General features: G+C 60.8%; 39 protein-coding genes (1 of these 39 running past the window's edge). 26 read left to right on the forward strand and 13 right to left on the reverse strand.

Going from position 1 to position 41,614, the window contains the following annotated elements:
* The 6 genes in view from ACSQ3J_RS25940 to ACSQ3J_RS25965 are tightly spaced (at most 12 nt apart) and all read left to right on the forward strand, a layout consistent with a single transcriptional unit that may run on beyond the window.
* Positions 1-1,209, forward strand: the 3' portion of a protein-coding gene (locus ACSQ3J_RS25940) for a TonB-dependent siderophore receptor (protein WP_436040620.1). 1,251 nt of this gene lie to the left of the window's left edge; 1,209 of the gene's 2,460 nt are visible here — the last part of the coding sequence; the start codon falls outside the window, past its left edge; its stop codon occupies positions 1,207-1,209.
* Between the two features lie 12 nt (positions 1,210-1,221).
* The gene (locus ACSQ3J_RS25945) at positions 1,222-2,199 is read left to right on the forward strand and encodes an iron-siderophore ABC transporter substrate-binding protein (RefSeq protein WP_436040621.1); all 978 of its coding nucleotides are present in this window, start codon (positions 1,222-1,224) and stop codon (positions 2,197-2,199) included.
* Positions 2,199-3,002, forward strand: a complete 804-nt coding sequence (locus ACSQ3J_RS25950; protein WP_436040622.1) for a siderophore-interacting protein — start codon at positions 2,199-2,201, stop codon at positions 3,000-3,002. Before ACSQ3J_RS25945 ends, ACSQ3J_RS25950 begins: the two co-directional genes overlap by 1 nt.
* Positions 2,999-4,099, forward strand: coding sequence for a FecCD family ABC transporter permease (locus ACSQ3J_RS25955; RefSeq protein WP_436040623.1), 1,101 nt, complete (start codon positions 2,999-3,001; stop codon positions 4,097-4,099). The genes ACSQ3J_RS25950 and ACSQ3J_RS25955 overlap by 4 nt, the downstream gene beginning before the upstream one ends.
* Positions 4,096-5,208, forward strand: coding sequence for a FecCD family ABC transporter permease (locus ACSQ3J_RS25960; protein WP_436040624.1), 1,113 nt, complete (start codon positions 4,096-4,098; stop codon positions 5,206-5,208). Before ACSQ3J_RS25955 ends, ACSQ3J_RS25960 begins: the two co-directional genes overlap by 4 nt.
* The gene (locus ACSQ3J_RS25965) at positions 5,205-6,008 is read left to right on the forward strand and encodes an ABC transporter ATP-binding protein (protein ID WP_436040625.1); all 804 of its coding nucleotides are present in this window, start codon (positions 5,205-5,207) and stop codon (positions 6,006-6,008) included. Before ACSQ3J_RS25960 ends, ACSQ3J_RS25965 begins: the two co-directional genes overlap by 4 nt.
* Positions 6,009-6,103: 95 nt before the next feature.
* Here the strand turns inward: ACSQ3J_RS25965 and ACSQ3J_RS25970 are convergent, their stop codons facing one another.
* On the reverse strand, positions 6,104-7,558 hold the full coding sequence (locus ACSQ3J_RS25970; RefSeq protein WP_436040626.1) for an amidohydrolase family protein: 1,455 nt from the start codon (positions 7,556-7,558) through the stop codon (positions 6,104-6,106).
* A gap of 34 nt (positions 7,559-7,592) precedes the next feature.
* Entirely contained in the window at positions 7,593-8,282 is a 690-nt protein-coding gene (locus ACSQ3J_RS25975; protein ID WP_060503391.1) for a GntR family transcriptional regulator, read from the reverse strand.
* Between the two features lie 200 nt (positions 8,283-8,482).
* Between ACSQ3J_RS25975 and ACSQ3J_RS25980 the strand changes: the two genes are divergently transcribed.
* From ACSQ3J_RS25980 to ACSQ3J_RS26020, 9 genes are all read left to right on the forward strand, one after another.
* On the forward strand, positions 8,483-10,054 hold the full coding sequence (locus ACSQ3J_RS25980) for an ABC transporter substrate-binding protein (protein ID WP_436040627.1): 1,572 nt from the start codon (positions 8,483-8,485) through the stop codon (positions 10,052-10,054).
* 97 nt (positions 10,055-10,151) lie between these two features.
* Positions 10,152-11,144 carry an ABC transporter permease gene (locus ACSQ3J_RS25985; RefSeq protein ID WP_060503389.1) on the forward strand — a complete coding sequence of 331 codons (993 nt, stop codon included), beginning with the start codon at positions 10,152-10,154 and terminating at the stop codon, positions 11,142-11,144.
* Positions 11,145-11,157: 13 nt separating this feature from the next.
* Positions 11,158-12,087 carry an ABC transporter permease gene (locus tag ACSQ3J_RS25990; protein ID WP_060503424.1) on the forward strand — a complete coding sequence of 310 codons (930 nt, stop codon included), beginning with the start codon at positions 11,158-11,160 and terminating at the stop codon, positions 12,085-12,087.
* Between the two features lie 4 nt (positions 12,088-12,091).
* Complete coding sequence (locus tag ACSQ3J_RS25995; protein WP_436040628.1) at positions 12,092-13,060, forward strand: ABC transporter ATP-binding protein; 969 nt, start codon at positions 12,092-12,094, stop codon at positions 13,058-13,060.
* The gene (locus ACSQ3J_RS26000) at positions 13,057-14,133 is read left to right on the forward strand and encodes an ABC transporter ATP-binding protein (protein ID WP_436040629.1); all 1,077 of its coding nucleotides are present in this window, start codon (positions 13,057-13,059) and stop codon (positions 14,131-14,133) included. The genes ACSQ3J_RS25995 and ACSQ3J_RS26000 overlap by 4 nt, the downstream gene beginning before the upstream one ends.
* Before the next feature lie 9 nt (positions 14,134-14,142).
* Positions 14,143-14,805, forward strand: a complete 663-nt coding sequence (locus tag ACSQ3J_RS26005) for a flavin reductase family protein (protein ID WP_436040630.1) — start codon at positions 14,143-14,145, stop codon at positions 14,803-14,805.
* A gap of 61 nt (positions 14,806-14,866) precedes the next feature.
* Positions 14,867-16,057 (forward strand): amidohydrolase family protein, encoded by a 1,191-nt coding sequence (locus tag ACSQ3J_RS26010; RefSeq protein WP_436040631.1) that lies wholly within the window; start codon positions 14,867-14,869, stop codon positions 16,055-16,057.
* Positions 16,058-16,065: 8 nt separating this feature from the next.
* Positions 16,066-17,547, forward strand: a complete 1,482-nt coding sequence (locus ACSQ3J_RS26015; RefSeq protein WP_436040632.1) for an amidohydrolase family protein — start codon at positions 16,066-16,068, stop codon at positions 17,545-17,547.
* Between the two features lie 212 nt (positions 17,548-17,759).
* A complete protein-coding gene (locus ACSQ3J_RS26020; protein WP_436040633.1) occupies positions 17,760-18,500 on the forward strand; it encodes a GntR family transcriptional regulator in 741 nt (246 codons plus the stop codon).
* A gap of 20 nt (positions 18,501-18,520) precedes the next feature.
* Here ACSQ3J_RS26020 and ACSQ3J_RS26025 read toward each other — a convergent pair whose 3' ends face one another.
* Positions 18,521-19,288 carry an aspartate/glutamate racemase family protein gene (locus ACSQ3J_RS26025; RefSeq protein WP_436040634.1) on the reverse strand — a complete coding sequence of 256 codons (768 nt, stop codon included), beginning with the start codon at positions 19,286-19,288 and terminating at the stop codon, positions 18,521-18,523.
* 370 nt (positions 19,289-19,658) lie between these two features.
* Here ACSQ3J_RS26025 and ACSQ3J_RS26030 point away from each other — a divergent pair, with 370 nt between their 5' ends.
* The 4 genes from ACSQ3J_RS26030 (at position 19,659) to ACSQ3J_RS26045 (ending at position 24,416) form a co-directional block, all read left to right on the forward strand.
* Complete coding sequence (locus ACSQ3J_RS26030) at positions 19,659-20,675, forward strand: amino acid ABC transporter substrate-binding protein (RefSeq protein ID WP_436040635.1); 1,017 nt, start codon at positions 19,659-19,661, stop codon at positions 20,673-20,675.
* Between the two features lie 66 nt (positions 20,676-20,741).
* Entirely contained in the window at positions 20,742-21,890 is a 1,149-nt protein-coding gene (locus ACSQ3J_RS26035; protein WP_436040636.1) for an amino acid ABC transporter permease, read from the forward strand.
* Positions 21,890-22,984 (forward strand): amino acid ABC transporter permease, encoded by a 1,095-nt coding sequence (locus tag ACSQ3J_RS26040; protein ID WP_436040637.1) that lies wholly within the window; start codon positions 21,890-21,892, stop codon positions 22,982-22,984. The genes ACSQ3J_RS26035 and ACSQ3J_RS26040 overlap by 1 nt, the downstream gene beginning before the upstream one ends.
* A complete protein-coding gene (locus tag ACSQ3J_RS26045) occupies positions 22,977-24,416 on the forward strand; it encodes an amidohydrolase family protein (RefSeq protein ID WP_436040638.1) in 1,440 nt (479 codons plus the stop codon). Before ACSQ3J_RS26040 ends, ACSQ3J_RS26045 begins: the two co-directional genes overlap by 8 nt.
* A gap of 49 nt (positions 24,417-24,465) precedes the next feature.
* On the opposite strand, the gene ACSQ3J_RS26050 is transcribed toward ACSQ3J_RS26045, so the two are convergent.
* The 7 genes from ACSQ3J_RS26050 to ACSQ3J_RS26080 all read right to left on the reverse strand — a co-directional run bounded on the left by ACSQ3J_RS26050 (position 24,466) and on the right by ACSQ3J_RS26080 (position 31,926).
* The gene (locus tag ACSQ3J_RS26050) at positions 24,466-24,633 is read right to left on the reverse strand and encodes a hypothetical protein (RefSeq protein ID WP_156393880.1); all 168 of its coding nucleotides are present in this window, start codon (positions 24,631-24,633) and stop codon (positions 24,466-24,468) included.
* A 461-nt stretch (positions 24,634-25,094) separates the two neighbouring features.
* Entirely contained in the window at positions 25,095-25,241 is a 147-nt protein-coding gene (locus ACSQ3J_RS26055; RefSeq protein WP_164491968.1) for a hypothetical protein, read from the reverse strand.
* Between the two features lie 438 nt (positions 25,242-25,679).
* Positions 25,680-27,407: an acetyl/propionyl/methylcrotonyl-CoA carboxylase subunit alpha gene (locus ACSQ3J_RS26060; RefSeq protein ID WP_436040639.1), complete on the reverse strand. Its 1,728-nt coding sequence runs from the start codon at positions 27,405-27,407 to the stop codon at positions 25,680-25,682.
* Positions 27,408-27,449: 42 nt separating this feature from the next.
* A complete protein-coding gene (locus ACSQ3J_RS26065) occupies positions 27,450-29,051 on the reverse strand; it encodes a 5-oxoprolinase/urea amidolyase family protein (RefSeq protein ID WP_436040640.1) in 1,602 nt (533 codons plus the stop codon).
* Between the two features lie 7 nt (positions 29,052-29,058).
* Positions 29,059-29,865, reverse strand: a complete 807-nt coding sequence (locus ACSQ3J_RS26070) for a putative hydro-lyase (RefSeq protein ID WP_060511345.1) — start codon at positions 29,863-29,865, stop codon at positions 29,059-29,061.
* A gap of 22 nt (positions 29,866-29,887) precedes the next feature.
* The gene (locus ACSQ3J_RS26075) at positions 29,888-30,652 is read right to left on the reverse strand and encodes a LamB/YcsF family protein (protein WP_436040641.1); all 765 of its coding nucleotides are present in this window, start codon (positions 30,650-30,652) and stop codon (positions 29,888-29,890) included.
* Positions 30,653-30,663: 11 nt separating this feature from the next.
* On the reverse strand, positions 30,664-31,926 hold the full coding sequence (locus ACSQ3J_RS26080; protein ID WP_060511350.1) for an NRAMP family divalent metal transporter: 1,263 nt from the start codon (positions 31,924-31,926) through the stop codon (positions 30,664-30,666).
* Between the two features lie 393 nt (positions 31,927-32,319).
* Here ACSQ3J_RS26080 and ACSQ3J_RS26085 point away from each other — a divergent pair, with 393 nt between their 5' ends.
* Both ACSQ3J_RS26085 and ACSQ3J_RS26090 read left to right on the forward strand, forming a co-directional pair.
* On the forward strand, positions 32,320-32,988 hold the full coding sequence (locus tag ACSQ3J_RS26085) for a GntR family transcriptional regulator (protein ID WP_436040642.1): 669 nt from the start codon (positions 32,320-32,322) through the stop codon (positions 32,986-32,988).
* A gap of 206 nt (positions 32,989-33,194) precedes the next feature.
* A complete protein-coding gene (locus ACSQ3J_RS26090) occupies positions 33,195-34,586 on the forward strand; it encodes a family 16 glycosylhydrolase (protein WP_436040643.1) in 1,392 nt (463 codons plus the stop codon).
* A gap of 34 nt (positions 34,587-34,620) precedes the next feature.
* Here the strand turns inward: ACSQ3J_RS26090 and ACSQ3J_RS26095 are convergent, their stop codons facing one another.
* Both ACSQ3J_RS26095 and ACSQ3J_RS26100 read right to left on the reverse strand, forming a co-directional pair.
* Entirely contained in the window at positions 34,621-35,082 is a 462-nt protein-coding gene (locus tag ACSQ3J_RS26095) for an acyl-CoA thioesterase (RefSeq protein WP_060503371.1), read from the reverse strand.
* A 130-nt stretch (positions 35,083-35,212) separates the two neighbouring features.
* Positions 35,213-35,860, reverse strand: a complete 648-nt coding sequence (locus tag ACSQ3J_RS26100; protein ID WP_436040644.1) for a GntR family transcriptional regulator — start codon at positions 35,858-35,860, stop codon at positions 35,213-35,215.
* Between the two features lie 189 nt (positions 35,861-36,049).
* Here ACSQ3J_RS26100 and ACSQ3J_RS26105 point away from each other — a divergent pair, with 189 nt between their 5' ends.
* The 5 genes from ACSQ3J_RS26105 to ACSQ3J_RS26125 are packed head-to-tail and all read left to right on the forward strand — an operon-like array spanning position 36,050 to position 40,657.
* Positions 36,050-37,477, forward strand: coding sequence for a M20 family metallopeptidase (locus ACSQ3J_RS26105; RefSeq protein ID WP_436040645.1), 1,428 nt, complete (start codon positions 36,050-36,052; stop codon positions 37,475-37,477).
* A gap of 51 nt (positions 37,478-37,528) precedes the next feature.
* Positions 37,529-38,248, forward strand: coding sequence for an ABC transporter permease (locus ACSQ3J_RS26110; RefSeq protein WP_436040646.1), 720 nt, complete (start codon positions 37,529-37,531; stop codon positions 38,246-38,248).
* Positions 38,248-38,973: an ABC transporter permease gene (locus ACSQ3J_RS26115; protein ID WP_060503367.1), complete on the forward strand. Its 726-nt coding sequence runs from the start codon at positions 38,248-38,250 to the stop codon at positions 38,971-38,973. The genes ACSQ3J_RS26110 and ACSQ3J_RS26115 overlap by 1 nt, the downstream gene beginning before the upstream one ends.
* Positions 38,970-39,752: an ABC transporter ATP-binding protein gene (locus ACSQ3J_RS26120; protein ID WP_060511361.1), complete on the forward strand. Its 783-nt coding sequence runs from the start codon at positions 38,970-38,972 to the stop codon at positions 39,750-39,752. Before ACSQ3J_RS26115 ends, ACSQ3J_RS26120 begins: the two co-directional genes overlap by 4 nt.
* A 47-nt stretch (positions 39,753-39,799) precedes the next feature.
* A complete protein-coding gene (locus ACSQ3J_RS26125) occupies positions 39,800-40,657 on the forward strand; it encodes a transporter substrate-binding domain-containing protein (protein WP_436040647.1) in 858 nt (285 codons plus the stop codon).
* Between the two features lie 77 nt (positions 40,658-40,734).
* Here the strand turns inward: ACSQ3J_RS26125 and ACSQ3J_RS26130 are convergent, their stop codons facing one another.
* Positions 40,735-41,490 carry an MBL fold metallo-hydrolase gene (locus tag ACSQ3J_RS26130; protein ID WP_436040648.1) on the reverse strand — a complete coding sequence of 252 codons (756 nt, stop codon included), beginning with the start codon at positions 41,488-41,490 and terminating at the stop codon, positions 40,735-40,737.
* Positions 41,491-41,614 lie beyond the last annotated feature (124 nt).

A 41,614-nucleotide genomic window follows, 5' to 3' on the forward strand; every position in this document is an offset into this window, starting at 1 on the left:
TCGATCCGTCACAATGCGAAATACATCTCCGTCGACGATTCCTACCGGACATTTTTCAGCGGCGGTTATGTCGAGACAGGCGGCGTGGTCGACTACACGAAGATGAGACGAAACGCGATCGACTATTCGTCGGACAATCAGGTCTTTGCCACCGATACCAATCTGCAGGCCGAGTTCTCGACCGGCGAAATTGCACACACCGCCATCGTCGGAACCGACTACAAGTGGTTCCGCAACGACTATACCGGCCGTTATGGCTTCGGCAACACGCCGTTGGACGTCTTCAATCCCGACTACGGATCGTACAAGGAACCGACGGTCGGCGCGCGTTGGGACAACAAGATCAGCCAGCTGGGCTTCTACGCTCAGGACCAGATCAAATGGGACAACTGGATCCTGACGCTCGGCGGACGTTATGACTGGGCATGGCAAACCGACAACGATATGCTCACATCGACTGTGGGGAGGAAAACCGACACCGCATTTACCGGCCGCGCCGGGCTCATTTATCTCTTCGATAATGGCTTTGCGCCCTACGCCAGCTATTCTACCTCCTTCATGCCCTATTCCGGCTTTGATGGGCAGAACAATCCGTTCAAGCCGACGACTGGCGAGCAGTGGGAAGTCGGCGTCAAGTATGAGCCGGTCGGCTACGATGCGCTGATCACGGTTTCCGCCTTCGATCTGAAACAGCAGAACGTGCCGACCTATGACAGCCTTACCTTCGTGCCGTCGCAAAGGGGTGAAATCCACGTCCAGGGTGTCGAGATCGAAGGCAAGGCGACCGTATTCGATAGCCTCGATCTGATCGCGGCGGCCTCCTATACCGATTCGGTCTATTCCAAATCGGATGACGGCACACAGGGAAACAAGGTGCGCTTCATGCCACCGGTCAACGTATCGCTTTGGGCAAAATACCGGCTGGAGGATGGCCCGCTTGACGGCCTTGGGTTTGGCGCCGGTGTGCGTCATTCCAGCAGCGGGTATGGCAATGACGCCAATTCCTTCAAGTATCCTGCCTACACCGTCGTGGATGCAGCGGTTTCCTATGATTTTGGAAAGCGCAACCCCAATCTGGAAGGCCTGGAGCTGAACGTGACGGCACAAAACCTGTTCGACAAAACCTATGTGAACGGGTGCAGCAACATCAATTCCTGCTTCTATGGAAAACCGAGGTCGGTTTACGCCAATCTGAGTTTCCAGTGGTAAGCGAGCCTGCTGTTGCCCTTTTTCTCGCTTCATAAAACGGCGTTCCTGCTGCTGGCTCTGCTGTTGTCCGTCGGCGGGCCAGCCCGATCCGAGGATGGGTTTCCACGGGTCGTTCAGCATGCCCTGGGGACAACGACCATTACGGCCGCACCGGAGCGGATCGTCGCGCTGGGCTGGAGCAGTGAGGATGCCGTGCTGGCGCTCGGCAAGGCACCAGTCGGAATGCCGCGTTATCGCTTTTTCGATAGCGGCATTTTCCCTTGGAACGAGGAGCGGTTGGGTACTACCCGGCCGTACCTCTTTGAAGGCGGCATCGATTACGAGGCGATAGCGGCGCTGCGGCCAGACCTGATCCTCGGCATCTATTCGGGTATCGATGATCTCGCCTACAAGCGGCTTTCTGCGATTGCTCCGACAGTCACCTATCGTTCCGCCCCCTGGTCGGCCGGCTGGAAGGAACAGATGGAACTGGCCGGACAGGCTTTAGGCAGAAGCGAAGAGGCCAAGGCGCTCATCGAGAAGACAGCATACTCTCTCAAAGCGATGGGCGACAGCTGGCCGGCTCTGCGTGGCAAGACATTCACTTTTGGAACCTATTTCGCCGGAGGGTCCGGCATCGTCGTCTATCTGCCGGATGACCCGCGCGTGGCCGCCCTACTGGAGCTGGGGCTCAAACCATCTGCCGGCATCGCGGCGCTTGCAGCAGGCAACCCCGGCCAAGGCTCCGTCACGGTCGGCATGGAACAGGTCGACAGTCTGGACGCCGATATCCTGATCATGTGGTACGGCGAGGTCGCTCGCACGGCGGCAGAGACGCAGCCGCTGTTCATGCGGCTTCCTGCTGTTATGCGCGGTAGCTACGTGGCCTTGGAAGATCCTGTTTCCGTGTGGTCGACATCAGCCTTGAGCGTGTTGTCCATTCCCTATGGTTTCCCGAGGTTTTTGCCCCGCCTTGCCGAAGCGGCAGAGCGGGCGGGCAAGGAGCACTGATGTCTCACGATCATGATCACGAACCCTATGTGGAAGATTATTTCTTTTGCGAGGTGACTGCAGTCACACGTCTGACGCCGTCGATGATCCGGGTCACCCTGCAGGTCGAGGGCGGCGAGCGCTTGATTGCGACCGGTCATCCCGACGAATGGGTGCGGCTTGCCTTCCGGCCGGATGCGGACACGCCGGTGACGCTGCCGGTGCTGATGGAGAACGGCAAATGGGGACGGCCGGATGGGTCGCAGCATTGCCCGAACCGGCCCTATACGGTGCGCAGCTGGGATGCGGATCGCTGCGAGATGCTGATCGATCTTGTCGCTCACGAGGGCGGCGTTGCTGCCAGTTGGGCGATGGACGCGAAGGTGGGCGATGTCGTCGGCATCTGCAATCCGGAAGGCCGTTTCGAGCCGCCGCAGGATGCGGCCTGGATGCTGCTCGTCACCGACATCACCGGGCTTCCGGCCGTCGGCCGGGTTCTGGAAGAACTAGGGCAGGGTCAGCGCGCCATCGTGCATGTCGAGATACCGTCCGTGACCGACCGTCAGCAGATCGACAGCGCCGGCGACATCTCGATCACCTGGTATGAGACCCACGGCCGATGCGAGGGCCGCGATGGGTATACCCAGTTGCCGCAGATCGCCAGGAGCATCGAGACACTGCCAGACGGGCCGGGCTATATCTACATTGCCGGCGAGGCGCGGGCAGCCTCGGCATGCCGCAAGCATTTTCGCGATCGCCTCGGCTTCGACAAAACAAGGATCGATGCGATTGGTTACTGGATCGAGGGGCAGGCGCGCGTATGAGAGCTGGCACCCTTGGCCAGATACCGGCCGATTCGGCGGGCAGCCCGGCCTCCACCTTGCCGGTGGCCAAGCGGACTGGTGGCGGCAGGTCTTCAGGATTTCGGTTCGGGCGGCTGGCACTGCTTATTCTGTGCGCCGCAGTTCTGATCGTCCTGTGCATTGCCAGCCTGCTGACCGGCGCGCGCGCCGTTGGGCTCTCGACCGCCTTGGATGCACTATTGGCCTATGACCCGGCATCTGCCGAACACATTATCATCCGCGATTACCGTCTGCCGCGGACATTGCTCGGCCTCTTGTGTGGCGCAGCATTCGGCGTCTCCGGCGCGCTGATTCAGGCGATCACCCGCAATCCGCTCGCCGATCCCGGCATCCTCGGCGTCAATGCGGGCGCTGCCTTCTTCGTGACATTGGCCGTCGGCTTGCTCGGCCTCCATGCGATCTACAGCTATCTCTGGTTCGCATTTCTGGGCGCCATCGTGGTAACGCTTCTGGTTTATGCGGTTGGATCGCGCGGTCGCGACGGGGCGACGCCGGTGCGGCTGGTTCTGTCCGGCGTGGCACTCTCCGCCGTGCTTGGCGGCATCGGTTCGTCGATCACGCTGCTTGATCCGCTCGCCTTTGACAGTCTGCGGGTCTGGGCGGTCGGTTCGCTTGCCGGGCGCAATATGGAGGTGGCGTCCACCGTGGCGCCGTTCATCGTCTGCGGGCTGGTCCTCTCGCTCTGTGTCACGCCTTCGCTCAACGCCATCGCGCTGGGTGACGACCCTTCGCGTGCGCTCGGGGTCAATCTCGTGCAAATCCGCATCCTCGTGGTCATCGCCGTCACCTTGCTTGCCGGTGGGGCAACCGCGGCGGCAGGTCCTATCGGCTTTGTCGGGCTGATGGTGCCGCATGTGGTTCGATGGTTCACCGGGCCTGACCAGCGCTGGATCATCCTCTTCACCATCCTGTGCTCGCCTATTCTGCTGCTGGCGGCCGATATCGCCGGCCGGCTGGTGCTGTTTCCGGGCGAGCTGGAAGCCGGTATCGTCACCGCCTTGATCGGCGCGCCGGTATTGATCGCGCTTGCCCGGCGCACGCGGGCCGGCGGCCTATGACCGAACCCAACCACAATCCATCCCCAGTTCTTCGCAATCGTGTCATTGTGCCGGTAGCCTATTCCGGCCCAATCGATTTCGGCCGCAGGGCTGCCGTGATCCGGCTGTTTGGCGGGCGGCTGTCGATGCGGGTTGACTTGCTCAGCCTTGGTGCCGGTTTCATCCTGCTGCTGCTTGCGGGGGTGATTGGCACTGTGTCGCTTGCGAGCGGAAAGTTCCCGATCCCGCTTGCTGATGTGCTCGGCGCTTTGCTGGGCAACTCTGACGACGATATCCGCATGGTCGTGGTGGAATGGCGGCTGCCGCGGCTGTTGCTTGCCTTTCTGCTGGGGACTGCTCTTGGCCTGAGCGGTGCGATCTTCCAGTCGCTGACCCGCAATCCGCTGGGATCGCCGGACATTATCGGGTTTTCCACGGGCTCCTATACCGGCGCGCTTGTCGTCATCCTGCTGTTTTCCGGCGGTTACTACGCGACAGCCGCGGGGGCCTTGGCCGGCGGTATCGTCACGGCCGCCGCCGTCTATCTGCTAGCCTATCGCAATGGTGCGCAAGGCTTCCGGCTGATCGTCGTCGGCATCGGTATTTCGGCGGTGCTTGGCGCGCTGAACGCCTGGATGATCCGCCAGGCCGACCTTCAGATTGCGATGTCAGCGGCCATCTGGGGAGCAGGCTCCCTCAATGGTTTGGGCTTTGAGCAATTCTGGCCGGTTTTGCTGATGCTCATACTGATCGTCCCTTTTGTTCTGGTGCTGGCGCGGCCGATGCGGCAGCTGGAACTTGCCGACGATGCGGCCATGGCGTCCGGCCTCAATGCAAACCGTCTGCGCTTGATGCTGATGATCGGCGGCGTCGCGCTGACAGCGATCGTTACTGCGGCGGCTGGCCCGATCGCATTCGTCTCCCTGGCTGCCCCGCAGATCGCCAGGCGTCTTGTCCGTGCAGCCGGCGTCGCATTGGTCCCGGCAGCGCTGACCGGTGGGTTGCTGCTCACCGCCGCCGACTGGGGTGCCCAGCATGGGTTCGGCGTTCAATTGCCCGTCGGCGTCATGACGGTCAGTATCGGCGGGCTCTATTTTTTGTGGCTGCTGCTGCGTGAGGCAAGGCAATGACCGACGGTTCCAACAGCAGAAGCACAAGGCTCCAGGCTCAAAACGTTACGCTGCGCTATAATCAACGCATCATCGCCCAAGACTTGTCTGTAGCCATTCCCAACGGCTCCTTCACCGTCATCGTCGGCCCCAATGCCTGCGGCAAATCCACCTTGCTGCGCGCCCTCTCACGGTTGCTTATCCCCTCGGCCGGCACGGTTATTCTGGATGGCAAGACCATTGCCGGCTACCCCGCCAAGCAGGTGGCGCGCACGGTCGGCCTGTTGCCGCAGACCTCGGCCGCCCCTGAGGGCATCCGCGTCGCCGATCTCATCGCCCGCGGCCGCTATCCGCATCAATCCTTCTTCCGGCAATGGTCACACGAAGACGAGGCGGCCGTCGCCGCGGCAATGGCGGCGACGCAGACGACGGAGCTTTCCGGCCGTCTCGTTGACGAACTTTCCGGTGGCCAGCGTCAAAGGGTCTGGGTGGCGATGGTCCTCGCCCAGCAGACGCCGCTGCTTCTCCTTGATGAGCCCACCACATTCCTCGATATCGCCCATCAGATCGAGCTGCTCGATCTCTGCCAGGACCTGAATGCTGAGGGCCGCACCATCGTCGCCGTGTTGCACGATCTCAACCATGCGTGCCGCTATGCCACCAACATCATCGCCATGAAGGGCGGCGCTATCGCTGCACACGGTCCGCCAGCAGCCATCATGACTGAACAACTGGTCGAGGACGTTTTCGGCCTCCCGTGCATGATCATCGCCGATCCGGTCGCAAAAACGCCGCTCATCATCCCGAAGCGCAGGGGGTAAAGCTCCGGCACGGGTAAAGCGGCACGCTACCGCAAATTTTGCCGCGCGGTCTTGTCAAGCGGGTTCATCATTCTGGTCTGCTTTCGTATGGCTCCTCAAGGTGTATCGACTATCCGCCGGCTTGTGCGCCAGTAGGATGCCGGCTCCGACCAGAGTTGCGTCATGCCCACGCGCTCGAAAGCCAATGCCTGCTCGTGCGCGGCCTCATCGAGGATCTGCGTGATGTCGAGATGCGGAATCTGGCGGCCGCGCATCAGTACCTTGCCGTTGACGATGACGGTGTCGACATCGGCAGCATTGGCGAAATGGGCAATCCGGGTAACCGGCATTCCAGGCGGATACATGTGTGCCTTTCGTGCATCCACCAGCACGATATCTGCCTTCTTGCCTGTCTCCAGCGAACCGAGATCCTTATCCAGGCCGAGCGCGCGCGCTGCATCGATCGTCGCCATCTCGAGGGTTTTGCCGGGCGGCATATAGTCAGGATCGCGGAAGTGACGGCGGTGATAGTGCATGCATTGCGCCATGTGGCGGAACATGTCGTAGCCGCGATCCGGCGCGGCGGCGTCCGAGCCGAGGCAGACCGTAATGCCGGCGTCGATCAGTTCGGGAACGGGGCAGCGGCCATAGATGGACATGATGGCGCTGGGGTTATGGATGATCGATGCGCCCGTTTCTTTCAGTGCCTCGAAATCTTCGGGCGTCAGATCGACACTGTGGCCCAAAAGCGCGAACCGGTTGAGCACGCCAAGGTCGCGTGCAAGTGCGATCGAACCGTCACGATGTCCGTCCTGGGTGAAGAGGACGTTCTTGCGCTGCCGCAAGGCCATGACGGCGTCGCCCATCTCCCGGACCTGACGCAGGCTTTCCACGTCGGTAACATCCTTGGCGTAATAGACCGGCATTGTCAGCGACACACCGGTCCGCCGTTCGAGTACATCGTCCCAGCGATCGATAAGGGTCTCGCAAACCTCCAACTGACGTTCGAAGGAAACCGGCGCGTCATGGCTTTGGCCATCGTCACCGAAACGACGGTATGTGCGCGGACAGGGAGGACGGCCGGGGCCGACTGCGAGGATCGTGCGCAGGCCGGACTCGACCGTTGCGTTGCAATGGGCATCGCCGAAGGCAGGGTCGTCGGTGCGCATGATGTCGGCGCCGCCGCCAAGCAAGGTCATCGCCGTGGTGACGCCGCCCTGCAGCCGCTCCAGCAACGTCAGGCGTGCTTCGGCGCGCCAGAACGCGGTAGTCGAGCCACGTGCATAAATTTCCTCGCAGACCTCGAACCATCGGTCGACATCACCCGAACCCGCTGACCGGACCAGGCCGTGCCCGGCGTGGGAGTGACTGTCGATCAGGCCGGGCATGGCGATCATGCCCGAGCCATCGATCACCTGTCCTGCGCCTTCCGGTGGCGCTCCGCCGGCCTCGCTTCCCAATCCGGAAATACGATCGCCTTTGACTGCGATCCAGGCGCGGTCGATGACGCGTCGATCCTCATCGACAGTCACGGCGGTTACGTTTCGCAGCAGGATGTCCGGCTGTTCCATGGTCTTGCCTTTCAGATGATGGTACGGGCGCGGATCAAAAACCGAGAATGTCTTCCAGATCCCGGGTGACGACGCGGTCGGTTTCCAGATCGAGCTGGTTTTCGATATGAGCGAGATGGTGATGCATGACGGCAAGCGCCTGCCTGGCGTCGCGGGCGACGATGCAATCAACGATCGCATTGTGCTCGTCGGGGCCGCAATTGTGGACGTCTTTCTGCTGGTACATCGCCATAATCAGCGACGTCCGGGAGATGAGGTCGCGCAAAAGGTCTGTCAGGATTTGTGACTGGGCGAGTTCCGCAATCATCAGGTGAAACGCCCCGGAGAGGCGGATCGCAGAGGCAACATCGGCATTCGCATGCGCCTTGCGTTCTTCCTCGACATGATCGCGAAGCTTGTTGATCCCCGCAGCGTCGATGGTGACGCATAGTCTTTCGACCAGCCGTTCTTCGATGGTGCGGCGGGCGAAGAAGACGTCGCGCGCCTCTTCGATGGAAGGTTTGGACACAAAGGCTCCCCGGTTGGGAACGAGCGTAATCAGTCCGTCGCGGGCAAGGTTCTGCAGCACCTGGCGAATGCGCGCCCGGCTTGCGGAGAAGATTTCCGAAAGCTGCTCCTCTTTCAGCCGCGTACCGGGACTGATCTGCCGCTCGGCTATGGCGTTCCACAGCCTCTGGTAAATCTCCTGATCCGTCGCGGGCCGTTTCCCGGCTTCCATATCCATCCAGCATCCCTCCCAAGCTGCTACTGAAAATTGTGTCTGTAAGTCATCGACGGAAACACGAACCGTGTCAACATTTTTGTCAACAAACATTGTTGACAATTTTCTTATCGAATGTCAGCAATAAAGACAGGAGCGATATCCACCGCCGGAGGAACAGGCGTGACGAGATGACCACGCTCCGACATTGGGAGGAATTTTACATGAGGAAGTTGCTGCTCGCCGCATCCACGGCGTTCCTAGTTCAGCTCAGCGCCCCGGCGTTTGCTGCCGAGCATACGCTCCGCTATGCCTCGGCTGGCGACATCTACGGGCTTGATCCGCAATCCACCACGGACAGCTTTTCGATCAATTTCCTGATGCACATCTACGAACCGCTGGTGCGTTACAACAAGGAACTGAAGATCGAGCCGGCTCTGGCTACATCCTGGGAAATCGTCAAGCCGGACGTGATCCGCTACAAGCTTCGCCAAGGCGTCAAATTCCACGACGGCTCGGAATTCACGGCTGACGATGTCGTCATGTCGCTGATGCGCGCCACCGACGACAAGTCGCCGATCAAGGGCAACCTGCCGGCACTCAAGTCCGTCGAAAAGATCGATGACTACACTGTCGAGTTGCATCTCAGCGGCCCGACGCCACTGCTTAACAACTACCTGACCAACATCGCGATCTTTGATGCGCAGTGGCTGGAGAAGAACAACGGCGTCAAGCCGGTCAATGCCGAAGTCGGTGAGGAAGGCTATACGACCACCCATGCCAACGGCACTGGTCCCTTCAAGCTCGAGAGCCGCCGCCCGGATGCGCAGACCGTGCTGACTGCCAATGAAGGCTGGTGGGACAAGCCGGAACACAATCTGACGAAGATCGTCCATACGCCGATCAGTTCGGATGCAACCCGTGTCGCGGCATTGCTCTCCGGTGAGGTCGATGTCATCAGCCCGTCGCCACTGCAGGATGCCAAGCGTATCGCCGGTTCGCCGGGCACCAAGGTGCTGGAATCGCCCGGCCTGCGGACGATCATGATGAATTTCAACATGCGCGACAAGCTGGCTGACGGCAATGTCGAGGGCAATCCGTTCAAGGATGCTCGCGTTCGCAAGGCCGTCTATCTGGCTATCAACATGGATCTGGTGCGCGACAAGATCATGCGCGGCAAATCCCGCAACGCCGGCATGCTGATTGCTCCGGAAGTGCCGGGCTTTGACGAGAAGCTCAACCAGCGTTTCCCCTATGACACGGCTGCCGCCAAGGCGTTGCTGGCAGAGGCAGGTTATCCGGATGGCTTCCAGTTCAACATGAACTGCCCCAACGATGCCTATGTCAACGACGAGGAAGTCTGCCAGGCAATGACGGCGATGCTGGCTCAGGTCGGCCTTAATGCCAAGCTGGTGACAGAAGGCCGCACGCTGCACTTCAAGAAGGCGCAGGAAGGACAGGCCGACATGTTCATGCTCGGCTGGGCGACGTTGCCGATGCTCGACGGCTTCAGCGTGCTTTCCGCCATGTTGCATTCGCCTGAAGGCAAGCTCGGCACCTGGAACCCGGGCGGCTACAAGAATGCCAAGGTCGATGAACTCACGAAGAAGATCGATGTTGAACTCGACGAGGCCAAGCGCCGCCAGATGATGGCGGAAGCCTTCGCTATCTCCGAAGAGGAAGTGGCGTGGCTGCCATTGCACCAGCAGCCGCTGTCCTGGGCCGTGCGTGACAATGTCGAGGTGGTTCAGACCCCCGACGATCTGCTGCGCCTCTGGTACGCCCGTATCAAGTAGTCGAACGGGTCTCCGCTTGTAACTCAGGCGGGGACCCGTCCACGACTGGCCGGGCCGCGCAGATGCGGCGCCGAGTGATCCCAAGGGAGTTGGGTCGATGTTTGTATTCCTCGTTCGCCGTCTTTTTCAGGCCGTGATGGTCATGCTCGCCGTGGCGTTCATTGCCTTCCTGATGTTTCGCTACCTGGGCGATCCCGTCAACAATATCGTGTCGCAGGATGCCACCCAGGAACAGCGCGAAGAAGTGCGCCAGCGGCTGCATCTGGATGATCCGATGATCATGCAGTACGGACGGTTCGTCGCCAATGCAGCCCAGGGCGACTTCGGCATGTCCTACCGCAACAGCCGTCCCGTGAGCGCCTTGCTTGCCGAACGCCTGCCGGCAACGGCCGAACTGGTGCTGGTGGCAGCGCTCCTGTCCTTGGTTCTTGGTATTCCGCTTGGTATCTACACCGCGCTGAAGCCGCGCGGGATCCTCAGTCAAGGGCTGCAGATCCTGTCCCTGATCGGGATCTCGCTACCGACATTCGTCACCGGTATTCTGTTGATCCTGATCTTTTCCGTTTGGCTCGGCTGGCTGCCATCGTTCGGCCGCGGTGAGGTCATCGACATCGGCTGGTGGTCGACCGGCTTCCTGACACTCAGCGGTATCAAGGCGCTGATCCTGCCGTCCTTTATGCTCTGTCTGTTTCAGCTGACGCTGATCATGCGGCTGGTGCGGGCCGAGATGATGGAAGTGCTGCGCGCCGACTATATCAAGTTTGCCAAGGCGCGCGGACTGCGCAACAAGACGATCCATTTCCGCCATGCGCTGAAGAACACCCTCATCCCGGTGGTCACCATCTTCGGCCTCCAGCTCGGCGGCCTCATTGCCTTTGCTATCATCACCGAAACGGTCTTCCAGTGGCCGGGCATGGGCGCGCTGTTCATCCAGGCAGTCAACTTTACCGACGTGCCGGTGATGGCGGCATATCTCGTCATGGTCTCCCTGATCTTCGTCATCATCAATACCAGCGTCGATCTTCTCTACAACGTCATTGACCCACGCCTCCGCGCCGACCCGACCAGGGCGAGCGGACGTGGCGCCTGAAGGAGACATGGCCATGAGTGACACATCCTTCACCGGGCGGCTGCGCAGCTTTGCCGACAGCGACCTGTTCTATAGTTTCCGCCGCTCCAAGACGACGGTAATCGCCTCGATCGCGCTGGCATTGCTGGTTTTCTTGGCCGTCTTTGCGCCTGTGATTTCGCCCCATAATCCCTTCGATATCGCCGGATTGAATCTGCTCGACAGCGAACTCCCACCATCCTGGCAGGAAGGCGGCAATCCCGCCTACCTGCTTGGGACGGATACGCAGGCACGCGATGTCTTGTCTTCTCTGCTTTACGGCTTGCGTATCTCACTGCTGGTCGGTTTCGCCAGCGTGATCCTGGCGGCCGTCCTCGGCGTGTTCCTCGGCCTTGTCGGCGGTTTCGTCGGCGGCATTGCCGATGCGATCATCATGCGCATCGCCGATGTGCTGTTGAGCTTCCCGGCGATCCTCGTCGCTCTCCTCATCAACGGTGTCATGCGTGGCATCCTCCCGGCCAACCAGCAGGATAGCGCGGCAATTGTCGTTCTCGTTCTGTCGATCGGATTGACGAACTGGGTGCAGTACGCGCGCACGGTGCGCGGTTCGACACTCGTCGAGCGCCAGCGGGAATATGTTCAGGCGGCTCGTACCATCGGTGTCGGCCCGCTGCGGATCATGCTCACCCATATCATGCCGAATGTGCTTGGCCCGGTTCTGGTGCTGGCCACCATCAACCTCGGCATGGCGGTGCTCACGGAGGCGACGCTGTCGTTCCTCGGCGTCGGAATGCCAGCGACACAGCCGTCACTCGGCACCCTGATCCGGGTCGGTAACGAATATCTGTTCTCCGGCATCTGGTGGGTGGTGATCTTTCCGTCGGCGACGCTCGCCGTACTCGTGCTTGCGGTCAACCTGATCGGTGACTGGCTGCGCGATGCGCTCAATCCGAAACTGAGGTGATCCCATGGCTCTGCTTGAAGTCGAAAATCTCAAGGTCGAATTCCCCACGCGCAAGGGTGTCCTGACCGCCGTCGACAGCGTCTCCTTCTCTGTCGAACAGGGAGAAATCCTCGGTGTGGTCGGCGAGTCGGGCGCTGGAAAGTCGATGACCGGCGCTGCTGTCATTGGCCTGCTCGAGCCACCCGGCCGGATCGGCGGCGGCCAGATCCGCCTCGACGGCAAACGCATCGACAATCTGCCGCCAAGCGAGATGCGCAAGGTTCGCGGGCGCCATATCGGTGCGATCTTTCAGGATCCGCTGACCAGCCTCAACCCGCTGTTTACGGTTGGCGAGCAGCTGGTCGAAACCATCCGGACGCACCTGCCGATGTCTGCGGCCGATGCGCGCAAACGTGCCATCGAGTGGTTGGCGGAAGTGGGGATCCCAGCTCCCGACAAGCGTTTCGACCAGTATCCGCATCAGTTCTCCGGCGGCATGCGCCAGCGCGTCGTCATTGCGCTTGCGCTTTGTGCCGAGCCGCGTCTGATCATCGCCGATGAGCCGACGACCGCGCTTGACGTTTCGGTTCAGGCGCAGATCATTGCGCTGTTGAAACGCGTCTGCCGCGAGCGCAATGCGGCGGTGATCCTGGTGACCCACGACATGGGCGTGATTGCCGAAACGGCGGATCGCGTTGCCGTGATGTATGCCGGGCGCCTGGCCGAAATCGGGCCGGTTGCGCAGGTGCTGCAAAAGCCGAGCCATCCGTATACAGCGGGTTTGATGGGCTCGATCCCGCGTATCGGGCCACGGCCGGACCGGCTGATCCAGATCGAAGGGTCGATGCCGCGCCTGACCGATATTCCGAAAGGCTGCGCCTTCAATCCGCGCTGTCCCAAGGTTTTCGCCAATTGTCATCATATCCGGCCCGAACTGCGGCAGATCGCCGAGGGTGCGGCCGCCTGTCTGCTCTACGAAGGGGTGACGCAATGAACGCCATGCCGGCAAGTTTGAAAACCGCAGACAATCGCACTCTTTTGTCCGTGAAGGGGCTGAAGAAGCATTTCGAGATGACAAAGCCCTTTCTCAACCGGCTCATCGAGAAGGAGGAGCCGCAGTCGGTAAAAGCCGTAGACGGCCTTGATCTCGACATTCCCCGCGGCCAAACGCTGAGCCTTGTCGGCGAATCCGGCTGCGGCAAGTCGACGGTGGCGCGGTTGATCATGGGGCTCTCCACGCCCTCTGGCGGAAACATCACGTTCGATGGCATCGATATTTCCCGCGCGCCTGCCGGGAGCCCTGCTGCCGTTCGCCAGCGCATGCAGATGATCTTTCAGGATCCCTATGCCAGCCTCAACCCGCGCTGGCGGGTTCGCGACATCATTGCCGAGCCGCTACGCACCTATGGTCTGAGTAGCTCCCGCGAGGAGGAACGTCGCGAAGTTGATCGCCTGCTTGAATTCGTCGGCCTGAATGCCAAGGATGGCGACAAGTTCCCGCACGAATTCTCCGGCGGCCAGCGCCAGCGTATTTCAATCGCCCGCGCCATCTCGACCAAGCCGGAGTTCCTGGTCTGCGACGAGCCGACATCAGCGCTCGACGTTTCGGTCCAGGCGCAGATCCTCAATCTGATGCGCGAGATGCAGCGCGAACTGGGGCTTACCTATCTGTTCATCAGTCACGATCTGGCTGTCGTCAACTTCATGTCGGACTGGATCGGCGTCATGTATCTTGGCCGTCTGGTCGAGGTTGCACCCGCAGCGGAACTCTTCAATAATCCGCAGCATCCGTATACGCGGCTGCTGCTCGACACGATCCCTGATCTTGGCATGTCAAAACGTGACCGGACCCCGGCTGCCGGCGAGGTGCCCAATCCGATCAGTCCGCCGCCGGGTTGCCATTTCAACCCGCGCTGCGCGCTTGCCAACGACCGTTGCCGCAGCGAAGCTCCGGTGCTTCGGGCCTATGCAAACGGTGGGCGTGTCTCCTGTCATGCGGCCGAAGAGGGACGCGGACCTGCCGTCGTTCCGGCAGGCATGGAGCACTCCATGCAGACAGCACCTTGAGAGGGTATAATGGATTTCGATTTTACCGAATTGCCTGAGAAGGATCGCTACCGGCTGCTATGCAGCTTTGTCGGCCCGCGTCCCATCGCGCTGGTGACCACTATCGATGAACATGGGTGCAACAATGCCGCGCCTATGAGCTTCTTCAACGTCTTCTCGCACGAACCGCCCTTGCTGATCCTCGGTATGCAGACCCGCCCCGATGGAACGGCCAAGGATACGGTCGCCAACATCCGGCGCTCGGGCGAGTTCGTCGTCCACATGGTCGATATGTCGATTGCCGAGGAAATGATCGTGACCGGCATTAATTTTCCGAGCGACGTCGATGAGATCGAGTTTGCCGGACTGACCAGCGTGCCGTCTGTCAAACTGGCGGCTCCCCGTATCGAGGAAGCCCCTTGCGCGATGGAGTGCCGGGTGTCGCAAATCCTCGATTATGGACGCCGAACCATCGTCATCGGCGAAGTCGTGCAGATGTATGTGCGCGACGAATGCCTCGATGAACGCGGCCACTATGTCCGCCCGGAGGTCTATCAGCCGATCGCCCGTCTGCATGCCGACAACTATATCGTTGCCGACAATCAGTTCGTGCTCAAACGCCCGGCCGAGCTCTTACATCACGAGGAAGCTGCCGGTTACGGCGAGCCAAAGCCGGAAAAGGCAACCGCCTGAAAAATCGCGCCGGACGCCCGGCTCCGGCATGACGTAAGTAAAACAGACGAGCGGTGCAGACATGACAGAACTTCTTCTCAAGAACGTCAGGCCCTTCGGCGGCGGCGTGACCGACATCCTCATCCGGGATGGCCGCATTGCCCGGATCGGCCTTGGCGACGCTGGTACGGTCGCAATCGAGGATGGCGGCGGAGCGATCGCCATTCCCGGCCTGATCGAGGCACACGCGCATCTCGACAAGTCGTTGTGGGGCATGGGTTGGCAAGTGCACCAGGCCGGGCCTACGCTGGAAGACAAGATTTCCACCGAGCGCCGCCTGCGCCGCGAATGGAACATCGACCCAGCCCGCCAGTCGGCGCGGCAGGTGGCGCTCGCTGCCTCCCACGGCACGACAGCCATCCGCAGCCATGTCGATATCGATACCGACCAGAAGCTCTGGTGCTTCGAAGGTGTTTCGGCAACGCGACAGCGTTTCCGTGATGTGATGGACATCGAGATCGTTGCCTTCCCGCAATCGGGCCTGATGATCCGGCCCGGCACGCTGGAGCTGATGGACGAGGCGCTTGCCAATGGCGCGGACGTCGTTGGAGGCCTTGATCCATGCGGCATTGACCGCGATCCGAAAGGCCAGCTCGATGCGATCTTCGGCCTTGCCCAGAAGCATGGCAAACCGATCGACATCCATCTGCATGAAGCGGACGATCTCGGTGCTTTTTCGATGGAGATGATCATCGAACGGACCCGCGCGCTCGGCATGCGTGGTAAGGTCACGATAAGCCATGCGTTCTGCCTCGGCATGGCAGATCGGGCTCGGGCAGCCTCCCTTACCGAACAGTTGGCGCGTCAAGACATTGCCATTGCCACCACAGCCCCAGCGTCACGCGCCGTGCCCGCGGCCGCCGAAATGCGCGCCGCCGGTGTCCGCCTCTGCGCCGGCTCAGACGGCATCCGGGATACCTGGGGTCCTTACGGCAATCTCGACATGCTGGAGCGTGCGCTGTTCATCGGCCTGCGCAACAATTTCCGCCACGATGCCGACGTCGGATATGCGCTTCAAATCTGCACTCAGGGCGGCGCCGATGTGATGGAGCTTGAAAGCTACGGCCTGCACGAAGGTGCCTTTGCCGACATCGTGCTGATCGATGCCGAAACCGTGGCCGAGGCGGTCGCCGCCCGTCCGAAACGCAAACTTGTGCTCAAGCGCGGCAAGCCGATCGCCCGTGATGGCCAGGCCCTTTTTTCTGTCGAATGAGAATTTGAATGACCGAAACGCTGCTTCTCACCGCCCGCTGGGTCGTTGGCCACGCCGATGGCCGTCACTGCCTTTACCCAAATGGCGAGGTTGTTGTTTCCGGCGACCGCGTAGTGTTCGTCGGCCATGGCTATGAAGGTCCGGTTGCCCGCCGCATCGATTATGGCAATGCGCTGATCGGCCCAGGCTTCGTTGATCTCGATGCCCTCTCGGACCTCGATACGACGGTACTCGGGTTCGATAATCAGCCGGCGGTGAAGAAGGGCCGCATCTGGCCGGAAACTTACATGGAAAGCGGCCCCTTCGAGATGTATTCCGAAGAGCAGCTGGCATTCCAGAAGCGCTATGCCTTCTCGCGCCTGATCCGCTCAGGCATCACCACGGCACTGCCCATCGCCTCCTTGTTCTACCGCCAATGGGGCGAGACGGTTGGTGAGTTTACCGCAGCGGCACAGGCCTCTCGCGATCTCGGTCTGCGTGTCTATCTTGGGCCGGCCTATCGTTCCGGCAACTCGCTGGTGCGCCGCGACGGTACCATCGACTTTCATTTCGACGAGGATCGTGGCTTCAAGGGTCTCGCCGATGCCGCAGCGTTTTGCCGGACATTCGAGGGGCAAGCGAACGGCCTGGTCCGGACCATGCTGGCGCCGGATCGCATCGAGACCTGTACTCCCGACCTGCTCAAGCGATCGGCCGCCTTTGCGGAAGAACTCGATGTGCCGATCCGGCTGCACTGCTGCCAGTCCCCGTTCGAATACCAGAGTGTATTGAAGCTGCGCGGCATGAGCCCGGCCGAATGGCTCGAGAGCCTCGGTTTCCTGTCGTCGCGCGCTATCCTGCCGCATGGTACCCATGTCAGCGGCCGCAACGGCATCGACCGGCCGGGCAGGGATCTCGAAATCCTGCGCGACGGCGGCGGCACGATCGTCCATTGCCCGCTGGTTTCGGCACGACACGGCAATGCGCTGCAGTCGTTCCGCAAGTACCGCGACATGGGCATTCGCATTGGTCTCGGCACCGACACCTATCCGCCGGATATGTTCCTCAACATGCAGGTCGGCATGATGCTCTGCCGCATCGAGGAAGGTGGAACGGAAGGTTGCCGTTCCGAGGATTTTTATGACGCCGCGACCCTTGGCGGCGCCGATGCGCTCAACCGTCCTGATCTCGGCCGGTTGCAGGCTGGATCCGCCGCCGACCTGATCGTCGTCGATTTTGATGATCCATTCATGGGGCAGACCATCGATCCGATCCAGACCTTGATGCTGAATGCTTCGGCGCAGTCCGTACAGACGGTGATGATCGGCGGCCGCTTCGTCATGGAGAACGGCGTCATCCCCGGCGTCGATGATCGCGCCTACCGCAAGCGCGCGCAGGAGCAATTCGAAGGCGTCGTTGCCAAATATCCGCTGCGCACGTTCAACCACCCGCCGGTCGCGGAAATCTTTTCGTCGAGTTACCGCAGGATCGATCCAGCCTCTGGCAGTTAACGCCGGCGTCCCTGCCGATGCCAGTTTTCGCGTTCGACCCCTTCTGTATACATTCGGTGGGGGTTGAGTGCGGTACAAGGCTTGTATTCGTTTTCAGTTTGCGCCATCACGATTATACCTTCCGCCGCGCCGGCGATCGCCCAGCCATCAAACAGATCGGCGGCGGTCATCCGTACCAAGGCTGGGCGAGGGACCGTGTGTGGGACATCATCATGCCAAGCGTGCCGAAAACGGCTGAGAGTGCCGACAAGCCAAGCCGTCCGACAGCCGCGCGCAAGCGCTCTGGCCAGACCGACGAACGCATTCACGGCGAGATTTACGCCGCCATTATCAATCATCAGATCCGGCCGGCAATGCCGTTGCAGGAAGACGCGTTGGCGACAGCTTTCGGCGTCAGCCGCACGATCATCCGCAAGGTGCTTCAGCGCCTCGCGCACGAAAAGCTCGTCGACCTCATCCCCAACAAGGGCGCCTTTGTCGCAAAACCCTCGATAGAGGAAGCCCGGCAGGTCTTTGAGGCGCGTCGCGGCGTCGAATGCATTCTTGTGGCCAAGCTCGCGGCAACCGTCACGGATGACGAAATTGGCAGGCTGGCCAGCCTCTTGGCGGAGGAAGCCGACGCACTCGCCCGCAACGACCGGAAACGCCGGCTTCAGCTGTCCGGGGATTTCCACCTGGAACTGGCGACCCTTGCCGGCAACGCCGTGATGCGCGGGTTCGTGCAGGAACTGGTATCGCGCACCTCCCTGATCATCGCACTCTATGAATCGCCCGGCGCCGTGCCGTGTTCCCAAAGCGAACATAGCGATATCATTGACGCATTGAAGCGCAGGGATGGAGCGGCCGCGGCGCGGGTTATGGAACACCATTTGCGCCATATCGAAGCGCAGATCGAGTTGGCTGATCAGCCCTTGCGCGTGGATTTCTCCACGCTTTTCAAGCCGGTCACCTGAAACGGGCGGCGCTTGGCGGTTCAGCTGGCCCGGAGGGCGTCGCCGCGCTGAGCCATTCCGGTCGCAGCGCCATAGCCGGAGAGTTTTCCACGATAAATCTTCGGCAGCGGCGGGGCGAGATCGCCGCGTTTCGAGGTCTTCAGGCCCATGCCGACGATTGCTTCAGCGAATTTTACAGCTGCCGCGACACCATCGATAACCGGCACCTGCAGCTGTTCTTCGAGATAGCTCGCCAGATCGGCCATTCCCGCACAGCCAAGCACGATTGCCGACGACTGGTCCTCCCGCAGAGCCCGTTCGCATTCGGCAAGGATCGTCGCCCGGGCGTTCGAGTCCGGGTTTTCAAGTTCGAGAACCGGAACATCCGTTGCCCGCACCCGGCGGCAATGATGCTCCATGCCGTATGTGCGCACGAGGTGTTCGGTGATGATGCGGGTACGCTCAAGCGTCGTCACGACGGAGAACCCGGTGGAGACGAATGTGGCGGCGTGCATGGCGGCTTCGGCAATGCCAAAGACGGGCGCATTGGTGATCTCGCGGGCTGCAAGCAAGCCCGGATCACCGAAACAGGCAATCACATAGGCATCCGCCGGCGGCCCTTCAAGGATTTCGTCGATCAACCCGACAATGCTCATTGCTTCATCGAAGTGGCCCTCGATCGAGGCAGCGCCGGACTTGGAGGTTGTTGCTATGATTTCGGTGCGCTCCGCTGCTACCGCACGGGCAGCAGCGCCGATCAGGTCCGTCATCGAAGACGTTGTATTCGGATTGATGAGCTTGATCCTCATGGCGTCCTCGCTGAATGCACGGTTCGCTCCATGCCTAATTGTATACTATTTTATCCACTATTGGATTTTATGATGGATTGTCAACTTTCCCCTTGGCGCAACGATACCTTCGCCGTCAAAATGTGAGGTAATGCTCGGTTAAACGGCCTTTTCAACCTTTTGAGCAAGGAAAATTCATTTCAGGTCCTGAGGCCGCCGGTAGCCGGCATGCCGCAACGGCATCATTTCTTGGATTCGATTTTGTTGCCAAATCACTTTTAACATTGTACACAATTCCTGCGATCGGGAGGATCGCCGATTGTGGGGTTTCTGCTGGAGGGCGGAAGCATCCTTCGATCGCAACAGCGAAGAAACCACGAGGGAGGGGACTATGAAACAAGGATTTCTGGCGATCTGCGCCGCCGCCACAGCACTTCTGGCAGCCAGCGTCGCGCAGGCGGGAACGCTCGATACCGTAAAGGCCCGCGGCAAGCTGGTCTGCGGTGTGTCGCTCGCCACGCCAGGGTTTGCCGCGCCGGACGACAAGGGCCGGATGCAGGGCTTCGATGCCGACATCTGCCGCTCGGTTGCTGCCGCCGTCTTTGGTGATGGCGACAAGATCGAGTTCGTACCGACCAATATCAACACCCGATTCCAGGCGCTGCAATCCGGCGAGATCGACATGCTGTCGCGCCAGACAACGCAGACCTTTTCTCGCGAAGCCTCACTCGGGCTCGATTTCGGCCCGACGGTGTTTTACGACGGCCAGGGCCTGATGGTTGCCAAGTCACTCGGCGTTTCCAGCGCCAAGGAGCTGACGGACGCTGCCATCTGCACGCTTCCCGGCACGACAACCGCGCAGAATCTCAGCGATTTCTTCCGCACGATCGGCGGCAAGTTCGAGCTGGTGGTGTTCGAAAGCCCCGATGAAAACCGGGCAGCTTTCTTCGCCGGACGTTGCGAAGCGATCTCGTCAGATCGCTCTGACCTCGCATCGATCCGTGCGGTAGCCAATAATCCCGACCACTATCTCGTGCTGCCGGAAACCATCTCGAAGGAGCCGCTTGCGCCCGCCGTCCGCCAGAACGATTCCAATTGGCGCGATATCATGTCCTGGTCGGTCTGGCTGCTGATGGCGGCGGAAGAAAAAGGCATTACTCAGGCCAATGTCGATGAGATGCTGAAAAGCCAGGATCCGGACATCCAGCGCATGCTCGGCGTCACTGATGAACTCGGCGCCATGCTCGGGCTCGACAACAAGTGGGGCTACAACGTCATCAAGGCCGTCGGCAATTACGGCGAAATCTTCGAGCGCAGCCTGGGTGAGAAAACGCGGCTTGGGCTGACACGTGGGCCGAACGCGCAGTGGAACGCTGGTGGTCTGGTCTACGCACCGCCATTCCGTTGAGTGCATCGCTCGCGCGCATGAAGCGCGCGAGCTTTCTCCCGTTCGGCAAAATAGCGGCGAGTTTTCATGAGCTTCCTGAATGATATGCGTTTCCGCGCCTTCTGCTATCAGATCGGCGCGATCGGTCTGGTTGTTGCGGCGGCATGGACCATGTTTGCGACAGCGAGCGACAATCTTGCAAAGCAGAACATTGCTACCGGTTTCGGCTTCCTGGCGCGGCAGGCTGGTTTCGTCATCAGCGAAACGGTGATTGCCTACCAGCCGACCGACAGCATCGGCCGGGCAATCCTGGTCGGCATCGTCAACACGGTCAAGGTCTCGCTGCTTGCCGCGATCCTCGGCACCATCCTGGGGCTCTTCGTCGGCGTGGCCCGCATGTCGCGCAATCCGCTTTTGGCGCGTTTGGCACTTGCCTATGTCGAGGTGCTGCGAAACGTGCCGCTGCTGCTCTATCTCTTCCTCTGGTATTCGCTGATCATCATGGTGTTTCCGCCAGTCAAGCAGGCGCTCAACATCCTGCCTGGTGTCTACCTATCCAACAGCGGGCTGGTTCTTCCCGCGGTGTTCCTGGAAAGCGGCGCTGCGATCTTCGCATTGTTCATCTGTGCCGGTATCGCAGCGGCGATCCTGATCCGGCGCATAAGCCAGCAACGGCGGGTCGCGACCGGAAAGTCCAACCACGGCATGGCCTTTGCCTGCCTCGCACTGGTATTGCCGCCCCTCATTCTCTGGGCACTGGGCCTTGTTTCCTTCGGTTGGGATATTCCGCAGGCCGGCAGGTTCCGGCTGACCGGTGGCCTGCATGTACGGCCGGAATTCGTTGCCTTGCTGTTCGGGCTTCTTCTGAGTGTGTCCGCCAGCGTTGCCGAAATCGTGCGGGCCGGCATCCAGGCCATCGGGCCGGGACAGTGGGAGGCTGCCGCAGCACTTGGACTTCATCGTTCACGGGTGATGCGTCTGGTCGTGTTGCCGCAGGCCCTGCGCCTGATCATTCCGCCTCTGACCAACACCTACCTGACCGTCTTCAAGAACAGCTCGCTGGCGATTGCCATCGGCTATCCGGATCTGGTGATGGTGTCCAACACCGTCATGAATCAGACGGGGCAGGCGATCGAGACCATCGCCATCTTCATGGGTGTCTATCTCGGCCTGTCGCTCACCATTTCGCTGGCGATGAACTGGTACAATGCGCGTGTTGCGCTGAAGGTGCGCTGATGGCCGACACTCAAGCTCTTCCGTTGCCGGTCGGCGCTGCCAAGCCGCCCGCGCGGCGTTCTGGATGGGCCAAGGCCTATTTCGGCACGCCGCTGAATTCCATGATCAGCCTTGTCTCGATGGCTACGATCTTTTTCCTGGGAAAGCTGGCGTTTGGCTGGTTGGTGGTCAATGCCGTCTTTTCCGGCGATGGCGCAGCCTGCAAGGCCAGCAGCGGTGCGTGCTGGCCGTTTCTTGCCGAAAAACTCCGCTACATGATCTTCGGCTTCTATCCGTTCGAAGAGCAATGGCGGCCGCTTTTGGCACTGATGCTGTTTCTGACGAGCTGCCTGATCTCGATGATACCCCGCTTCTGGAGCCGGGCGCTGCTGTATGCGTGGCTGCTTGTGGTTCTGCCGATGCTCTATGTCCTGATGGCGGGTGGGGTCTTTGGCCTGTCGCCGGTACCGACGTCGAGCTGGGGCGGCTTGCCGCTGTCGTTCATGCTCTCCTTCATCGGGCTGGTCTGCGCCCTGCCGCTCGGCATCGGACTTGCGCTTGCGCGCGCCTCAAGCCTGCCGGCGATCCGCGTTCTTGCGGTCGGCTTTATCGAGATCGTTCGGGGTGTTCCCTTGATCAGCATCCTGTTCATGGCAACGGTAATGCTGCCCTTGTTCATGCCGGAGGGTGTGACCATCGACAAGCTTCTGCGCGCGCAGGTCGCCATCATCATCTTCGCCGCCGCCTATATCGCCGAAATCGTTCGTGGCGGCCTGCAGGATGTTCCGGCAGGCCAGTTCGAGGCGGGATCATCGCTTGGCCTGTCTTACTGGCAGGTGATGCGAAAAATCGTCCTGCCGCAGGCCTTGAAGAAAGTCATACCGCCGATGGTCGGGCTGTTCATCGGCTTTTTCCAGGATACGACGCTGGTCACCATCGTCGGCCTGCTCGATTTTCTCGACACCGTACGCTCGGCGCTACGGGATCCCGAATGGCAAGGCATTGCCGTTCTCGAAGGTTATGTCTTCGCCGCCGCAGTCTATTTCACCTTCAGCGCCCTGATGGGCCTGTATAGCCGCTTCCTCGAACAGCATTTCAGGGTCACCCATGGCTAACGATATTCATGTCATCCGCAACGCAAGCACGATCGTCGGTTATGACAAAAACCGGCAAGGGCATGCCTATATCGCCGATGGCGACATAGCCTTCGATAGCGGTGGTTTCATCCATGTCGGCGGCCGGTATGAGGGTGCGTTCACGCACGAAATGTCCGGCAAGGACAAAATGGTGCTGCCCGGGTTCGTCAACGTGCACTGCCATTCCGGTGAAGAGCCGATCTCCAAAGGCCTGTTTGAAGATGAAGGTACGGCTGCTCTCTGGGGCAACGCTCTTTATGAATATTCCAACCTGATCGAGATCAGCGACAGTGCGGTCGAGGCCTCCTTGACGGTGATGCTGGGGGATCTGATGCGCAGCGGCGTTACGACCCTTGTCGATATTGCCGGCCCGCATGGCAGTTGGCTGCCGACCTTGGCAAAGAGCGGCGCCCGTGCCTATGTGGCACCTGGCTTCCGCGAAGCCGCATGGCACGTCGAAGACAGCCGCCGCCTTGATCTCACGTGGGATAAGGGCAGGGGCCGCGAGGCGTTCGCCCGGGCGCTGGACGTGGTCGATACGGCCCGTGCGCATCCGTCCGGCAGGCTGGGCGGCATCGTCTCGCCCTCGCAGGTCGAGACATGCTCCGCCGAACTGTTGCAGGCAGCGGCGGAGGCAGCCAGAACGCGCAATGTGCCCATTACTGTGCACGCGGCCCAGACGATGGCCGAGCATGAAGAACTAATGCGCCGCACAGGCCTGACCGCGGTCCAGTATCTCGACGAGTTGGGCGTGCTTGGCGAGGACCTCATTATCGGGCACTGCATCTTTGTCGACGGCCATTCCTGGACGCGGCAGCGGACCGATATGGATCTCGATCTGCTCGCTCAACGGCGTGCCACGGTCGCGCATTGCCCGGTGACCTTTTCGCGCAGCGGCATGGTGCTGCAATCGTTCGGCCGCTACCGCCGCCGCGGCGTCAATGTGGGGCTTGGAACCGACAGCTATCCATTCAACATGCTGGAGGAAATGCGCCAGGCAATGATCTGCTCGCGCATTGCCGGCCGTTCGGTATTCGACGTCGGCACAGGGGATGTGTTCGAAGCCGCCACGCTTTCCGGAGCACGTGCGCTCGGCCGACGCGATATCGGCCGGATAGCACTGGGGGCCAAGGCCGATTTCTTGTTGGTCGACCTGAAGCATTCGGCCATGCAGCCCGTTTACGATCCCTTGCGCAACCTTTTGCACTGCGCTGCAGAACGGGCGATTGAGGCTGTTTATGTGGATGGCCGGGCAGTGGTCGAAGCGGGCAAGGCACTTCATCTCGATTATGATGGCGCGGTGGCAGAACTGCAGGAAGCACAGGATTTCGCGGTTAGACACCTTCAAGCAAATGATCCGGCTGGTCGGTCGAGCAGTCTGCTCGCAAGACGATCACTCCCGGCAATGTAAAACACGGTACATTGCAACCTGCTTGACCACAGGTCTTACACACTGCAATTCACTGGTCGAGCAGGTTTTCCCGCCAGGACATTTCATCGATCCGGTCCTGGCGCGTGGGGTTCATTTTCGCATTGAACCGCCGTTGGCTGAGAATACCGTAAGCGATGGCGATGCCACAGACTGCGAGCGCTGCCATCAGTGCTATGATCCACGTTACGCTTGCCATTTTCCGTCTCCTCCGGATGGCAAAACGCGGCAAGGGTGCTCAAAGTTCCAAAAAACCGGAATACCATTCAACCATAGGGCAGCATTTCGCTATGGACCTTCGTGGGCGGCTCGACAGCACTGGTTGGAACGGGGCGGTAAAACGCGTTGTGTATAAGCAGGAGGGCCGTCAAAAAGAACGCGGTGACCATCAAGAGCAAGACGTCACGGGCCGTCATCGCCGTTCACCCGCTTTGCCGATGGCAAACGGTACCGGGACCAAAGGATCGTCCCATCCCCAAGTTATCTTGATCGCAGATAAGCGGCGCCCAAGTGCCGCGATTAAGGCTTGTAAGGCCAGGCGCAAAACGATTGTCGTCCATCGCAAATCTCCTCTATCGCGAGAACACGATGGACCGGTAAAAGTTCCCTGCTGTTCGACGTTGCGAACGCCGATGACAGTCGGGGACATTACCCAGTGAATTATTTTGGTATCGAAGAGGTGATTTCGCCCGACACGCCGTCATGTGCGGCTGGCGTGCCATAATGGGCCATCGCGAAATTCAGCGTGAACATCGCAACGACCGTAAATGCGATGACAGCGAGCGTAATTCCTTTGTCCGTGTTCATACCCTGATCCCTTCGCGAGCAACTGCAACGCTTTGAAAGCCGGGATCAGGCTATTGTGCGGCACGGAAACTGCTGTTCCACCAGTGACACTCATCATGGTAAATGGCGGGTTAAAACAGAGCCATTTGGCGTAAAAAAGCAGTCAGGATTGCGGTAAAGGAGAGAGCAGGAGGGGCACTGGCGTCTGGGTGAGGCGGCGGTCTACCTCGCCAGGGTAGACGCGATCTTGGCGCTAGATGGCGGCGCCTATGCAGGTTGGGCTTCGGCTTCCACAGCGAACCCTGCATCCACCTGCCCTCCGTGCCGTTTTTGGATAAGGGCATATCGCCGAAGCCGACAATGCAGGCAGAGAGCCACGCCGCCCTTGTAAGGGCAACGTGGTGATGGACCGGTTTTGTCACATGTCAGACGCGACGAAAGGACCTGACTGGAAAAACCTTACTCGACCCGGGCGAGTGCCGATCCGGCATTCACGTAGGCGCCTTCTGCAGCCTTGATGCGCAGCACGCCGGAGCGCGCCGAGAGGATCTGCGTTTCCATCTTCATCGCTTCCATCACGGCAATCAGGTCGCCCTCTTTCACAGTGTCGCCGTCGTTACATTTCCATGCCTGCAACGTGCCCGAAATGGGAGCTGCGACAGTGCAGGCGTCCTCGACATTCGTCGTTGCTGCCGGACCGGACTCCTGTCCTTTCAAGCCGCCGAGACCGGCCAGCAGCGCAGCTGGAATGCCGAGCGCATGGCGTTTGCCGTCGATCTCGACATGAGTGCGGATCAGCGATGTGTCGGCACCCGGAACGGGCCGGGTTTCGGCTGCCAGGGTGTCTGCGAAATCGGTCTCGATCCAGCGCGTATGAACCTTGAAACCATCTTCGCCGATGAAGTCAGGGGCCTCCATCGCGGCGCGGTGGAACGGCAGAACAGTCGCGATGCCTTCGATCTTGAACTCCTTGAGCGCGCGGCGGGCGCGCGTCACCGCCTGCTCGCGGGTGGCGCCGGTGACGATCAGCTTGGCCATCAGCGAATCGAACGTGCCGGGAATGGTCGAGCCCGAGATGACGCCGCTGTCGAGCCGCACGCCGGGGCCGGACGGGGCTTCGAAGGCCGTGATGGTACCCGGTGTCGGCAGGAAGCCGCGGCCGGGATCTTCGGCATTGATGCGGAATTCGATCGAATGGCCGCGCGGGGCGGGCGTCTCGGTGACCAGCAGCGGCAGACCGTCGGCGATGCGGAACTGTTCGATGACCAGATCGATGCCGGTGGTTTCTTCGGTGACGGGATGCTCGACCTGCAGCCGAGTATTTACCTCAAGGAAGGAGATCGTGCCGTCGACGCCGAGCAGGAACTCGACCGTACCGGCACCGGAATAGCCGGCGGCGGCGCAGATCTTTTTCGCGGCATCGTGGATCGACTGGCGCTGCGCGTCGCTGAGGAAGGGGGCGGGGGCCTCTTCGATGAGCTTCTGGTTGCGCCGTTGCAGCGAGCAATCGCGGGTACCGAGCACGACAACATTTCCGTGTTTGTCAGCGATCACCTGTGCCTCGATATGGCGCGGACGGTCGAGGAACCGTTCCAGGAAACATTCGCCGCGGCCAAAGGCGGCCTTGGCTTCACGCACGGCCGACTCGTAGAATTCGGCAATGTCTTCCATTTTCCAAGCGACCTTGATCCCGCGCCCACCACCGCCGTGGGCGGCCTTGATCGCGACCGGAAGGCCGAATTTTTCGGCAAAGGCAATAACCTCGGCTGCCGTTTCGACAGGGCCGTCGCTGCCGGCCACCAATGGCGCACCGACGCTCTTGGCGATCCGCCGTGCTTCCACCTTGTCGCCGAGCGCTTCGATGACATGCGGATCGGGGCCGATCCAGATCAGACCGGCATCGATAACCGCACGGGCAAATTCTGCCCGCTCGGAAAGAAAGCCATAGCCCGGATGCACGGCGTCGGCGCCGGAGCGTTTGGCAATGCCGATCAGCTTTTCGATGTCGAGATAGGTTTCCGCCGGCCGGCTGCCGGAAAGCCCGTAGGCTTCGTCGGCCAGTTGGACGAACAGCGCGTCCATGTCCGGATCAGCATAGACTGCAACCGAGCCAATGCCATGATCGCGGCAGGCGCGGATGATACGGACGGCGATTTCGCCACGGTTGGCAATCAGCACTTTTTTCATGGGTTCATCCTCATTGTCTTTGTTCGGCCGGGCGTCGCGATCTCAAACGTTGGTAGGCTGGATATCGGCGAAGGCCGTCACGGGCCGGAAACGGATTTTTGCATTGACCGGAATCTGTCCGGCGAGATCGAGATGGTATTCGGCGACGGTCCCGATCACGGGGTAGCCACCCGTCAGCGGATGGTCGGCGAGGAACAGCACGGGCTGGCCGCTATGCGGAACCTGGATGGCGCCGGTGGCCGTGCCTTCGCTTGGCAGCTCCGCCTTATCCTTGCGCTCCAGCGGCACGTCGCCTGACAGACGGATGCCGACGCGGTTCGATTGCGGTGTCATCGTCCAGAGCTGTGCGGAAAGCGTGGCGATCCCGGCTTCGGTGAACCAGTCGCTGCGCGGCCCCATCACAACGTCGAGCGTCACCGTCTCGCCGGAGGCCGGATGCTCGAAAGCGGGCGCTTCGGTGAGCGAGACAGGCGCCAGGCCGTTCGTTCCGGTCTCGATAGCCAGCACGGCGCCCGCGGTCACGGGGGCCGGGCCGACGATGGCGAGCGTATCGGTGGAGGCACTGCCAAGCACCGGCTGGACGGCAAAGCCGCCGCGGATTGCGAGATAGCTGCGCATGCCTTTCGGTGCCTGGCCGAGCGTGACCACGTCGCCGGGCTCCAGCGAGATCGGCTGGTAGGTTTCGGCCGTCTGAACGTTACCCGCAGCATCACGGACGAGGATGGGGCAGGGCGCGCCGGTGATGCCGAGCACCGCGCGGCCGGTGATCTCGAAGGAGAAGCCGCCGAGGGTGATTTCCAGACAGGCGAAATCGACGGGATTGCCGACAACGCGATTGGCGGCCTTGAGAGCGCCAAGGTCGAGCGCGCCGGAGGCCGAGACGCCCTGGCCGGTCTGGCCGAACCGGCCGAGATCCTGAAACAGCGCCGGCATGGGTGCAGCCAGCACCTTCAGCGTCAACGGGTCGGCTGCCTGGGGCGCCACTGGCTCTGCAGACGTTTTGGCGGCAGCCGCGGAGATCGTCGCCTTGGCCTTCGAGAGATCGATGAAACGCACCCGGTAACCCGGCTGAAACAACGCCGGCGGATCACGCGACAAGTCCCACATCTTTTCCGGCGTCGTGCCGATGATCTGCCAGCCGCCGGGGCTTGCCTGCGGGTACACACCCGAGAAGGCGCCAGCCAGAGCAACGGAACCGGCCGGTATTTTCGTACGCGGGCTCTGGCGGCGCGGCACCTGCAGGGCTGGATCGCCGCCGACGAGATAGCCAAAGCCAGGCGCAAAACCGCAGAAAGCGACAGTGAATTCGCTTTCGGTGTGGCGGCGAATGACCTCCTCGACCGAGAGGCCGGTCAGCCCAGCCACATCCGCCAGATCCTCGCCATTATAGTTGACGGGGATTTCGACGCATTTGTCGGATGGCGCAATGCGGGCGGAGAGGTCGCGGGTGGCGATGGCGCCGGCAAGACTTTCAGCCGTCTGCCGTTCCGGACGGAAACGGATCATCAGGGTGCGGGCAGCTGGCACCATGTCTTCGATGCCGTCAACCGGATCGGCTTCGAGCGAGGCAAACAGCGCCAGCGTCTCGTCGAGATCGGCGAGTTCGACAAGCAGGACTGTCAGGCTGACGGGTAGAAAACGCATCGGAACCTCAGGCGTGATAAGCGGAATCAGGGATATCGGTGATGAACATATGACCCGGTGCATGGGTGATGGCAAACGGGACACCGGACGCCATGACGGCTGCCTGCGGGGTGACGCCGCAGGCCCAGAAGACCGGGATTTCACCTGGCTCGATCCGCACCGGATCGCCGAATTCCGGCTTGGCGAGATCCTTGATGCCGATCTCCTCCGGGGCGCCGATATGCACCGGCGCGCCATGCACCGACGGGAAGCGGCCGGAAATCGTCGCAGCATCGGCAACGCGCGAAGCGGGGATCGGCCGCATCGACACGACCATATTGCCATGCAGGCGCCCGGCCGGACGGCAGGGCTTGTTGGTCAGATACATCGGTACGTTGGACTTGTCGGTGATGTGGCGGATCTCGATGCCGGCTTCTGCCATCGGTGTCTCGAAGGTGAAGCTGCAGCCGATCAGAAAGCTGACGAGATCGGGATGCTCGGCCCAGGCGGCGCGCGCATCGGCGGTTTCTTCGGCCAGCTTGCCATTGCGCCAGATGCGGTAGAGGGGAATATCTGTGCGCAGGTCGGCGCCAGGGGCGAGCAGGGTGGCATGCGAGCCGGGATCGGACACATCGAGAACCGGGCAGGCCTTCGGATTGCGCTGCGCATACAGCAGGAAATCGAAAGCCCAGTCGCGCGGCAGCACGATCATGTTGGCCTGGGTGAAACCGGGCGCGACGCCCGAGGTCGGCTCGACTGCGCCTGCGCGATAACGCTCGCGGGCGAGGCGCGCCTGTTCGGCATTCACGTGGCGAAGATGGTCTATCGCGATCATTGTGTTCCTCCCAAAATGTCGATCAGGCCGGCAGAAATGACTGGACGGTGATGCCGTCTGCCTCGAAGGCACGGCGAATTTCCTGCGCAATGGCAACGGCGCCTGGGCTGTCGCCGTGGACGCAGATCGACTGCGCGTCAATTCTGATGGTCGATCCGTCGATTGCTTCCAGCGTGCCTTCATGGGCAAGCTGCAGCATGCGGCGGGCGATCAGTTGCGTATCGTGCAGCACGGAACCCTGCTCGCGGCGCGACACGAGCTGTCCGTCCGGCGTATAGGCGCGATCGGCAAAGGCTTCGGCGACCGTCTTCAGGCCGGATTCTTGGGCCAGCGCGAGGATCGGGGCATTGGCGAGGCCCATCAGGACGAGTGTGGGATCGATCGCCTTGATGGCATCGATCACGGCCTGTCCCTGCTTGGTATCGTGGGCGATGCGGTTGTAGAGGGCGCCATGCGGCTTGACATAGCCGACGGTCACGCCGGCGGCTGCGGCCATGCCCTTCAGGGCGCCGATCTGGTAGATGACGTCGGCGATCAGTTCGCCGCTGGTCACATCCATGTCGCGCCGGCCGAAGCCGACGCGATCGGGATAGGAGACATGCGCACCGATCGAAACACCCTTTTCAGCTGCGGCCTTGACGGTCTTCCAGATACCGGCGGGGTCGCCGGCATGGAAGCCGCAGGCGACATTGGCGCTGGAAACGATGGCGAGCATCGTTTCGTCGTCGCCCATGCGCCAGGCGCCGTAGCTTTCACCGAGATCGCTGTTCAGATCGATGGCAGTCATGTTTATCCTCCTCAGGTGGCTGGCGACAACAGGGCGAAGATCGGGCCGATCGACTTGTAGCCCATGTACCAGGTGAGCGCGCAAGCCAGGACACCGAGCACCAGCAGCCAGCGCGGATAACGGTAGCCGGCCATGAGGTCCGACCGTGCCCAGGCGGCGTAGATGAAGATCGACAGGCCGATAGGCAGGATCAGGCCGTTGAGGCCGCCAACGAAGACCAGCATCTGCGCCGGAGGCGTGGTGATGATCACGTAGAAGAACAGCGAGACGGCGATGAAGATCACGGTCGCGATGTTGCGGGCGCGTTCGCTGATGTCCTTCTTGAAGACGGTGATGAACGATACCGAGGTATAGGCTGCGCCGATCACCGAGGTGATGGCGGCAAACCACAGAACGGCACCGAAGATGCGGTATCCGGTTTCGCCTGCGGCCGCCTGGAAGGCCTGCGCCGCCGGGTTGGCGCCCTTGCCGGATACATCGATGACGACACCGCTGGCGACCACGCCGAGAATGGCAAGGAACAGCACGTAGCGCATCAGGCCGGTGACGGCGATGCCGGTCAAGGCTGCCTGATTGACGGCGCCGAGGTTCTCGATGCCGACCGTGCCCTTGTCGAGCAGGCGATGAGCGCCGGAATAGGTGATGTAGCCGCCGACCGTGCCGCCGACGATGGTGGTGATCGTGGCGAAATCGATGGTGGAGGGCAGGAAGGTCTGGAACAGCGCATCGCCGACCGGTGGAGCCGAGACGATCGCGACATAGAGTGTCAGCAGGATCATCAGGATGCCGGCAACGACGATCAGCCGGTCGATGGCAACGCCTGCGCGCTTCGAGCTGAAGATGCCGATGGCGATCAGTGCGCTGATGGCGCCGCCCCATTTTGGATCAAGGCCGATCATGGCGTTGAGGCCGAGGCCCGAGCCACCGATATTGCCGATGTTGAAGAACAGGCCGCCGACGATGACGAGAACGGCCAGCAGGTAACCGGTACCGGGGATGGCAGCATTGGCAATGTCGGATGCGCGCATCTTGGTGAGCGTCACGATCCGCCAGATATTCAGCTGCACAATGAAATCGATGAGAATTGACGCGAGGATCGCGAAAGCGAAAGCGGCGCCAAGCTTGCTTGTGAACGTGGCTGTCTGGGTGATGAAACCCGGGCCGATGGCGGATGTCGCCATCAGAAAGATTGCTGCGACGAGTGCGGCGCGGCGCGACTTGGCCGACATGCCGGGCGTTGCCGCTTTGTTGGGTGAGATAGCTGACTGTTCCATGAACCCTCTCTGTTATTTAAGGCGCCCGCAAACTCACCGGGGTTGGCCCATATCAATTTTATTGACAGTCGCAACCTTGCCGCATTTCACAATTCTGTCAATATTGTTCAACGATTATTATTTCATCGTTCTATCATACTGTTGAAATGTTGAGCCTTTCATATTTGAAGCGAGAGCAAATATGCTTCTCTGACGTGCTGTTTGGGCTCGTTTTCGACGTGGGGCGGCGCCGTTTTGGTGTCGATGAGGACAGAACCGGATGACGGAAACGCACCGTGAGAGCCGCAAAGCATACTCCTATCCATGTGTTCGCCCCAGACCCCATTTCCAAGGGAAGAAAACCACGATATCGGTCAACCATGAGATGCTAACTGCTTCGAATGAAAGACATGTATGACTGACCAGGACATGACATCCGCACTCGCGCCCCGCCTGGCGGAAGCGATCCGCAACAAGTTGATCGCCGGCGAACTCAAGCCCGGCCATCGTCTGTCGGAAGTAAAGTTGAGCGCCGATCTGCAGGTTTCCCGCAATTCCCTGCGCGAAGCATTCCGGCTTTTGACCAAGGAAGGTCTTTTGCGGCATGAGCCGAACCGTGGCGTCTTCGTTGCCATTCCCAGCATGGCCTCGATCATCGATATCTACCGGGTGCGCCGCGTTATCGAGTGCCGTGCGGTGGCCCAGGCCTACCCAAAGCATCCCGCAGTCGGCCGCATGCGCGCTGCAGTCGAAGAGGCGCGCGCAGCCAGCATCAGGAGCGATTGGGGCACGGTCGGCAGCGCCAACATGGTCTTCCATGCGGCGATCGTCGATCTCGCCGACAGCGAACGCCTCAACGTTTTCTATCTTCAGATCGCTGCAGAACTGCGCCTGAGTTTCGGGCTTCTTGATAGTCCCGAGCTTCTGCACGCGCCCTATATCGAGCTGAACGCCGCCATCGTCGAAAAGCTCGATGCCGGCGAGATGCAGGACGCTGCCATCGCGCTGGAGGCCTATCTTTTGCAATCGGAGCGCACCGTCCTTGCCGCCTTTTCACGCATTCCCGACAAGGGAAAAGCCTGAACCGCGTAGCTGTTCCGAAATCGGTCACACTTGATCCAGAACGGGATGGTTTGTCTGCCTATTAACGTCGCTTGATGGTATCGTGCGCTTCTACCCAATCGATGATGGGGGGATCCGGCGGCCTGCTGTAGCTTGGGTGCACTGCGGCATCGTTCTCGTTTTATGTTTCCGCAGGCAATTGCCAGCAGGCCAGACAGGAGACGATCATGCGCAAAACCGTTTTGAATGCCGTTGGGCAAACTCTGTTCTACAGCGACAGCTCGACCGGCTTTTTCTCCGCCACCGGCTCCGGCCCGGCGCTGAAGGGAACGGCGGGCAACGATTCCATGTGGGGTGACAGCGCCGTCAACGTCACGATGACCGGCGGCACGGGCGACGACATCTATTACCTCTATTCGGCGATCAACCGCGTCTATGAGACGGCAGGTGAGGGGATCGACACGATCAGCACCTGGATGAGCTACACCCTGCCGGACAATTTCGAGAACCTGACCGTCACCGGCGATCTGCGCTATGCCTTCGGAAATGCCGGCGACAACATCATCAAGGGTGCTTCCGGCCGTCAGACCCTGGACGGCCGAGGCGGCAATGATGTGCTTACCGGCGGTTCAGGCGCGGATACCTTCATTTTCACCAAGGGGAATGGCAGCGACCTGATCACGGACTTCGAAGCCGCTGATATTGTTCGGCTGAATGACTATTCGCTGACATCCTTTGATCAGGTTCTCGCGCATGCGACGCAGGAAGGCGCGCATCTCAGGCTTGATCTCGGCGATGGCGAGAGCCTGGTGTTTGCCGATACGGCCAAGGCCGATCTGAGTGCGAACCAGTTCGAACTGAGCCTTGACCGTTCCGCCCTGACGCAGACATTCGGCGACAATTTCAATACGCTCCGGCTGATGAATGGGACGCAGGGTGTCTGGGAGGCAAAATACTGGTGGGCTCCGGAGAAGGGCGCTACGTTGACGGGCAATGGCGAACTTCAATGGTACGTCAATCCCCGTTATGCGCCGACATCCGCCAGCAATCCGTTTTCCGTCAGCGACGGCGTGCTGACGATCACGGCGGAGAAAACGCCTGACGCGATCAGCGCTGAGGTCAGCGGGTACGACTACACATCCGGCATGCTGACGACGCACGCCTCCTTCTCGCAGACCTATGGTTATTTCGAAATCCGCGCCGACATGCCGGAGGATAAAGGCGTATGGCCGGCTTTCTGGCTGCTTCCGGAAGACGGCTCCTGGCCGCCGGAACTGGATGTCGTCGAAATGCGTGGCCAGGATCCCAATACCGTGCATGTGACGGTTCATTCGAACGAAACCGGGAAGAAAACGTCTGTTGCCACCGCCGTCAGCGTCTCCGATACGCAAGGGTTTCACACCTATGGCGTCCTGTGGCAGAAGGAGGAGATCGTCTGGTACATCGATGATGTCGCGGTCGCGCGTGCCGATACACCGTCGGATATGCACAAGCCGATGTATATGCTGGTCAATCTTGCGGTCGGCGGCATGGCTGGCGCGCCTGCGAACGGATTGCCCGACGGTTCGGAGATGAAGATCGACTATATCCGTGCCTATACGCTGGACGATCTGGCCTGACCTCAGCCCTGATGACGTTTCGACGCAGTTGGCATCATTCTTCTGACTCGGTGCCAGCTGCCTTGAAACGTTCCTCGAACTCGCGCCGGAGGCTGCGCCTTACTTGTGCAGCACGTTCACGGCGTTTGGCGACGCCGGTTTTTGGGCTATAGGCGGGCACATTGGTCGGGCGCCCCTCGGCATCGACGGCAACCATCGTGAAATAGCAGGAGTTGGTATGCCGTCGCTCACCGGTGCGGATGGTTTCCGCCTCGACCCGGATGCCGACCTCCATCGATGTGCGGCCGGCATAGTTGATCGAAGCGCGAAACGTCACCAGTTCGCCGACATGGATCGGCTGACGGAAGACAACCTGATCGACCGACAGCGTCACGGCATATTCCTGCGAGAAGCGTGAGGCGCAGGAGAAGGCGACACGGTCGAGAAGATTGAGCAGCGCGCCGCCATGGACCTTGCCGCTGAAATTGGCCATATCCGGCGTCATCAGGACGACCATCTCGAGTTGGCTCGTGTCGTGACCCGTTTCCAAAATGCGCCCCGTCGTGTTTCCTGAAATTCTTACCGATTATCTACAACGAACCGGCGCTGATCAACCCGGGCCGCCGCGGGCGTACGATCACGACCGCTTATTTCGGTGTGTCGGCCGGTTGGCGGATATGCAGGGCGATGAGCCGTTTCAGTTCTTCCGCATTCCGGGCTTCGAGTGCATCGATCATCATGTGATGTTCGCGGCCGGATTTTTCGATCCGTGCGCGCGTCCGCCATTGCGAAACGGGGGCCGACGATGTGCGCTGGCGAATTTCCGAAACCAGATCAACCAGGGCCTGATTGCCGCCCAACAGCAGCAATTCGCGATGAAAGGCCAGGTTGGCCTCGTAATGCTCCAGAATTGTTCCCGTCAGCGTCATTTCGTCGAAGTATTTCGCAAGCCCGCGCAATGTAGCGATGCTGTCGGAGGTTGCGTTGGCGACCATCATGTCGGCAACGGCGGTCTCGAGAATGACACGGATATCACCGACTTCCCTCGCATTGCGGTCGTCCGGCTGGTAAACGTGGTAGCCGCGATTGGGCACATGAGCAACCAGCCGCTTCTGTGACAGGCGATCGAGCGCGCGGCGGACTTCCGGTCTTGTGCAGTCATATCGCCGCTCCAGGTCGATCTGCTTCAGCCAGGTGCCGGCAGGCAGCATACCTGTCAGGATGTCTTGAAGCACAAGTTCCGTCACGTCCCGCTCTTCGGGGCCGGCAGCCGTTTCACTTTGAACTTCGCTCATGAATTCTTCCTGTTGTCCTGGACCGGCGCCGTATGCCTGAGCCGCGCTTTTCTTGTAACCGAGTCTCGGCAAATGCCACGCAGATGGCTCTGATTAAAATTATTCATCGGCGCCAGTTGCGCAATTTATTTTTGTATCATAAATTGGCGCCAATATTGGTAACTATAAGACAAGCGAGTCCCCAACGCCATGAAAAACTCCGATTCCGTCTGGGATTTCGTCGAAGCGAAACGTGAGGCCTTTTTCGCGCTCAGTGACCGTGTCTGGGATGTGCCTGAAACGAACTATGAGGAATTTTCCGCCTGCGAGGAGCATGCGCGATTGCTGACGCAGGAGGGTTTCCGCGTCGAACGCAATGTGGCGGGTCTCCCCACGGCCGTCATGGGCGAAGCCGGCGAAGGCGGCCCGGTGATTGCCATTCTTGGCGAGTTCGATGCCTTGCCGGGCCTGAGCCAGGAAGCCGGGATCGCTGAGGAGCGGCCGCTCATCTCCGGCGGCAATGGCCATGGCTGCGGTCACAACCTTCTGGGTTCCGGTTCGATGATGGCGGCCGCCGCGGTCAAGGATTTTCTGGCAGCCAACGGCCTGAAGGGCCGGGTGCGCTATTATGGCTGCCCCGCCGAAGAGGGCGGCTCGTCCAAGGGTTTCATGGTCCGGGCCGGGGTTTTCGATGACGTCGATATTGCCATCTCCTGGCATCCGGCGGCATTTTCCGGTGTCAACAACCCGATATCGCTCGCCTGCAACGAGCTGAATTTCCATTTCAGCGGCCGCGCATCGCATGCCTCTGCAACGCCGCATCTTGGCCGCAGCGCCCTTGACGCGGTCGAACTCATGAATGTCGGCGTCAACTACATGCGCGAGCATATGCCCTCGTCAGCGCGGGTTCATTACGCCGTCACCGATGCGGGCGGAGCAGCGCCGAATGTGGTCCAGGCCCGCGCGACGGTACGCTACCTGATCCGGGCGCGGACGCTGGGCGAGCTGCTTGGCCTTGTCGAGCGCGTCAAGAAAATTGCCGATGGCGCCGCCTTGATGACCGAAACGACGGTACGCAGCGAAGTCGTTAGCGGCGACGCCAATCTCGTTGGCAATAGGCCGCTGGAGGAATGCATGTATGCCAATCTCCAGCGTCTCGGCCCACCTGATTTTGATGCAACAGACAACGATACTGCATTGAAATTCCAGCGGACATTCTCGCCGGAAGACATTGCGGCATCCTATGCTCGCTTCGGCATCAAGCCGAAGAAGGGGCAGGCGCTTTGCGATCTGGTCTATCCGCTCGGCAGCGGCGACGGCTCGATCGTCGGCTCGACCGATGTCGGTACCGTCAGCTGGGTCGTCCCGACGGTGCAGATGCGCGGCGCAACCTATGCCATCGGCACACCCGGCCATTCCTGGCAACTGGTGGCGCAAGGCAAACTACCGGCCGCACACAAGGGCATGGAATACGCGGCCAAGGTGATGGCGAGCACAGCGCTTGACCTGATCGCCAATCCGGCGCTGATCGAGGCTGCCAAGGCGGATCATCGGGAGCGCCTCGACGGCAACCCGTTCGTCAATCCGATTCCCGACGACGTCTCGCCGCCTTTGCCGGAGAACCACAATGGCCATTAAGCCGATCCTTCAAGGCAGCGCCGCCTGCCAGTTTTCCGCAAGGGCCGCGCCATGACCCAGCCGGGATTTTTCGATCTGCTGAGTTTTGGTCCGGACGGCTGGGCAAAGGCGCTGATGGCTGGCGCCTGGATGACGATCCTGATTGCCCTGTCCGGCTATACGATCGGTGCCATCATCGGCACATTCGGCGCCTGGGCGAAGATTTCCGGCGGCAAGACACTGCGTGTTGCCGCCGACGCCTATACGACCGTCTTGCGCGGTATCCCGGATCTTCTCGTCATCTATCTGCTCTATTTCGGCGGAAGTGCCGCGATCACCTCGATCGGCAGGCTGTTCGGCGCTGACGGGTTCATCAGCTTCCCCGGTTTTCTCGCAGGCGCGCTTGCGGTTGGCATCACGTCCGGCGCGCAGCACACGGAAGTGTTTCGCGGGGCTTTCAAGGCGGTTCATCGCGGCGAGATCGAGGCGGCGATTGCCTTCGGTATGTCCCGTTCGCTGCGCTTCCGGCGCATCATCGCACCGCTTACCTTGCGCCATGCGCTGCCGGGTCTCGGCAATGTCTGGCAGGTCGTCCTTAAGGAATCGGCCCTGGTCTCCATCACCGGCGTGGTCGAACTTCTGCGCCAGTCGCAGATCGGCGCCGGCTCAACCGGTCTGCCGTTCGACTTCTACCTGATTGCCGCTCTGATCTATCTCGCCATCTCGACTGTCTCCAGCATCGCCATGCGGCAAGCAGAGCGTCATTTCAGCCGCGGCGTGAGGAGAGGCTGATGGATTGGGAATTTACACAGGAAACGTTTGTCAGCCTCGTTTCGGCCTTGCCGCTGACCTTGTCGCTTGCTGCCACCGCAATTGCCCTTGGTGCCATATTGGCGCTGGCTCTCGCGCTTGCGCGCACCTCGGGCATTCTGGTTCTCGACTGGTTCGCCCGGGCCTATGTCTTCGTCTTTCGTGGAACGCCGCTGCTCGTCCAGATCTTCCTGATCTATTATGGCCTCAGCCAATTTCCCGCCGTCCGCCACAGCATTTTCTGGCCTGTCCTGCGCGACGCCTACTGGTGCGCGGTGATGGCGCTCAGCCTCAATACCGCCGCCTATGCCAGCGAAATCATCCGCGGTGGGCTGCTGTCGGTACCGCATGGACAGGTTGAGGCGGCGCGCGCCTGCGGCATGCCGCGATTGATGGTCTTCCGCCGTATCGTCCTGCCTCTGGCGATCCGCCAGGCGCTGCCCGGTTACGGCAACGAGATGATCTCGATGATCAAGGCGACGTCGCTCGCTTCCATCATCACGATCATGGAAGTCACCGGCGTTGCTGCCCGGATCATCTCCGAGACCTACCGCGCCATCGAAGTGTTCGTAGTGGCGGGCTTCATCTACCTGGCGATCAATTTCCTTCTGACGCGCCTGGTCCAGTTGGTCGAATTCAAGCTCAGCCCGCATTTGCGGCAACCGGAAAACGCCGCCCAAATGGCTATTGCAGGAGATGCGCGATGAACCTTCCCTTGTCCGCGGTGGAGCCGCCGGCGCTGAGCGTCAAGGATCTTCACAAGAGTTTTGGGCCGATCGAGGTCCTCAAGGGGATTTCGCTCGACGCGAGGGAAGGCGAGGTCGTGTCGATCCTGGGTTCCTCCGGCTCTGGAAAATCGACCTTCCTGCGCTGCATTAACATGCTGGAAACACCGGATTCCGGCAGCGTGACAGTCGGCAGCGAAACAATCAAAATGGCGCCTGCGCGCCACGGCAAAAGCAAACCGGCCGATATCGCCCAGGTGGACCGTGTCCGCTCGAGGCTCGGCATGGTGTTCCAGAGCTTCAATCTGTGGACCCACAAGACCATTCTCGAGAACATTATCGAAGCCCCGGTGCACGTGCAGAAAAGGCCGCGCAGGGAGTGCATCGAGGAAGCCGAAGCGCTGCTTGCCAAGGTCGGCATTGCCGACAAGCTCAATCAGTATCCGTCACATCTCTCCGGCGGCCAGCAGCAGCGGGCGGCGATTGCCCGTGCGCTGGCCATGCGGCCGGACGTCATGCTGTTCGACGAGCCGACATCGGCGCTCGATCCCGAACTTGTCGGCGAGGTGCTGCGTGTCATGCGGTCGCTCGCCGAAGAGGGGCGCACCATGCTGATCGTCACCCACGAGATGGGTTTCGCCCGCGACGTCTCCAGCCGGGTGATATTCCTGCACAAGGGGCTGGTCGAGGAAGACGGCAGCCCGAAGGACGTCTTCGAAAACTCCAGATCCGACCGTTTCCGGCAGTTCATCAAGGGATGAGCGTCGCGATATTTCCAACAACCGATCAAAAAAAGGGGAATGCAACAATGAAAACCATCAGATCCATCTTCAAGGCGGCCTGCTTTTCGGCGCTGATGCTGGCATCGGCCGGTGCGCATGCGGAAGAAAAGAAATGGACGCATGTGACGATTGCCACGGAAGGCGCCTTCAAGCCCTACAACTTCACCAAGCCGGACGGCACGCTCGACGGTTATGAGATCGAGCTGACGAAATATCTCTGCGCCCATATGAAGGTGGAGTGCGAAGTTGTCGTCCAGAATTTCGACGGCATGATCCCGGCGCTGAATGCAGGAAAATTCGATGCGACCATTTCCGGCATGTCGGCGACCGAAAAGCGCGAGAAAGTCATCGACTTCAGCAATTCCTACGGCTCAACCGGCCAAGCATTCGCAACGCTGAAATCAAGCCCGCTGGCCACCATGCCATCGAAGGGGGAGGTTTTCTCGCTGGCCTCCAACGAAGCTGGCGCCCTGAAAATCCTTGAGACGATCAAGCCTGAGCTTCAGGGCAAGATCATCGGCGTGCAGATTGCGTCGACCGGCGCCTCTTTCGTCGACAAATATCTGAAGGGCGTGGTTGAGGTTCGCGAATACAAGACGACCGAGGAGCATGATCTCGATCTGGCCGCCGGCCGCGTCGATCTTGTCATGGCGTCGATGGCCTACCTGACGACGGCATCGGAAAAGCCCGGCAACGAAGACATGACGACGGCCGGTCCGCGCTTCCAGGGCGGGTTCCTCGGACGTGGCAGCTCGGTCGGCCTGCGAAAGACCGACCCGGAACTGAAGGCGATGTTCAATGCCGCGATCGAGGCCGCCAAGGCTGACGGCACGATCAAGACATTGTCGGAAAAGTGGTTCGGGTTCGACGTTACGCCGCTGTGAGACGCAACTAGCTGTGTAGCCGCTATTGCGATGGCGGCTACAGGATGCACTAAAAGGATAGGAGAGAGGCGGGCCGATCAAGGCCTGCCGAGTACCACCGTCTCGCCATCCGCTGGGATCACAAGCCGCGAGGGCGCGATACCCTGTTCCGTTGCGGCGTGGCGCAGATCCTGGCGGGTGATCGTGGTGTGATCGAGTGCTTCCATATGGGTGGCGATGACGATTGCGTCCGGCGCGGCCTCGCACACCGCGACCGTCTCCAAGGCGTCCATGACAATGAGGTCGCCATCCCAGCGCGCGCCGCAAGAGTGGGTAATGATGATATCCGGCTTGGTGTCGCCGATCACCGCCGCCACTGGCGGGTAAAGCACCGTATCGCCAGCCCAGTAGATCGAAGGCTCGCCCGCCGCCTCAAGGCTGAACCCCATGACCGAGCCCATCAGTTCGACCACCGGCCCAAGGCCGTGGCTGCCCTCGCGGCGCGTCAGCGTCAGGCCCTCCCACGTTGCACTGCCGGTCAACGGCGTCACGTTGGTAAACCCGGCCTCGCGGATCGTTGCCTCATCGCCCGGCTGACAGAAAAGCGACAGATGTTTCGGCACGCGCTGCATGGCAACGCTATCGAAATGGTCGTCATGCAGATGCGATACAATCACCAGCTCGACGCCATCCAGAATATTCTCGATCCCGGCCGGAAGCTCCACCATCGGATTGGGCGACCGGCCGGTAAACGATGGAAGACTGTGTTTCGGCGCCAGGTAAGGATCAACCAGAACGGTGCGTCCGGAATAGTCGAGCTTTAACGTAGCATTGCGGATCAACTGGAGTTTCATACGGGGTTCCTGACGAACGATTGGCGGAGAAATTCAGCATCCATCGTCACAAATGCAGCGATAAAATCAATCCCCAAAACGGCTGTCGTGGTGATGGCGGTAGCACTTCATCTTTGAACCCACC

It is taken from the genome of Rhizobium sp. LjRoot98, from assembly GCF_964252935.1.
GTDB lineage: Bacteria > Pseudomonadota > Alphaproteobacteria > Rhizobiales > Rhizobiaceae > Pararhizobium.

What these genes read in the sequence shown, in the direction of transcription:
- ACSQ3J_RS25950 (WP_436040622.1), top strand. Translation starts at nt 2,199, where the DNA reads ATGTCTCACGATCATGATCACGAACCCTATGTGGAAGATTATTTCTTT.
- ACSQ3J_RS25955 (WP_436040623.1), top strand. Translation starts at nt 2,999, where the DNA reads ATGAGAGCTGGCACCCTTGGCCAGATACCGGCCGATTCGGCGGGCAGC.
- ACSQ3J_RS25960 (WP_436040624.1), top strand. Translation starts at nt 4,096, where the DNA reads ATGACCGAACCCAACCACAATCCATCCCCAGTTCTTCGCAATCGTGTC.
- ACSQ3J_RS25965 (WP_436040625.1), top strand. Translation starts at nt 5,205, where the DNA reads ATGACCGACGGTTCCAACAGCAGAAGCACAAGGCTCCAGGCTCAAAAC.
- ACSQ3J_RS25970 (WP_436040626.1), bottom strand. Translation starts at nt 7,558, where the DNA reads ATGGAACAGCCGGACATCCTGCTGCGAAACGTAACCGCCGTGACTGTC.
- ACSQ3J_RS25975 (WP_060503391.1), bottom strand. Translation starts at nt 8,282, where the DNA reads ATGGATATGGAAGCCGGGAAACGGCCCGCGACGGATCAGGAGATTTAC.
- ACSQ3J_RS25980 (WP_436040627.1), top strand. Translation starts at nt 8,483, where the DNA reads ATGAGGAAGTTGCTGCTCGCCGCATCCACGGCGTTCCTAGTTCAGCTC.
- ACSQ3J_RS25985 (WP_060503389.1), top strand. Translation starts at nt 10,152, where the DNA reads ATGTTTGTATTCCTCGTTCGCCGTCTTTTTCAGGCCGTGATGGTCATG.
- ACSQ3J_RS25990 (WP_060503424.1), top strand. Translation starts at nt 11,158, where the DNA reads ATGAGTGACACATCCTTCACCGGGCGGCTGCGCAGCTTTGCCGACAGC.
- ACSQ3J_RS25995 (WP_436040628.1), top strand. Translation starts at nt 12,092, where the DNA reads ATGGCTCTGCTTGAAGTCGAAAATCTCAAGGTCGAATTCCCCACGCGC.
- ACSQ3J_RS26000 (WP_436040629.1), top strand. Translation starts at nt 13,057, where the DNA reads ATGAACGCCATGCCGGCAAGTTTGAAAACCGCAGACAATCGCACTCTT.
- ACSQ3J_RS26005 (WP_436040630.1), top strand. Translation starts at nt 14,143, where the DNA reads ATGGATTTCGATTTTACCGAATTGCCTGAGAAGGATCGCTACCGGCTG.
- ACSQ3J_RS26010 (WP_436040631.1), top strand. Translation starts at nt 14,867, where the DNA reads ATGACAGAACTTCTTCTCAAGAACGTCAGGCCCTTCGGCGGCGGCGTG.
- ACSQ3J_RS26015 (WP_436040632.1), top strand. Translation starts at nt 16,066, where the DNA reads ATGACCGAAACGCTGCTTCTCACCGCCCGCTGGGTCGTTGGCCACGCC.
- ACSQ3J_RS26020 (WP_436040633.1), top strand. Translation starts at nt 17,760, where the DNA reads ATGCCAAGCGTGCCGAAAACGGCTGAGAGTGCCGACAAGCCAAGCCGT.
- ACSQ3J_RS26025 (WP_436040634.1), bottom strand. Translation starts at nt 19,288, where the DNA reads ATGAGGATCAAGCTCATCAATCCGAATACAACGTCTTCGATGACGGAC.
- ACSQ3J_RS26030 (WP_436040635.1), top strand. Translation starts at nt 19,659, where the DNA reads ATGAAACAAGGATTTCTGGCGATCTGCGCCGCCGCCACAGCACTTCTG.
- ACSQ3J_RS26035 (WP_436040636.1), top strand. Translation starts at nt 20,742, where the DNA reads ATGAGCTTCCTGAATGATATGCGTTTCCGCGCCTTCTGCTATCAGATC.
- ACSQ3J_RS26040 (WP_436040637.1), top strand. Translation starts at nt 21,890, where the DNA reads ATGGCCGACACTCAAGCTCTTCCGTTGCCGGTCGGCGCTGCCAAGCCG.
- ACSQ3J_RS26045 (WP_436040638.1), top strand. Translation starts at nt 22,977, where the DNA reads ATGGCTAACGATATTCATGTCATCCGCAACGCAAGCACGATCGTCGGT.
- ACSQ3J_RS26050 (WP_156393880.1), bottom strand. Translation starts at nt 24,633, where the DNA reads ATGGCAAGCGTAACGTGGATCATAGCACTGATGGCAGCGCTCGCAGTC.
- ACSQ3J_RS26055 (WP_164491968.1), bottom strand. Translation starts at nt 25,241, where the DNA reads ATGAACACGGACAAAGGAATTACGCTCGCTGTCATCGCATTTACGGTC.
- ACSQ3J_RS26060 (WP_436040639.1), bottom strand. Translation starts at nt 27,407, where the DNA reads ATGAAAAAAGTGCTGATTGCCAACCGTGGCGAAATCGCCGTCCGTATC.
- ACSQ3J_RS26065 (WP_436040640.1), bottom strand. Translation starts at nt 29,051, where the DNA reads ATGCGTTTTCTACCCGTCAGCCTGACAGTCCTGCTTGTCGAACTCGCC.
- ACSQ3J_RS26070 (WP_060511345.1), bottom strand. Translation starts at nt 29,865, where the DNA reads ATGATCGCGATAGACCATCTTCGCCACGTGAATGCCGAACAGGCGCGC.
- ACSQ3J_RS26075 (WP_436040641.1), bottom strand. Translation starts at nt 30,652, where the DNA reads ATGACTGCCATCGATCTGAACAGCGATCTCGGTGAAAGCTACGGCGCC.
- ACSQ3J_RS26080 (WP_060511350.1), bottom strand. Translation starts at nt 31,926, where the DNA reads ATGGAACAGTCAGCTATCTCACCCAACAAAGCGGCAACGCCCGGCATG.
- ACSQ3J_RS26085 (WP_436040642.1), top strand. Translation starts at nt 32,320, where the DNA reads ATGACTGACCAGGACATGACATCCGCACTCGCGCCCCGCCTGGCGGAA.
- ACSQ3J_RS26090 (WP_436040643.1), top strand. Translation starts at nt 33,195, where the DNA reads ATGCGCAAAACCGTTTTGAATGCCGTTGGGCAAACTCTGTTCTACAGC.
- ACSQ3J_RS26095 (WP_060503371.1), bottom strand. Translation starts at nt 35,082, where the DNA reads ATGGTCGTCCTGATGACGCCGGATATGGCCAATTTCAGCGGCAAGGTC.
- ACSQ3J_RS26100 (WP_436040644.1), bottom strand. Translation starts at nt 35,860, where the DNA reads ATGAGCGAAGTTCAAAGTGAAACGGCTGCCGGCCCCGAAGAGCGGGAC.
- ACSQ3J_RS26105 (WP_436040645.1), top strand. Translation starts at nt 36,050, where the DNA reads ATGAAAAACTCCGATTCCGTCTGGGATTTCGTCGAAGCGAAACGTGAG.
- ACSQ3J_RS26110 (WP_436040646.1), top strand. Translation starts at nt 37,529, where the DNA reads ATGACCCAGCCGGGATTTTTCGATCTGCTGAGTTTTGGTCCGGACGGC.
- ACSQ3J_RS26115 (WP_060503367.1), top strand. Translation starts at nt 38,248, where the DNA reads ATGGATTGGGAATTTACACAGGAAACGTTTGTCAGCCTCGTTTCGGCC.
- ACSQ3J_RS26120 (WP_060511361.1), top strand. Translation starts at nt 38,970, where the DNA reads ATGAACCTTCCCTTGTCCGCGGTGGAGCCGCCGGCGCTGAGCGTCAAG.
- ACSQ3J_RS26125 (WP_436040647.1), top strand. Translation starts at nt 39,800, where the DNA reads ATGAAAACCATCAGATCCATCTTCAAGGCGGCCTGCTTTTCGGCGCTG.
- ACSQ3J_RS26130 (WP_436040648.1), bottom strand. Translation starts at nt 41,490, where the DNA reads ATGAAACTCCAGTTGATCCGCAATGCTACGTTAAAGCTCGACTATTCC.